General features: G+C 69.6%; 52 protein-coding genes (2 of these 52 running past the window's edge). 10 read left to right on the forward strand and 42 right to left on the reverse strand.

What is annotated here, in order from left to right:
* The 28 genes from fliG to PQS31_RS10960 form a co-directional block, all read right to left on the reverse strand.
* Positions 1–294 carry the beginning of a flagellar motor switch protein FliG gene (gene fliG, locus PQS31_RS10825; protein WP_272762783.1) on the reverse strand. Its footprint begins 696 nt before the window's first position, so 294 of the gene's 990 nt are visible here — the first part of the coding sequence; it begins with the start codon at positions 292–294; the stop codon falls past the left edge of the window.
* A 10-nt stretch (positions 295–304) separates the two neighbouring features.
* Complete coding sequence (fliF, locus tag PQS31_RS10830) at positions 305–2,002, reverse strand: flagellar basal-body MS-ring/collar protein FliF (protein WP_272762732.1); 1,698 nt, start codon at positions 2,000–2,002, stop codon at positions 305–307.
* Positions 2,003–2,031: 29 nt separating this feature from the next.
* Positions 2,032–2,430 carry a flagellar hook-basal body complex protein FliE gene (fliE, locus tag PQS31_RS10835; protein WP_272762733.1) on the reverse strand — a complete coding sequence of 133 codons (399 nt, stop codon included), beginning with the start codon at positions 2,428–2,430 and terminating at the stop codon, positions 2,032–2,034.
* A gap of 231 nt (positions 2,431–2,661) precedes the next feature.
* The gene (locus PQS31_RS10840) at positions 2,662–4,107 is read right to left on the reverse strand and encodes a sigma-54 dependent transcriptional regulator (RefSeq protein ID WP_272762734.1); all 1,446 of its coding nucleotides are present in this window, start codon (positions 4,105–4,107) and stop codon (positions 2,662–2,664) included.
* Entirely contained in the window at positions 4,104–4,499 is a 396-nt protein-coding gene (locus PQS31_RS10845) for a response regulator transcription factor (RefSeq protein WP_272762735.1), read from the reverse strand. The genes PQS31_RS10840 and PQS31_RS10845 overlap by 4 nt, the downstream gene beginning before the upstream one ends.
* Positions 4,500–4,509: 10 nt before the next feature.
* Complete coding sequence (gene rpoN / locus PQS31_RS10850; protein WP_272762736.1) at positions 4,510–5,916, reverse strand: RNA polymerase factor sigma-54; 1,407 nt, start codon at positions 5,914–5,916, stop codon at positions 4,510–4,512.
* A 203-nt stretch (positions 5,917–6,119) separates the two neighbouring features.
* Positions 6,120–6,752 (reverse strand): response regulator transcription factor, encoded by a 633-nt coding sequence (locus PQS31_RS10855; RefSeq protein ID WP_272762737.1) that lies wholly within the window; start codon positions 6,750–6,752, stop codon positions 6,120–6,122.
* A 64-nt stretch (positions 6,753–6,816) separates the two neighbouring features.
* Complete coding sequence (locus tag PQS31_RS10860; RefSeq protein ID WP_272762738.1) at positions 6,817–7,386, reverse strand: PilZ domain-containing protein; 570 nt, start codon at positions 7,384–7,386, stop codon at positions 6,817–6,819.
* Entirely contained in the window at positions 7,383–7,676 is a 294-nt protein-coding gene (locus PQS31_RS10865; protein WP_272762739.1) for a hypothetical protein, read from the reverse strand. The genes PQS31_RS10860 and PQS31_RS10865 overlap by 4 nt, the downstream gene beginning before the upstream one ends.
* Positions 7,673–8,092, reverse strand: coding sequence for a flagellar export chaperone FliS (gene fliS / locus PQS31_RS10870; RefSeq protein WP_272762740.1), 420 nt, complete (start codon positions 8,090–8,092; stop codon positions 7,673–7,675). The genes PQS31_RS10865 and fliS overlap by 4 nt, the downstream gene beginning before the upstream one ends.
* A 73-nt stretch (positions 8,093–8,165) precedes the next feature.
* Positions 8,166–9,503, reverse strand: coding sequence for a flagellar filament capping protein FliD (fliD, locus tag PQS31_RS10875; protein ID WP_272762741.1), 1,338 nt, complete (start codon positions 9,501–9,503; stop codon positions 8,166–8,168).
* A 152-nt stretch (positions 9,504–9,655) separates the two neighbouring features.
* Positions 9,656–13,258, reverse strand: coding sequence for a glycosyltransferase (locus PQS31_RS10880; RefSeq protein ID WP_272762742.1), 3,603 nt, complete (start codon positions 13,256–13,258; stop codon positions 9,656–9,658).
* A gap of 38 nt (positions 13,259–13,296) precedes the next feature.
* Positions 13,297–14,061: a hypothetical protein gene (locus PQS31_RS10885; protein ID WP_272762743.1), complete on the reverse strand. Its 765-nt coding sequence runs from the start codon at positions 14,059–14,061 to the stop codon at positions 13,297–13,299.
* Positions 14,046–15,227 (reverse strand): hypothetical protein, encoded by a 1,182-nt coding sequence (locus PQS31_RS10890; protein ID WP_272762745.1) that lies wholly within the window; start codon positions 15,225–15,227, stop codon positions 14,046–14,048. The genes PQS31_RS10885 and PQS31_RS10890 overlap by 16 nt, the downstream gene beginning before the upstream one ends.
* A gap of 16 nt (positions 15,228–15,243) precedes the next feature.
* Positions 15,244–16,395: a DegT/DnrJ/EryC1/StrS family aminotransferase gene (locus PQS31_RS10895; RefSeq protein WP_272762784.1), complete on the reverse strand. Its 1,152-nt coding sequence runs from the start codon at positions 16,393–16,395 to the stop codon at positions 15,244–15,246.
* A gap of 325 nt (positions 16,396–16,720) precedes the next feature.
* The gene (locus PQS31_RS10900; protein ID WP_272762785.1) at positions 16,721–17,554 is read right to left on the reverse strand and encodes a flagellin; all 834 of its coding nucleotides are present in this window, start codon (positions 17,552–17,554) and stop codon (positions 16,721–16,723) included.
* A gap of 493 nt (positions 17,555–18,047) precedes the next feature.
* Positions 18,048–19,247 carry a flagellar hook-associated protein FlgL gene (flgL, locus tag PQS31_RS10905; RefSeq protein WP_272762747.1) on the reverse strand — a complete coding sequence of 400 codons (1,200 nt, stop codon included), beginning with the start codon at positions 19,245–19,247 and terminating at the stop codon, positions 18,048–18,050.
* Positions 19,244–21,121 (reverse strand): flagellar hook-associated protein FlgK, encoded by a 1,878-nt coding sequence (gene flgK / locus PQS31_RS10910; protein ID WP_272762748.1) that lies wholly within the window; start codon positions 21,119–21,121, stop codon positions 19,244–19,246. The genes flgL and flgK overlap by 4 nt, the downstream gene beginning before the upstream one ends.
* Positions 21,122–21,129: 8 nt before the next feature.
* Positions 21,130–22,320 carry a flagellar assembly peptidoglycan hydrolase FlgJ gene (flgJ, locus tag PQS31_RS10915; RefSeq protein WP_272762749.1) on the reverse strand — a complete coding sequence of 397 codons (1,191 nt, stop codon included), beginning with the start codon at positions 22,318–22,320 and terminating at the stop codon, positions 21,130–21,132.
* 1 nt (position 22,321) lies between these two features.
* Positions 22,322–23,443 (reverse strand): flagellar basal body P-ring protein FlgI, encoded by a 1,122-nt coding sequence (locus PQS31_RS10920; protein ID WP_272762751.1) that lies wholly within the window; start codon positions 23,441–23,443, stop codon positions 22,322–22,324.
* A gap of 20 nt (positions 23,444–23,463) precedes the next feature.
* Complete coding sequence (gene flgH, locus PQS31_RS10925; protein ID WP_272762752.1) at positions 23,464–24,162, reverse strand: flagellar basal body L-ring protein FlgH; 699 nt, start codon at positions 24,160–24,162, stop codon at positions 23,464–23,466.
* Between the two features lie 8 nt (positions 24,163–24,170).
* Positions 24,171–24,956 (reverse strand): flagellar basal-body rod protein FlgG, encoded by a 786-nt coding sequence (gene flgG, locus PQS31_RS10930; RefSeq protein WP_272762753.1) that lies wholly within the window; start codon positions 24,954–24,956, stop codon positions 24,171–24,173.
* A gap of 311 nt (positions 24,957–25,267) precedes the next feature.
* Entirely contained in the window at positions 25,268–26,017 is a 750-nt protein-coding gene (locus PQS31_RS10935) for a flagellar basal body rod protein FlgF (RefSeq protein WP_272762754.1), read from the reverse strand.
* Between the two features lie 139 nt (positions 26,018–26,156).
* Positions 26,157–27,380, reverse strand: a complete 1,224-nt coding sequence (gene flgE, locus PQS31_RS10940; protein ID WP_272762755.1) for a flagellar hook protein FlgE — start codon at positions 27,378–27,380, stop codon at positions 26,157–26,159.
* Between the two features lie 47 nt (positions 27,381–27,427).
* On the reverse strand, positions 27,428–28,099 hold the full coding sequence (locus tag PQS31_RS10945) for a flagellar hook capping FlgD N-terminal domain-containing protein (protein WP_272762756.1): 672 nt from the start codon (positions 28,097–28,099) through the stop codon (positions 27,428–27,430).
* 43 nt (positions 28,100–28,142) lie between these two features.
* The gene (gene flgC / locus PQS31_RS10950; protein WP_096209306.1) at positions 28,143–28,550 is read right to left on the reverse strand and encodes a flagellar basal body rod protein FlgC; all 408 of its coding nucleotides are present in this window, start codon (positions 28,548–28,550) and stop codon (positions 28,143–28,145) included.
* 4 nt (positions 28,551–28,554) lie between these two features.
* A complete protein-coding gene (gene flgB / locus PQS31_RS10955) occupies positions 28,555–28,962 on the reverse strand; it encodes a flagellar basal body rod protein FlgB (protein ID WP_272762757.1) in 408 nt (135 codons plus the stop codon).
* A 393-nt stretch (positions 28,963–29,355) separates the two neighbouring features.
* Entirely contained in the window at positions 29,356–30,312 is a 957-nt protein-coding gene (locus PQS31_RS10960; protein ID WP_096209304.1) for a chemotaxis protein, read from the reverse strand.
* Positions 30,313–30,542: 230 nt separating this feature from the next.
* Between PQS31_RS10960 and flgA the strand changes: the two genes are divergently transcribed.
* The 4 genes from flgA to PQS31_RS10980 all read left to right on the forward strand — a co-directional run bounded on the left by flgA (position 30,543) and on the right by PQS31_RS10980 (position 33,185).
* Positions 30,543–31,148, forward strand: a complete 606-nt coding sequence (flgA, locus tag PQS31_RS10965) for a flagellar basal body P-ring formation chaperone FlgA (protein ID WP_272762786.1) — start codon at positions 30,543–30,545, stop codon at positions 31,146–31,148.
* A gap of 108 nt (positions 31,149–31,256) precedes the next feature.
* Positions 31,257–31,568, forward strand: coding sequence for a flagellar biosynthesis anti-sigma factor FlgM (gene flgM / locus PQS31_RS10970; protein ID WP_272762758.1), 312 nt, complete (start codon positions 31,257–31,259; stop codon positions 31,566–31,568).
* A complete protein-coding gene (locus PQS31_RS10975) occupies positions 31,568–31,903 on the forward strand; it encodes a flagellar protein FlgN (RefSeq protein WP_272762759.1) in 336 nt (111 codons plus the stop codon). The genes flgM and PQS31_RS10975 overlap by 1 nt, the downstream gene beginning before the upstream one ends.
* An 82-nt stretch (positions 31,904–31,985) precedes the next feature.
* Positions 31,986–33,185, forward strand: a complete 1,200-nt coding sequence (locus PQS31_RS10980) for an ATP-binding protein (protein ID WP_272762787.1) — start codon at positions 31,986–31,988, stop codon at positions 33,183–33,185.
* 1 nt (position 33,186) lies between these two features.
* On the opposite strand, the gene PQS31_RS10985 is transcribed toward PQS31_RS10980, so the two are convergent.
* Positions 33,187–34,911: an EAL domain-containing protein gene (locus PQS31_RS10985; protein ID WP_272762788.1), complete on the reverse strand. Its 1,725-nt coding sequence runs from the start codon at positions 34,909–34,911 to the stop codon at positions 33,187–33,189.
* Positions 34,912–34,926: 15 nt separating this feature from the next.
* Positions 34,927–36,243: an ATP-binding protein gene (locus tag PQS31_RS10990; protein WP_272762760.1), complete on the reverse strand. Its 1,317-nt coding sequence runs from the start codon at positions 36,241–36,243 to the stop codon at positions 34,927–34,929.
* Between the two features lie 151 nt (positions 36,244–36,394).
* Here PQS31_RS10990 and PQS31_RS10995 point away from each other — a divergent pair, with 151 nt between their 5' ends.
* On the forward strand, positions 36,395–39,151 hold the full coding sequence (locus PQS31_RS10995; RefSeq protein ID WP_272762761.1) for a GGDEF domain-containing phosphodiesterase: 2,757 nt from the start codon (positions 36,395–36,397) through the stop codon (positions 39,149–39,151).
* 641 nt (positions 39,152–39,792) lie between these two features.
* On the opposite strand, the gene PQS31_RS11000 is transcribed toward PQS31_RS10995, so the two are convergent.
* The 6 genes from PQS31_RS11000 to PQS31_RS11025 form a co-directional block, all read right to left on the reverse strand.
* Entirely contained in the window at positions 39,793–39,966 is a 174-nt protein-coding gene (locus PQS31_RS11000; RefSeq protein WP_272762762.1) for a hypothetical protein, read from the reverse strand.
* A 74-nt stretch (positions 39,967–40,040) separates the two neighbouring features.
* Entirely contained in the window at positions 40,041–41,234 is a 1,194-nt protein-coding gene (locus tag PQS31_RS11005) for a methyl-accepting chemotaxis protein (protein ID WP_272762763.1), read from the reverse strand.
* Between the two features lie 99 nt (positions 41,235–41,333).
* Positions 41,334–41,945 carry a high frequency lysogenization protein HflD gene (gene hflD / locus PQS31_RS11010; protein WP_272762764.1) on the reverse strand — a complete coding sequence of 204 codons (612 nt, stop codon included), beginning with the start codon at positions 41,943–41,945 and terminating at the stop codon, positions 41,334–41,336.
* 9 nt (positions 41,946–41,954) lie between these two features.
* On the reverse strand, positions 41,955–43,070 hold the full coding sequence (mnmA, locus tag PQS31_RS11015; protein ID WP_272762765.1) for a tRNA 2-thiouridine(34) synthase MnmA: 1,116 nt from the start codon (positions 43,068–43,070) through the stop codon (positions 41,955–41,957).
* Positions 43,067–43,546, reverse strand: a complete 480-nt coding sequence (locus PQS31_RS11020) for an NUDIX hydrolase (protein WP_272762766.1) — start codon at positions 43,544–43,546, stop codon at positions 43,067–43,069. The genes mnmA and PQS31_RS11020 overlap by 4 nt, the downstream gene beginning before the upstream one ends.
* Positions 43,543–43,956, reverse strand: a complete 414-nt coding sequence (locus tag PQS31_RS11025) for a hypothetical protein (RefSeq protein WP_272762767.1) — start codon at positions 43,954–43,956, stop codon at positions 43,543–43,545. The genes PQS31_RS11020 and PQS31_RS11025 overlap by 4 nt, the downstream gene beginning before the upstream one ends.
* A 213-nt stretch (positions 43,957–44,169) precedes the next feature.
* Between PQS31_RS11025 and clpS the strand changes: the two genes are divergently transcribed.
* Together clpS and clpA are read left to right on the forward strand one after the other, a co-directional pair.
* The gene (clpS, locus tag PQS31_RS11030) at positions 44,170–44,490 is read left to right on the forward strand and encodes an ATP-dependent Clp protease adapter ClpS (RefSeq protein WP_096209292.1); all 321 of its coding nucleotides are present in this window, start codon (positions 44,170–44,172) and stop codon (positions 44,488–44,490) included.
* A gap of 78 nt (positions 44,491–44,568) precedes the next feature.
* The gene (clpA, locus tag PQS31_RS11035; RefSeq protein ID WP_272762768.1) at positions 44,569–46,851 is read left to right on the forward strand and encodes an ATP-dependent Clp protease ATP-binding subunit ClpA; all 2,283 of its coding nucleotides are present in this window, start codon (positions 44,569–44,571) and stop codon (positions 46,849–46,851) included.
* 458 nt (positions 46,852–47,309) lie between these two features.
* On the opposite strand, the gene infA is transcribed toward clpA, so the two are convergent.
* From infA to trxB, 5 genes are all read right to left on the reverse strand, one after another.
* On the reverse strand, positions 47,310–47,528 hold the full coding sequence (infA, locus tag PQS31_RS11040; protein ID WP_096209290.1) for a translation initiation factor IF-1: 219 nt from the start codon (positions 47,526–47,528) through the stop codon (positions 47,310–47,312).
* 101 nt (positions 47,529–47,629) lie between these two features.
* Positions 47,630–48,391: a leucyl/phenylalanyl-tRNA--protein transferase gene (gene aat / locus PQS31_RS11045; RefSeq protein WP_272762769.1), complete on the reverse strand. Its 762-nt coding sequence runs from the start codon at positions 48,389–48,391 to the stop codon at positions 47,630–47,632.
* Complete coding sequence (locus PQS31_RS11050; RefSeq protein ID WP_272762770.1) at positions 48,388–49,515, reverse strand: GNAT family N-acetyltransferase; 1,128 nt, start codon at positions 49,513–49,515, stop codon at positions 48,388–48,390. The genes aat and PQS31_RS11050 overlap by 4 nt, the downstream gene beginning before the upstream one ends.
* The gene (locus PQS31_RS11055; protein WP_272762771.1) at positions 49,512–50,789 is read right to left on the reverse strand and encodes a DUF2254 domain-containing protein; all 1,278 of its coding nucleotides are present in this window, start codon (positions 50,787–50,789) and stop codon (positions 49,512–49,514) included. The genes PQS31_RS11050 and PQS31_RS11055 overlap by 4 nt, the downstream gene beginning before the upstream one ends.
* 49 nt (positions 50,790–50,838) lie before the next feature.
* Positions 50,839–51,804 carry a thioredoxin-disulfide reductase gene (trxB, locus tag PQS31_RS11060; protein WP_272762772.1) on the reverse strand — a complete coding sequence of 322 codons (966 nt, stop codon included), beginning with the start codon at positions 51,802–51,804 and terminating at the stop codon, positions 50,839–50,841.
* Between the two features lie 153 nt (positions 51,805–51,957).
* Between trxB and PQS31_RS11065 the strand changes: the two genes are divergently transcribed.
* From PQS31_RS11065 to lolA, 3 genes are all read left to right on the forward strand, one after another.
* On the forward strand, positions 51,958–53,025 hold the full coding sequence (locus PQS31_RS11065; protein WP_272762773.1) for an alanine dehydrogenase: 1,068 nt from the start codon (positions 51,958–51,960) through the stop codon (positions 53,023–53,025).
* A gap of 46 nt (positions 53,026–53,071) precedes the next feature.
* Entirely contained in the window at positions 53,072–55,450 is a 2,379-nt protein-coding gene (locus PQS31_RS11070) for a DNA translocase FtsK (RefSeq protein ID WP_272762774.1), read from the forward strand.
* A gap of 136 nt (positions 55,451–55,586) precedes the next feature.
* The gene (lolA, locus tag PQS31_RS11075; protein WP_272762789.1) at positions 55,587–56,216 is read left to right on the forward strand and encodes an outer membrane lipoprotein chaperone LolA; all 630 of its coding nucleotides are present in this window, start codon (positions 55,587–55,589) and stop codon (positions 56,214–56,216) included.
* Between the two features lie 148 nt (positions 56,217–56,364).
* Here the strand turns inward: lolA and PQS31_RS11080 are convergent, their stop codons facing one another.
* Positions 56,365–56,817 carry the 3' portion of a calcium-binding protein gene (locus PQS31_RS11080; protein WP_272762775.1) on the reverse strand. 399 nt of this gene lie beyond the right edge of the window, so 453 of the gene's 852 nt are visible here — the last part of the coding sequence; its start codon lies off the right edge, out of view; the stop codon is at positions 56,365–56,367.

Here is a 56,817-nt window from a genome sequence, read left to right on the forward strand (position 1 = left end):
GCGGCCGAGCAGGATGCGGTCGATCAGACTGCCGGCCTTGTCCTCGCCCAGAGCCTGGACGAGCACGGCGCGGATGTAGTCGTCGGCGCCCACGCCGAGCGAGGTCTGGCGGTCGAGCGCGCCGGAGAAATCCTCCATCACGTGGGCGACCTGTTCGCGGCTGACCGCGCCCATCGTCGCCATGGCCAGGCCCAGCTTCTGCACTTCCTTGGCATCCATGTGCTTGAGCACTTCGGCCGCATCGACCTCGCCGAGCGAGAGCAGCAGCACCGCGGCGCGCTGGACGCCGGTCAGCGAATTGACATCAGGCGGCCGCTTCATCGTCCAACCATCCCTTCACTACTTGCGCAACGCGCTTGGAATCCGACTTCACCGCTTCGCGTGCGACGCGCAGGCGGTCCTCGTAGGCGTCCGACGGCAACGCGATCGGCGCGTGCTCCGCGGCCGACGCGGTGATCCGCGCCGTGTCTTCGGCCAGCATCGGCACGTCGCCCTCGTCGAGCAGCGTGACCTCGGCCGTGGCCGGCGTCTTCGGCGCCGGGGCCTTGGACGGACCGGTGATCTGGCGCACCGCCGGCCGCACGACGCCGAAGAGCAGGGCCAGCACCACCAGCGCGCCGAGGGCGAGCCGGGCGATGTCGCGCAGCATCGGGTTCTGCCACCACGGCGGCCCTTCGAAGCCGTCGCTCTGTTCGCGGACGAACGGTGCGTTCATCACCGACACCGTGTCGCCGCGCGCCTCGTCGAAACCGACGGCCTGGCGCACCAGGGCTTCGACCCGCTGCAGTTCGGCAGCCGTCAGCGGCTGCGTGGTGCTGGCGCCGTCGGCGCCGGCGCGCGGCACGTGATCCACCAGCACGGCGGCGCTGACGCGGCGGATGCGCCCCGGCGGCTGGCGCGTGTGGCTGAGCGTGCGGTCGAGCTCGTAATTGCGGGTGGAGCTGCGCGCGGTGTCGCCCGCGGCGCCCGCACCGGTGGCCGCGGCCACCTGGGCATCCAGCGGCGCGGGATTGATCGCGGTGTCGGGCAGGTTCGGGGTGGCGCCGGGAACGCCCTGGGGACCGGCATCGCGGCTGGTGGACTCGCTCAGCTGTTCGCTGCGCAGCTTGGGCGGCTCGGCGTTGTACAGCTCGCGCGCCTCCTCGCTGACCGAAAAGTCCATGTCCACGGTGACTTCGGCATTCACCCGGCCGGCGCCGGTCATGGGCTCGAGCAGCTCGCGGATGCGCTGGTTGAACGAGGTCTCCTGACGACGCACCTGCTCGAACTGCATCGCGCTCAGTGCCGCCGCCGGGTCCTGGGCATCGTTGCTGAGCAGGCGACCGTTCTGGTCGACCACGGTCACGCGCTCGGGGGCGAGATCCGGAATGCTGGAGGCGACGAGATGGACGATGGCGTCGACCTGGCCGCGTTCGAGCGTCGAGCCGCCGCGCAGTTCGAGCACGACCGAGGCGCTCGCTGCCTCGCGCTGGCGGGTGAAGGCCGACGGCTTGGGAATCGCCAGATGCACGCGTGCGTCGCGCACCGGGCGCAGCGCGGCGATCGTGCGCACCAGTTCGGTTTCCAGCGCGTGCTGGTAGCGCGCGGTTTCGACGAACTGGCTGACGCCGAAGCCCGGATCCCGCTCCATCAGCTCGAAGCCGATGCGGCCCGACTCGCCGAGGCCCGAACCGGCGAGCTTGAGGCGTGCGTCGTGGATGTTGGCTTCCGGCACCGAGATCGCGCCGGAGGCCTGGTCGATCTTGAACGGGATCTGCGCGGCCCGCAGCAGGTCGCTGGCCTCGGCCGTGGCCTTGGCGTCGAGGCCTGCGTACAGCGGCACGTAACCGGGCTTCTGCGCCCAGAAGAAGACCATCAGCCCGGCGGCGATGGCCACCGCGAGCAGCGCCATCTTGGCCAGCCGGCCGACCAGCTGCATCTTCTCCAGACGGTCGAGGACATCCACCGCCTTGCGGCTGGCCGCTTCGGTATTGAGTGCGTCCTTGGACAGCGTGATCGCCATGGTCTTGGGTTAATCCTGTCCGGGCCGCGTCACAGCGGCATGTTCATGACGTCCTGGTACGCCTGTACCAGTCGATTGCGCACTTCCACCGTGGCCCGGAACGCGACCTGCGACTGCTGGGACGCGACCATGACCTTGGCCAGATCCGCACCCGGCTCGCCGAGTTCGAACGCCCGCACCAGCGCGCCGGAGCGCTGCTGGGCGCTGTTGACACCCTCGATCGCGTTGCGCAGGGTCGCGCCGAAACTCGGGGCCGCCACGCCCGGCGTGCCGGCGACGCCCTGCATGCCGCCGATCCCGCCGATCCCGCCCTGGACCGCGATCGCGTCGCTGCGCGGTGCATCGGCCGCCGTCATCTGCCGCGCCTGGCCGACCTGGCCCTGGTAGCTGCGGATCTGCGAGAGGATCGAATTGACCGAGTGCGTCATGCGGGCGATCACGAAGGGACGAACTGCCAGGGGTGATGCAAGTCGCGTGCCGGAACGGTGGAGCGGGGCGACGGAAATCCGGCGGCGGGTCGATCGGACGGGCCATTGCCCCCGGCACGGCGGTCGCGACGCCGTCCGCGCCCAGGGACGCGTCGACCTGCGGGCAGGGCCTTGCCCGCCAGACGCGGCGCCGCGGCCTGTCGTCGCTGGGCCGCGCGCGGCCGCCTCGGATCAGGCGGCCAGGTCGCGCTCGATGCCGTACTTGCGCAGCTTCTCGGCCAGCGTGGTCCGGCGCAGACCCAGCAGCTGGGCCGCATGCGCGACCACGCCTTCGCTGCGCTCCAGCGCTTCACGGATCAGCGCGAGTTCGATCCGCGCCATGTGGTCGCGCAGATCGAGACCGTCTTCCGGCAACTGGCTGGCCTCGTCGTCCTGGACGGCGTCACCGGCGGCGGCCGGCGCTGCGGGCGCCGGCGTGGTCGCGACCGCCACCACGTCCGTGGCCGGCAGCGCGTCGTAGATGTGCGCGCGATAGCGCTGCGGCAGATCCTGCACCCGCACCAGCCCCCCCGGATTGAGGACGGCGAGACGCTCCACCAGGTTGCTCAGTTCGCGCACGTTGCCCGGCCAGGCATAACCGGCCAGCACGTCGAGCGTATCGGCCGCGAAGCGGATCTCGCCGCGGCCGTTGCGCGCGAGCTGCGAGGCGATGGTGCGCACCAGGTCGGGCAGATCCTCGCGACGCTCGCGCAGCGACGGCATGTCGATGGGAAACACGTTGAGACGGTAGAAGAGGTCCTCCCGGAAGTGGCCCTCGCCGATGCGCGTCTCGAGGTCGCGGTGGGTCGCGGCGATCACGCGCACGTTGCACTTGATGCTCTGGTTGCCGCCCACGCGTTCGAAGCAGCGTTCCTGCAGCACGCGCAGCAGCTTGACCTGCATCGGCAGGCTCATGTCGCCGATCTCGTCGAGCAGCAGGGTGCCGCCCTCGGCCATCTCGAAGCGGCCCTTGCGGGCCGACAGCGCACCGGTGAACGCGCCCTTCTCGTGGCCGAACAGTTCGCTCTCCAGCAGCTCGGCCGGGATCGCGCCGCAGTTGATGGCCACGAACGGGCCGTCGCGCCGCTCCGAGCGCTGGTGGATGGCGCGCGCGGCGACTTCCTTGCCCGAGCCGGACTCGCCCAGGATCAGCACCGTGGTATCGAAGGGTGCCACCTGGTCGATCATCCGGCGCAGGGTCTGCACCGCATCGCTGGTCCCGGTGGGGCCGCCGCCGGCGTCGGCCTTGGCCTGCGCCTCGGCATCGAGCCGCTTGAGGCTGGCCTTGCGCAGCAGGTTCTCGAGCTGCGAGTGACGCAGCGGCGACTCGAGCGCCCACACGCCGGCTTCGTGCAGGGCGTGCGCGGCGGCGAAGTCCGCCGGCTCGTCGTCGAGCAGCAGCACCGGCGGCGCCACGCCGGCCTGGCCGAGCCAGGCGAAGAAGCCGCGCGCGGCCTCGGCATCGTCGATCGCGCCGACGAGCACCGCCATCCAGTCGCTCGGACGGTTGCGGGCGGCGGACACCTCGCCCGGCTCCGACACCCAGCGCGGGCGCAGGTCCATGAATTCCAGCAGCGTGCACAACCGCTCGGCGCGCTCGCCGTTGCTGTCGATGACCAGGATGCGGGGTTCGCTCATGACACGGCTCCATCACGCGGCGCGGCCGCATGCAGGGATTCCAGGATCTGCATGACGTCCTGGATGTAGGACAGCTTGCTGACGAAGTTGTCGGCACCGGCGCGCGTGGCGTGCTCGCGGTGCTCGGCGTCGTCGAAATGGCTGGCGATGACCACGTAGGGCGGCGCGTCCTGGGCCTTGATCAGCCGGGTCGCCTGCAGGCCGCCCATCTCGGGCATGGCCAGGTCCATCAGCACCACTTCCGGGCGCAGGGCCTCGGACTGGGCAATGGCCTCGAGCCCGTTGCCGGCGGTGCCGACGACCTTGAGCCAGTCGACCTTGCGGAAGTGGCGCTGGGCGGCGTTGATGAAGCCCTCGTGGTCGTCGACCAGGAGCACGTTGATGGTCTGCATGGCGATGTCCTCAGCCCGCACGGGCGAGCAGGGTGGGGCGGGCACCGCGACGGCGCGCGCGCGCCGGGGCGATGTCGAGTTGTTCGCGGTACTTGGCGACGGTGCGGCGGGCGATGTGCACCCCCTGGCGGGCGAGCAGGGCGGCGATCGCGTCGTCGGCCAGTGGACGCTGCGCCGGCTCGGCTTCGATCAGACGCCGCACCATCGCCTTGACCGCGGCGCCGGAAACGTTGGCCCCATCGAGGCGCACGGCGAAGAAGCGCTTCATCTCGATCGTGCCGCGCGGCGTCTGCAGGAACTTGCCGGTGGTGATGCGCGAGACGGTGGATTCGTGCATGCCGATCGCATCGGCCACGTCCTTGAGCGTCAGCGGCGCGATGGCCTCCTCGCCGCGTTCCAGAAACGCGGCCTGGCGCTCGACGATCACCCGCGCGGTGCGCAGCAGGGTGTCGTAACGCATCGACAGGCCGCGGGTGAACCAGCGGGCCTCCTGCAGCATGTCGCGCATCGGGGCGGCGGCCGGGCCCTCGGCCACCGCCCGCTCGTAGCCGGCGTTGATCGACACGCGCGGCGCGGCGGCCGGGTTCAGGGCCACGCGCCAGCCGGCATCGGCCTGCCAGACGACGACGTCGGGCACGACGGCACCGGTGTCGGCCGGCGCGCCGGCCTGGGCGGGGCGCGGGTCCAGCGCCAGCACGATGCGCACGGCCTCCTGCACGTCGGCCTCGTCGCGCTGCAGATATCGGGCCAGTGCGGTGATGTCGTGGGTGGCGAGCAGTTCCAGCGCCTGCTCGACGATGCGCCGCGCCAGGACACGGCCGGCGACGCAGCCGGGCAGCGCGGCCAGCTGTGCGAGCAGGCATTCACGCAGGTCGCGCGCGGCGATGCCGGCCGGATCGCCGGCCAGCAGCCGCTGGCGCACGGCCTCGAGCGTGGCTGCGTCGCAGTCCAGACGCGCGCACCCCGTTTCGACGAGCTCGGCATGCGGCGCGGCGAGATAGCCGGCGTCGTCGCAGTGTTCGAGCCAGAAGGCGGCGATGGCGAGCGCATCGGCCTCGAGTTCGGTCGACAGGCGCTGCAGGATGCGCAGGTGCGGATCGGTCGACTCGCCCGCCGCGATGCGCGCCAGGCCGTCCTCGTCCTCACCGCTCCAGCTGGCGCCGCGCACGTCCCACATCGACGACTCGGGCAGCTCGTCGAACGCGGCGACGTCGGTCGCGGCGTCGGCGCGTTCCGGCACCGGATTTGCAACAGGCTCCTCGTCGAGTTCGAGCAGCGGGTTCTGCTCGAGAATCCGACGGATCTCGAGATCCAGCTGCATCCCGTCGAGCTGGAGCAGACGGATCGACTGCAGCAACTGCGGCGTCATCTGCAGGGACTGGCCGAGCTGCATCGAGGTGGTGGCACTGGCTTTCATGTCGCCGGATTCCCGTCGCGGCGCTGGTCTGCGCCCGTGAAAGCATCGTGAAGCCGTCGCGACGGTTCCGCTATCAGGGTGTTTCCGACGGTGCGCGGGGTGGTCCCCACAGGTGTCGGGGTTTCCCCGACAGCGCTCCGGTCACGGCGGCGACGGTTTCCCGGCGGACGGGGACGCGGCCCTGCAGCGGGGCGCGCGCCGGCTCAGTCGGCCTTGCGCCCCTGGCGCGCGGCCAGCAGGACCAGTTCGTTGGCGCGCCGGCAGCCGAGCGCTTCCATCATTCGCGCACGATGCGTTTCCACGGTCTTGACGCTGATGCCGAGATCCGACGCGATTTCCTTGCTGCTGAGCCCGCGGCCGATCATGTCCAGAATCTGCCGCTGGCGGTGCGACAGCGATTCCACACCATCGCCCTTGGGCCGCCCGAGCAGCGGCGCCATCATCCGCGACGACAGCCGCGGACTCAGAAACACCTCGCCGGCGAGCGCGGTGCGCAGCGCCAGTTCGAGTTCCAGTGGCGCCGCGTCCTTGACCACGAACCCGGACGCCCCGCGTTCGAGCGCGCTGCGCACGTGCTGGGAGTCGTCGTGCATCGACATGATCAGCACGCGGGTGGCCGGCAGTTCGGCGTGGATCGCGGCCATCGCCTCGATTCCGCTGCGGCCGGGCAGCGAGAGGTCCATCAGCACCACGTCCGGGCGATGGATCAGCGCGAGGTGCAGGGCCTCGTCGGCGCGACTGGCCTCGGCGCAGACGTCGACCGCGTCGAATCCCTGCAGCAGCCGGCTCAGGCCGGCCCGCACCAGGGTGTGGTCGTCGACGATCAGCACTCGCACCAGCCGGTTTCTCCCTACGCCGGGCGCGGCCCGGTCACCGAAGGATACGCGAGCACGCGCTCGCTCACCGGCGACGCTGCTCGGCCACCTGACGCCGGTGCAGGCGGAAGAGGTGACGGTCGAGGGCTTCCACCAGATCCGGGCGCAGGTCGACGAACGCCAGCCACACGCGGCTTCCGTGCGCCGCCGGGTGGCTGGCGAGGACCTCCGCGGGGAGTTCGAGATGATCGGGCAGCCAGTCGGCCGGCTGGAGGCGGGCGATGACCCGTTCGCCGGCCGCGACATCGACGGGCGCGTCCAGACCGACCCGCAACCCGACCCGTGACCAGCGCACCGGCTGTTCGGGCAGTTCGTGCACCCGCGCCAGACGTCCGATCAGGCCGAGGATCAGATCCAGCTTGGCGTCCATGCGCTGCGCCAGCAGCGGCAGGTCGCCGTGTTCCTCCCCGCCGTCGTCCTTGCGCAGATCCTCGATCTGCGCCAGACCCGAGAGCAGGGCCACCGCCTGGGCCTGACGGCCCCGGCCGACGGCCGGCTCGACCGCGACCGGCAGATCGACATCGCAGCTCAACGAGTCGCCGAACAGGCGCGCGTCCAGCGCGTCGACGTCCGGCGGGTCGTCGGCCGATCTCATCTCGCATCCCCGGCGTAGGCACGCGAGGCGTGTTCGGTCCGGCGTGCCGCGCGCAGGGCTTCGCCGATGACGTGCTTGCGCTCGTGCATCTGCAGCAGAAGGCTGTTCTGCAACTGCAGCAGTCCGCGCAGGGCCTCGACCGGTGCCTGCGGACCGACCTCGGCGATGTAGAGGTGCAGCCGCTCGTGATACTCGGTCATCTGCGCGCTCGCGTCGTGGACGTCTCCGGCCAGCGCGGTTTCGAGCGCATCCAGACGCATGTGCAGCTCGGCGAGGTCCGGCGTGGTCACGCCGCGGCTCCGGCGGTGATCGGCGTGGCGGCCGGCTGGATCGCGTGCCACGCGGATTCGATTTCCACCAGCAGGGCCAGCGCTTCCTGCAGTGCGGCGACGTCGTTGTGCAGGTTGGCCTCGGTCAGCCGGCGCACCAGATAGTCGTAGAGCGAGGCGAGATTGCCGGCGATCTCGCCGCCGGCTTCGTGGTCGAGGGAGCCGTTGAGATGGCTCACGATCGCGCAGGCCTCGCCGATCGCCTTGCCCTTGCGCAGCTGGTCGCCGTTCTCCAGGCAGGCTTCGGCCAGCCGGATCCGCTCGCAGGCGCCGGCCAGCAGCAGCGCGATCAGCTTGTGCGGATCGGCCTCGGCGACGCTGGTGGCCACGGCCATGCGTCGGTACTGATCTGCATGCTGGCGGCTGGTTCCGTACATGGAGTGCTCCTGGGAAATCGAGGCCGCGTGGCCGACACTGGGATATCGGCGGCGCAGGCCCCGGACTTGAGCCTCAGTTCCTGTTGGTGTTGGTCGACGACAACAGACTGTTGAGCGAGCTGCTGCTGCTCTGCATCTGGACGACCATCATTTCCATCGCGGTGAACTGCGCGGTGTACAGGCTCGACAGCCGGGTCATGCGGGTGTCGAGCGCGTCGAGCTGCTTCTCGAGGTCGGACACCTGCTTGTTCAGCCCTTCGGTCTTCTTGACCAGGCTGCCCCCGATGGAATCGAGATTGTCCTTGAGCACCGTCGACAGCTTGGTCGTGTATGCGCCCTCGGCGCCGAACAGCGCCGTGGCCGCGTCCGGCCTGGCCGCGATCGCGGCCGAAAAATCGCTCGCGCTGAAACTCAGCTGGCCGTCCTTGCCCGCCGTGATGCCGAGCGCTTTCAGCCCTTCGGAGTGCTCGCCGATCTGGGTGCGGAGCTGCTGCTGCAGCGTGCGCACGAGCGAGTCGCCATTGAGCGCCGCGGCGGCTTTGGTGGTCGGGTTGTAGGCGCTGCTGGATTTGAGGGTGCTGAGGACGCTGTTGTACGCCGTCACGAACGAGGCGACGTTCGCCGACAGGGCCTCGTTGTCCTGGGCGATGCGCAGGGTCTGGGTGCCGTCGGTCACACGTGTGAGCTCCAGCGTCGTGCCGGGAACGAGACCCGACACGCTGTTGCTCGACGAGCGCCGTTCGAGACCGTCGACGAACACCACGGCGTCGCTCGCCGCGACGGTCTGGGTCAAGGCCCCGCCCGCGCCCGTGGTCAGCGCCTGCAGGCCGCCGTCACCGCCGTCGGCCGTGATGGTCAAGGCATTGGCGATGCCGGTGCCGGCCGCGGTGAAGACCAGGTGCTGTCCTTGGCTGGACGTGACCACGGTCGCGCCGACGCCCTTGCCGCCGGCCGCGCGGTTCACCGCGTTGGCGATGTCGGTCAGGGTGGCGCCCTCGTCGATCTCGACGTCCAGACGTCCGTCCTCGCCCCAGGCGAACTGCAGGGTGCCGCTGCCCGGTGTCGCATCCGCGGCATAGCCGGCCGACGCGAGCTTCTGCGCGCCGGCGAGGGCGTCGACGCGCACGCTGTAGGTGCCCGGCACCGCGCCGCTCGCCGCGACCGCGGTGAAGCCCGCATCCGCGGGCACGGTGGCCTTGAACGCGGGTTTGTCGGCGCTGCTGGTCAGGCGATTCAGCGCCGTCTGCAGATTGGCCATCGAACTGCGTACCTGACCGACCGCCGACAGCTTCGCATTGACCGCCGTGCCGGCGGTCGTGATGCGCTTTTCGGTCGGCGCGCGCGACGCCGACACCAGGCTGGCGACGAGGCTGGGAATGTCGATGCCGGAACCGGTTGCGGAAATAGCCATATCGATCGCCTGTTAACTGGAGGGGCCTGACAGCGCCGTCCGCGCACGCGTGACCACATGGGGTATCGGCGATGTCCGGCAGGACTTGAATGGTGCTGCCGGCGTGCAAGAACCATGCCGCGCGCCGCGCCGTGGCCCGCACCCGGGCGTGGTCACTCCGGCAACCATTGCGACAGCCAGTGGGCCGCGGAGGCCTCGTCGAGCATCCAGTCGCGATGCACCGCGTCGCGCAGCGCGTCGCCGGCCCGGGCCGCGGCATCGAGGTCGTGGGTGTGCATGCGGATGGCCTCCACCCAGTCCCGGAAGCGCGGCTTCACCCGGGTCACCGGCAGCGCGCCGCGATAGGGCGCCACGTCGCTGCAGACGACCGGGAATCCGCACGCACCGTATTCGAGCAGCCGCAGGTTGCTCTTGCAGCGGTTGAAGAGATTGTCCTCGAGCGGCGCCAGGGCGAGGTCGAGGTCCAGGCCCGCGAGCCGGGCCGGATAGTCCTCGATCGCGACGCCGGGATGGAACTCGTGCACATAAGGCCGGAGCTTGTCCGGGCACATGCCCAGGAACACCCATTCCACCTCGTCGGCCAGTTCGCGCACGACGTCGGCGATCAGTTCCAGGTCGCCGCGGTGGCCGGCACCGCCGCCCCAGCCGACGCGCGGTCGCTGGCCCCGACGCCGTTGCGCCGTCACCGCCCCCCACCACGGCAGCGGCAAGCGGTTCTCGACGACCCGGATGTCCGGATGCAACCCGGCGAGCGCCTCGGCGAGCGGCGCGGTCGACACCACGAAGCGGTCGACCAGCTTCAGGGCGTCGCGCATCGTCTTGAGCACATCGTTCGGCAACTGGCCGCGGTGCGCGCTCTTCATCGGCATGTTGGGCAGGTAATCGTCGAGCTCGGCCACCTTGAAGGCGCGGCTCCAGCGGAGCATGCGCTTCTGCGGTTCCAACTGGCCCTTGAGCATCTGCCGCTGCAGCACCACCACATCCGGCGACAGACGCTCGATCTCGACCGGGCTGCTGTAGCGGGCGCCGACACGTACGTCGGCGACGCCGAATCCGTTCATCGCGGCCGCCGGCTGGATCACCCGGTAATGGCCGCAGCCGAAGCGGTCCGCGGGCAGTGCCAGCGCCACCGGGAGTGGACGCCAGGACAGCGGGTTCCAGGTGAAGGTGGGATCGGTCTCGACCTGGAAGGCGGGGCCGTTCAGCGTGAGGTTGCGGTTGTAGGCCGGATCGTTCGCCACCGCCGGCAGCCAGCGGTCGTAGAACGCGTCCTGCTCGCCGACGAAGCGTTTCGCCTTGGCTTCGAGGGCGCTGGTGTCCACCCGTGCCTGGCTGACGCTGCCTTCGTGCAGCAAGACCGCGTGCGGCGTCCATAACACCAGATGTCCCGCGGCGCGCGCCTTCAGGCACAGGTCGACGTCGTTGTAGGACACCTTGAAGGCCTCCTCGTCGAGCCCGCCGACCGCCTCGTACAGGGACTTGCGGATCATCAGGCAGGCGCCGGTCACCGCACTGTAGTTCTGGTCCACCCGGAGCCGGTGCATGTACCCGGGGGCGTCGTGCGGATCGCCGATGAAGGGATGCTCGGCAGGCCCGCGCAGGCCGAGCACGACGCCCGCGTGCTGGATGCGACCGTCCGGATACAGCAGCTTGGCGCCCACCACACCGACCTCCGGCCGCTGCGCGTGGTTGAGCATCGCATCGAGCCAGTCCTCGCGCAGGACCGCGGTATCGTTGTTGAGCAGCACCAGATACTCGCCGCGCGCGTGTCGCGCCGCGAGATTGTTCATCGCCGAATAGTTGAACGGCTGCGGATACCGGATCACCTGCAGCTGCTGGCTGCCCATGGCCTCGATGCCGTCGAGCCAGGTGCACGCATCCGCATCGGTACTGCCGTTGTCGACGATCAGCACCTCGTAGTTCTGGTAGGCGGTCTTCTCCAGCAGACTCTCGACGCAACGACGCAGCATGCCCAGCTGGTTCTTCGTCGGAATGATGATCGACACGCCCGGCGTCGCCGCATGGCCATAGCGGATGCGGTAGCAGCCGGGGTGATGCGCATCGACCGCAGCCTGGTCGTAGCCGCGGTTGCGCAGGTGGCGGAGCAGGGCCTCGGTTTCGGACTGGCGGGTGCGGATCTCCTGCTGGGGCAGGATCAGCAGCGGTTCGTGGACATGGCCCAGGCCGTCGATGCCGCCGGCGTCGATCAGACGCAGCAGAAGATCGAATTCCGGGGCATCCGCGAACGCCGGATCGAAGCCGCCGGCCTCGAGAAACACGTCGCGCCGCACCAGCCAGTGGCGTGCCAGTCCCGAAGGCATCGACAGCAGCAGGTCGAGGTTGAAGTCCGGGCGCAGCAGGGCCGACAGTTCCCCGTCGGCGCCGCGCATCATCTCGTCGGCATACACCGCGCGCAGGCCGTCGGTCCCGAGCAGCGCATGGGCGAGTACGAGCAGGCCGGCGGGCGTGAAGGTCTCGCCGGCATCGACCATCAGCATCCAGTCGAACGGGTAGGTCGCGCAGGTGCGGTTGATGGCCGACAGGACATCCTCGTCCGGTGCGAGGGGCACATGCTGCATCTGCGGCAGGGCCGCATCGGGCGGCGGGACCGGCCCGCCGATGACGAAGAGGTCGGCCGGGGCATGCCCGGGCTGCGCCTTGAGACTGTCCAGCGTCGCACCGAGGGCGGCGGTGTCGTGCCCGGCACGGATCAGCACCGCGATGCGCGGGGCCTCGCCCATTCCGGGACGTGCCGCCATCAGGCTCGCCTGCACGGGGGTCGGCGTGCGGGGCGCCAACCAGTGCCGCAGCGGATCGATCGGTTCCAGGCCGCGCGCCATCCGCTTGATGCGACGGCCGAGATCGAGGGTCTCGACCGCGTCGGGCGTCTCCAGCGGTGCAACCCGCACCAGATGGTTGTCGACATCACGATGCCAACCGGACTCGCGGATGGTGCGCTTGAAGTACGCGTACCACTCGTTGCCGATGTTGGGATCGAGCAGGCTGGCGTGGCTGGTCTGCTCGCGCGAGACCCGGAAACTCGACAGCGGTTCGACCAGATACACCAGGTCGCCGAGGCGCATCAGGTTGACGTGCATCGTCAGGTCGCCCAGCCAGCTGACCTTGCGGCCGCCGAGCGAAAACTGCTTGCCGGCCAGCGGAAGCACCTGTTCACGGCGGACCATCACCGAGCTCGGCTCGCCGATGAAATTGAGGGTCCAGTCGGCGAGCAGCGACACCAGCTGCGTCCCGTCGACCCGGACATCGGTGGCGAACGGCGAGCGTGTCGCGCCGATATCCGGCAGGCGATTGCCCTGCTCGTCGATCCTGTGGCGACGCGAGGTCACGAGTGCGACGTCGGGGTGCCGGTCGAGCACATCCGCCAGCCTGCGCAGACAGCCGGGCAGCAGGAGGTCGTCGTCGTACAGGAACTTGATGTAGCGCCCGCGCGCGCGCCGGATGCATTCGCCGACGTTGCCTTCCTCGCCGAGCGGCACGAGGTTGCGGAAGTAGCGCACGCGCGGCCCCTCTTGGCGTGCCGCATAGCGCGCGACGATGTCGGCGATCGCATTGCCCGCACTGTCGTCGCAGACCACGACCTCGAAGTCCTCGAAGTCCTGTTCCACCGCACTGCGAAGCGCCGCCTCGAGATAGTGGGGCTTGTAGGCGGGGATCGCGATGGTGACGCCGACGACGTCGGCCGGCGCGAGCGGGTGGGTGTCGTTCGCGTCGGGGGTGTCCAGGTGCAGAGTCACGGTGGCTCCAGAAACTCGATCGGATGAAAGGATGGGCATCACGCGAGCACGAAGATCGGTCGGTTGAGGAACTCGCCGAGTTCATCCTTGCGGTGGCCGTTTGCCTCGTCGAGGTCGCGGTAGACGATCGCGCCGTCGGAATCGCGCTCGGCCACGCCGATGTGGCGGACCTGCCACGTACCGCGCACGCCCGAGGTCACGAAATCGACCAGCTCGGCGATGCTGCCGTGCGCGAAGAGGCCTGCATGCCGGTCGCCCTTCCAGTTGAATCCCAGCTGGAACACCAGCGTGTCGCAGTGATCGCGCATCCGTTCCAGGCTGCGGACAATGTCGCGGCGCGCACCGTCGACCGACAGCGTACGGTCCCCGTAGTCGTCGCCCACGTGGTGCAGCACGTTCAGAAGCAGGGCCATGTCGTAATGCCCGGACTCGCGTTCGAAGTCGAAGTAGCGCCCACGGACCTCCATGCGCGCCTCGAGCGCGAGCGCGGCGCGTGCGGCCTGTAGAAACGCGGCGTGGTCCGCGCTGCCTTCGTAGGCCGTCGCGTGACGCGCGCCCAGACGCAGTAGCTCCAGCAGGAAGAACCCGCCATTGCTGCCGATATCCAGCAGGCTTTTCTCCTGCACTTCGACGCGGTCCACGATGTAGCGCAGGCGGGCCGACTCGTACCGGCGCAGGGCCGGCAGCGCGGCATCGGTCAGGTGCGGCGCGAGCAACGCCGGGATCTCCTGGTAGCAGGCGTGTTTGCTGCCCAGGCGGGTGCGCTCGAAGGTCGCGTGCAGCGTGGTCAGGAGATTGGACATGGTGGAACCCGTTGTCGTGTGGGGGCGCAGCCGCGGCTTCGCATGCGGCGCGACGTCAATGCATTGAAAATCTCGCCCAGGAACAGCAGCAGGCTGTCGCGCCTGAGATACACATCGCGAGCGAGCAGCCCCATGCGCTCGCGCACCGGCATCTGGCGCGCGGCCGGATAGACCCGTGGCCGGCGTCCGCATGCGTGGTCTGCCAGCCAGCCGCCGAGCCAGGCATAGCGTCCGCACGACGGGTCGCGCAGCGGCGGGTGCCGCATGCCCGCGAACGCTTCGGGCAGGAAACCGGCGCGGTCGGCGAGGCTCCACGGCCCCCAGAAGCGCGGATTGACTTCGATGAGGTGATGCACCCCGTCCAGCGCCATGGTTTCGATCATGGCGTAGCCGTGAAAGCCCAGGCTGAGAAACAGCGCGGTCAGCTGCTCGCGCGTGCGCACGTCCGGGCAGGCGCACAGCTCGGCGGCGATGATCGACTTGCCGTTCGCCTGCTGCAGCAGATTGCGCTGATAGGCGAACGTGGCGACGCCGTCGCGGCTGAAGTGCGCGAGGTAGTAGTAGCTCGCGCCGTCGAGATAGCGCTGGAAGAAGTAGTCGGCCGTGTGCGCCTGCGCCAGAAACCGGTCCAGCGCCGCCACGTCGTGGATCAGCTCCGGATAGAGCTTGCGCCCATCCGCGGCGAACTCGCATCGTGGTTTCGCCACCAGGGGCAGCGACGCGGGCAGCGGCGCGTCCAGCGCCGGCGGCAGCTGCAGCCCGAACCGCGCCGCATGGTCGAGCAGGCTGGCCTTGTCGGACACCGCCGTGTACATGGCCTCGGACACCAGCGCCACCGTCAGGCCCGCCTGTTCGAACGCGGTCCTGTGGCGGAGGATCAGACGGTTGATCGACTCCGCCGTCGGCACGAACGTGAGCACGTCGCCGGCGTGGCGCGCAGCCAGCTGACGTACGCACTCGAGCATGTCCTCGAGGTCCAGCGTGTCGACCCGGCGGGTGGCGCCGATCCATCGGCGATACGCGGTGCGACGCAGCGGATCCGCGCCTGGGCGGGCGACCAGGGAGCAGGGCACCGCGCGCCTTGCGAAGGACCGGCATATCGCGAGCACGGCGCGCTCGTTCGCACCGGTGAAGATCACATGGCGGGTGGCGGGAGGTGCAACCAAGGCCGGCGTCCTTCGGTCACGCCGCGCCGGCGGCGCGCGAGAGGATGGCGATGACCCGGTCCTGGGCCTCGTGCGAGAGCCCCGGATACAGCGGCAGGCAGATCACCTGGTCGGCGGTGGCGTGCGCGTGCGGCAGGCGTGCGGGATCGGATGACGGCAGGCCCCGGTACATCGGAAAGCTGCTGATCAGCGGATAGAAATAGCGCCGCGCATGGATGTCCGCCTCCTTGAGGGCCCCGTAGAGGGCGTCACGCGACAGCGGGTACTCGGGGCGCACCAGCACCGGGTAATAGGCGTAATTGCGCCGGGCCGCGTCGCTGCGGACGACGGTGATGCCGGGCATGCGGTCGAAAGCAGCGTCGTAGCGTTCCGAAATCATGCGGCGCTCGGCGAGGACGCCGTCGATGTGCTCGAGCTGCAGCAGGCCGATGGCCGCGTTGATCTCGCTCATCTTGCCGTTGATGCCGGGTGCGACGACGGTCGTCTCGTCGACGAAACCGAAGTTCTTCAAATGATCGATCCGGCGCTTGGTGCGCGCATCGGGACTGATGATGGCCCCGCCTTCGAAGGTGTTGAACACCTTCGTGGCGTGCAGGCTCAACACCGACAGGTCGCCGTGGCGGAGAATGCTGCCGCCGGCGTCCTGCACGCCGAAGGCGTGGGCGGCGTCGTAGACGACCTTCAGGCCGTAGTTGTCGGCAATCGTCTGGATCGCGTCCGTGTCGCAGGGGCGGCCGTAGCAGTGCACTGGCAGGATCGCGGTCGTCTGGGGCGTGATCGCGGCCTCGATCGCGGCGGGGTCGAGGTTGAGCGTGACCGGGTCGATGTCCACGAACACCGGCTTCATCCCGTTCCAGAGCAGCGCGTGCGACGTGGCCACGAAGCTGTAGGGCGTGGTGATGACCTCGCCGGTGATACGCAGCGCCTGCAGCGCGGTCAACAGGGCCAGGGTGCCGTTGGCGAACAGCGAGATGTGGTCGACGCCGAGGTACTCGGCCAGTCGCCGTTCGAGGTCCCGGTGGCAGGGCCCGTTGTTGGTCAGTACCTGCCGGTCCCAGATGCCCTGCAGGTACGGGATGAACGCCTCCAGCGGTGGAAGATAGGGGCGGGTGACGTACAGCCGCTCCTGGGCGCAGTCCGCGCTGCGGACCGCGGCCGCAGGCGGCATCGGCTCGAGCGGTCCGCCGAGGAAGGCGGCGTCCGCGACGGCCCCATCGTGGAGCGCGGCCGCGCCGTGCGACAGCAGTGAGGCAGGTTCGACAGACATCACGGTTCCTGGCAGGGCGAGCGGTCGTCGCCTCCGATGTCTCCCTCCTGCAAGGGATGTGCCGTCGGCGCGACGGAACGCCGTCGCCCGTCCCGCGACGGTTCACCGGCGCGGCGCCACGCGGCACTCCGGCCACCGTCGGCCGTGCGCCACCACACCGCAGGCACGAAAAAGCCCGCCTCCGTCACCGGAGGCGGGCGTTCGATCACCGCATTTCGAGAATGGCTTACTGCAGCAGGCTGAGCACGCTCTGCGGGGCCGACTTGGCCTGCGCCAGCATCGCGGTACCGGCCTGCTGGAGGATCTGCGTGCGGGTCAGTTCCACCGTCTCCTTGGCATAGTCGGTGTCCTGGATGCGGCTGCGCGAGGCCGAGAGGTTCTCGGAGCTGGTCTGCAGGTTCGAGACGGCCGAGCTGAAGCGGTTCTGGATCGCACCGAGGTCCGCGCGGGACTCGTTGACCGACTTCAGGGCCGCATCGAGCGTATCGAGCTGGGTGGCGCCCGAACCGGCGCTCATGCTCGCGATCGAGAAGCCGCTGGACGTCACGCCGCTGAGCGCGGTCTTGATGTCGGTCAGGGTGATGTCGATCTTGTCGTTGTCGGTGGCGTTCGCGCCGACCTGGATCGAGATCGTGGTGCCGCTGCTGAGCAGCTCGGTGCCGTTGAACTTGGTGTTGTCGACGACGCGCAGGATTTCCGACTGCAGCTGGCTGACTTCCTTCTGCAGCGCGGCCTTGTCGTCGCTGCTGTTGGTGCCGTTGGCGGCCTGGACGGCCAGCTCGCGGATGCGCTGCAGGTTGTTGCCGATTTCGCCGAGGGCGCCTTCAGCGGTCTGTGCCAGCGAGATGCCGTCGTTGGCGTTGCGCGCGGCCTGGTCCATACCACGGACCTGCGCGGTCATGCGCTGCGAGATGGCGAGGCCGGCGGCGTCGTCCTTGGCGCTGTTGATGCGCAGGCCCGAGGACAGGCGCTGGATCGTCGTCGACAGCGAGGCGCTGTTGGTCGACAGGTTGCGCTGGGCGTTCAGAGCGATGGTGTTGGTGTTGATGACGGACATGATGCTGGTCTCCTGGGTTGGGAATCCGGCGCGGGAACAGGGCCTGGCCGGTGGTCTCCGCAGGGGTTGGCGCTGTGGGCCCTGTCCTCTGCTGTAACCAATAACGGCGTCTCGTCGTCAAGCTTTAATGCTGTTTTTGCCGGCGATTCGCAGCCCGTTGCCGGACCGCTTGCATTAACGGCAGTCGCGGCCGCGGGTTTAGCGCGGCGTGGAATCGGCACCGCAGGTGGCCTCACGCCGACGAGGACGCGCGCTGCGCACGCGCGCGCATCGCCACCGCGACGCATCGTGCGCGTCGATATGCAACGGATCGCATGCCGATGGCGGCAGGCGTGCAGTCTGGTCCGGTCATTCGCCGCCGCCGTGTGCGCCGCCCGGCGCCGACCGGCGTTTCAGCCGGGTCCGGACATCGTCGATTAACGGCGCCTTCGAAAGAACTGCGATGTTCGAGTCGACCGGCGGCACGCGGAGGCCGCCGTCGAATGGTCCAGCGTGATCAGCGCATGAGGTCGAACAGCGACAGCCGCTGCATCTGCGAGAAGCTCAGCTGCGCAGCTTCCAGCGCGATCTTCTCGAGATTGAAGCGCCCGATCGCATCGACATAGTCGAGATCGCGCAGTCCGGACAACGTGCTCTTGAGCGTCACATCGAGCGCACCGCGCAGCTCCGCCGCCTGATCCAGCGCCGCGAGCTGCGCGCCGCCGCTGGCGCGGGCGTCGATGAAATGGTTCTCCGCCGTCGTGATGTCGCGCATCGCGCTGCGCATGGCGTTCTGCTGCGCGGCACGCTCGGCGTCGGTGGTGGGCGAGGTCGTGAGCGCCTGCAGCAGGCCGTCCAGGGTCGCGAACACGTCGCGGGTATCGGACGGCCCGATCTGGAACGTGTCCCCGTTCGCGGGCGCGCCGCTGATCGTCAGCTGCAGACCTCCGAACGCGATGGCTTCGCCGGACGCGTACGTCCCGGTGGCCACGGCGGCGCCGCCGGCATCACGAATGGTGTAGGCGTTGCCGGTGCCGAACTCCACCTGGTAGCGCGCGCCGTTCCATGCCGACGCGTCGGTCAGCGCGAAGCCACCGATCTGACCGGTGCCGGTGTTGGCGTTCGACGCCACCGCATCGATGCGTCCGTTCCCGGTGCGCACCCGTAGGAAGACCTCGCTGCCCGGCAGCGCGTCGGACGCGAACATCTCGGGCGCGATCTCCACCTGGCGTTGTGTCTGGTCACCGCCGTAGACCACGCTGCTGCCGCTGCGCGAGAACGGGGGATCGCCGTCCTGGGCGCCGCCGAACAGGAACCGGCCCATGCCGTCGGCGGCATTGGCGAGATCGAGCAACCCGTCGCGCAGCGTGCGCACTTCGGCCGCGATGGTCTTGCGGTCGCTGTCGGACATCGTGCCGCTGCTGGCCTGGATGGTCAGCACCTTGACCCGGCTCATGATGTCGCCCGCCTGGGTCAGCACGTTCTCCTGCATGCCGAGGCGATGGCCGACCGTGTCGCCGTTCTTGCCGAAGCGCTCGAGTTCGGCCACGGCGCGGTCCAGGCCCACCGCCGCGCCGGCCCCGACCGGGTCGTCCTTGCCGGTGTTGAGTTTCAGGGCGGTGGCGAGCTGCTGCTGCAGCTTCGCGAGCGACGCCTGGCGGGTCTGCATGCTGCTCAGCGACTGCTGGTAGCGCATGCCTGTCGAGATGCGGGTCATCGGCGAACGGCTCCGAGCAGGGACTGGAACAGGTTGTCGGCAGTCGAGATGAGCTGGGCGGCCGCCTGGTAGGCCTGCTGCAGGCGGAGCATGTTGGCGGCTTCCTCGTCGAGGTTGACGCCGGAAATGCTCTCGCGTGCGGCGTAGGCCTGCTCGTGCAGCGATGCCTGTGCCTCGGCGGCGTAGCTGGCGTGGCGCGCGGCCGAGCCCACCGCGGTGGTCAGACCGGAGATCGCACCGTTGAGGGTCAGCGAGCCACCGTTGAGCGCCGCCTGCGTCTCGACGCCGGCGAGCAGGGCGGCGTTGCTGTTGTTGCTCGACCCCGGCGCGGTCGGCGCCATGATGAAGCTGTCGCCGGCGCTGGGAATGCCGTCGAGGGTGAACGACCAGCCGTTGGCGCTGATCGTGTCGCCCGGTGCGTAGGCGAAGGGGCCGTTGCCGTCGAGCATGTACTGGTCGGCGTCGAGGAATTCGATGGTCGACGGGGTGCGCAGCGCCGGATCCGCGGCGTCGACGACGCGCACCGCTCGCGGCAGGCCGCTGCCGAGATTGCCCAGCGCCGCCTGGACCTGCACCGGTGCAGCCGCGGCGATCCGGGAGGGATCGGTGATCGCGACCGTCAGTCCACGTGCGGCCTGCGCCGTCGGCTCGAGCAGAAAGCGGTCACCGTCCTGCGCAGCACCGTCGAGCGCCAGCGCGACGCCGGCCACGCGCAGTGGATCGCCCGAGGCCCCGGTACCGGTGACCGGGACCGCGACGCCGGTGGCGGCGTCGGTCGCGGTCCACGCGCCCGCCTGGAACTGCACGACCAGGTTGCGCCCGGTGATCGCGCCCAGATCGTCCACGCTGGTCGAGAACCGGGCCGTCCCGGTGTTCGCGGCGTGCCCGCTGATGACCGGAGCGGGTACGTTGAAGAACGGTCCGCCCATGGCACCGTACTGGTCGACGCCGGCGGCGTGGCCGGCGTTGAAGCTCGTGCCCAGCGCGAGCGCGATCCGGCCCAGTTCGGACTGGGTCTGGTCGAGGACCTGGCTGCGGAACTCCAGCAGCCCGCCGATGCCGCCCCCCATGATGCGTTCGTCGAGGCGGATCGTCTGGCCCTGGGTCTGCAGCGCGAGCTGCTGGCGCTCGGGCCGGTACGGGTCGGTGACCATCGTCAGCTGCGAGGCCTGCACCCCGACCACCAGGGCCTGGCCACCCGCGGAAAACACGTTCATCGCGCCGCCGTCCTGCTGCACGGCGGTGCCACCGGTCAGCGCCACGAGATCCCGGATGAGCTGGTCGCGGCGGTCCAGCAGGTCCGGCGCGGCGGTCTGCGCGGTGCCGATGCTGCCATTGAGACGTGCGATCTCCCCGGCGAGGCGGTTGACCTCGCCGGCACTCGCGGCGAGTCCGCTGTTCACCTCGGTCGAGAGCCGGTCGAACTGCCCCTGCAATTGCTGGAACCGGGTGGTCAGGGCGTTCGCCTGGCCCAGCATGTTCTGCCGCTCGGCCGGCGCCGAGGCGTTCGACGACAACGCGCTGACGGAATCGAAGAAGTTCGACCAGATGCCGGAGATGCCCGTCGCCTTGTCCGACATCAACGTGTCCACACGCGTGGACAGCGCCGCCAGGCGTTCGAGCCGCGCCAGCTCCCCCGTGCTGTCGATCAGCCGCGCATTGGCCAGGTCGTCCGCCACCCGGCGCACGTCGGTGATCTGGGTGCCGCGGCCCACGTAGCCCGCGCCGATGAACTGCGGCGAGCGCGCCTCGAAGTCCACCGTCTGCCGGCTGTAGCCGGGCGTGTTGATGTTGGCGACGTTGTGGCTGACCGTCGACAGCGCCCGCTGGAAGGCGATCAGGGCGCTGGTGCCGGTGGAGAGGATGTTGGCCATGAACGGACTCAGCGACGCAGGAGCGCCTGGACCGCGCGTTCGGCGGCCTCGGCGACGGTGTTTACGGCGGCGGGCGCCGCGGCGTGTGAAGCGGGCGCGGCGCCGCTACCGGCGCGTGCGAACTGGGAAATGGTCGACAGCGCACGGTCGATGGTCGGGCCGTTGGCGATCGCGCTGAGCTTGTCGGCATAGCGTGGATCGGTGGCGTAGCCGGCCTGCTGCAGCGCGGTGGCGAAGCGGCGCACGTCGCCGCCGGATTCCAGGGCCTGGCGGTAGCGTGGATTCTGTTTGAGCAGGCGCACGTAGTCGGCGAAACTCTCGGCCGGCGAGCCGTAGGCGCGGAAATCCGCACGCTCGGTGTGGCGCACGCCGTTGGTGTATTCGTGGGTGTTCACCGTCGCGCGCTCGCCGGTCCAGCCGGTGGCCTTGATGCCGAACAGGTTGTTGGCGGTGCTGCCGTCGCCGCGACGGATGGTGCGCCGGCCCCAGCCGGTTTCGAGCGCGGCCTGGGCCACCAGGGCCTTGGCGTCGACGCCGAGTTCGCGCGCCGCGGCCTGCGCGTGCGACCAGATTGACGCGACGAAGCGCTCGGGTGACTGCGGTGCGAAGGAGTCTGCCGCCGCGCGCGAGGCGCGCTCCAGCGCGGCGGGCGCCTGCGCCATCACCGCGCCCGCACCGCGTGCGATGCCGGTCGCGGCGTCGGCCACCGGCCGGGCGCGCTGCATCAGGGCGTCGATGAAGCCGTCCATCGGCGAGCGCGTCGACGCGTCCGAGACATGCGAGCTGTTCGACGGGCGACCGGCGATGAGATCGAGCGTCTGCGCGCCCAGCGCCTCGGGCAGGGCGCTCATGCCGGCGCCGCCGGTCAGCGGCAGACCGCCGGCCGCATCGGCCGGCGGCGCGAGGCGCGGGTCGAGTGCGGCGCCGCCGGCATCGCCGCCGCCGAGCTGGCGCGCGATCACCTTGGCGAGGCCCAGACCGTTGCCCTCGGTCATCGACTTGGCCAGCCGCTGGTCGTAGAGGTCGCGGTAGAGCTGGTTCTCGCCCGGGAACAAGGCGTCGCCGAAGCTGGCGTCGCGCATGCTCTTGATCAGCATCTGCGCGAATACACCTTCGAACTCGCGCGCGGCCTGGTCGATGCGCGCGGCATCGGGGCGCTGGGCGGGATTGAGTTCGAGCGGGGCGGACGCGATGCGCATGTCAGATGACCTCGAGCTCCGCGCGCAGCGCACCGGCCTGCTTGAGCGCTTCGAGAATGGCGATCAGATCACCCGGCGCGGCGCCGACGGCGTTCACCGCGCGCACGATCTCGTCCAGCGACGTGCCGCCGGCGAACTTGAACATGCGGCTGCCGTCCTGGTTCACGGCGATGTCCGTCTGCGGCGTGACCACGGTGCTGCCGCCGCTGAAGCCGCCGGGCTGGCTCACGCCCAGGCTCTCGGTGATGGTCACGCTGAGCGAACCGTGCGCGATCGCCGCCGGCATCACCTTCACCAGTGCCCCCATGACCACGGTACCGGTGCGCGAATTGACGATGACCTTGGCCGGCGCGGCGCCGGCCGAGAGCTGCACGTTCTCCACCTCGGCCAGGAAGCCGATGCGCGCGCCCGGATCGAACGGCGCGCGCACCGCGACGGTCACGCCGTCGACCGCGCGCGCGGTGCCGGGGCCGAAGCGCGCATCGAGCGCGGCCACCATGTTGCGGATCGTGCTGAAATCGCCGCGGTTGAGATTGAGCGTGAGTTCACCACTGTCGCCGAAACCGCCGTCGACCGCGCGCTCGACCATCGCACCATTGGGAATGCGGCCCACGCTCGGCACGTTCACCGACACGCGCGAGCCGTCGCGGCCCTGCGCGCCGAAGCCGCCGACCACCAGGCTGCCCTGGGCGATGGCGTAGACCTGGCCGTCGGCGCCCTTGAGGGGCGCCATCAGCAGCGTGCCGCCGCGCAGCGACACCGCATTGGCGATCGAGGAGACGGTGATGTCGATCGTCTGCCCGGGCTTGGCGAACGCCGGCAGCTCGGCGTGGATCGCCACCGCGGCCACGTTCTTGAGCTGCGGGTTGACGTTCGCCGGCACCGTGACGCCCAGCTCGTTGAGCATGTTGCGCAGGCTCTGCACGGTGAAGGGCGACTGGCTGGTGCGGTCGCCGCTGCCGTCGAGACCGACGACGAGCCCGTAGCCGACGAGCGCGTTGCCGCGCACGCCGCCGACGGTGGCGAGATCCTTGATGCGCTCCTGGGCGTGCAGCGGTGCCGCGAACGCGGCGACGGCGAGCAGAGCGAGGGGCATCAGACGGAGCAGGGAAGAGCGCGACATGGCGGTGACCCGGTGGAGACTCAGTAGGGATAGAGACGCGAATGGAAGAAACGGCCGAGCCAGCCCATCGCATTGGACTGCGCGATCGCGCCCCGGCCGCCGTAGACGATGCGGGCATCGCCCACGCGGCTGGACATCACGGTGTTGTCGGGGCCGATGTCGGCCGGGCGCACGATGCCCTGCACCTGCACCAGCTCGTTGCCCTGGTTGAGACGGATCTGCTTGCTGCCTTCGACCACCAGGTTGCCGTTGGGCAGGCGCTGGACGACGGTCACCGTCACGCTGCCCTGCAGGCGGTTGCTCTGGGCGCTGCGGCCGCTGGCGTCAAAATCCCGACTGCCGCTGGCCGAGGCGCTCAGCACATCGCGGCCGCCGATCGTGACCGGTGCGCCGAACACCTGCGGCACGCCGATGTCGATGCTGCTCTCCTTGGCCACCTGGGTGCTGGCATTGGTCTGCGCGGTGGTGTTTTCCACCAGCTGGATGGTCAGCAGGTCGCCGACGTCACGCGCGCGGCGGTCGGCGAACAGCGACATGCCGCCGTGGCCGCCGGCCTGGTAGATGGCGCCGGGCGTGGCCTGCGCGGGCAGGGCGACGACCGGCTGGATCGGCGCCATCGCCGGATACGGCCGCACGTCGCCGGCGGCGACGCAGCCCGCCAGCAGGGCGGGCAGGGCCAGTGCGCAGGTGGGGCCGAAAAACTGGAGGCGAGAGTTCATCGCGGTGCTCAGACGTTGTTGTTGAGGTAGCCGAGCATCGAATCGGTGGTCGAGATCGCCTTGGCGTTCATCTCGTACGCACGCTGGGTTTCGATCATGCTCACCAGCTCCTCGACCACGTTGACGTTGCTGCCCTCCAGCGCGCCCTGTTCGAGCATGCCGAGGCCGTTGAGACCGGGCGTGCCGTTCTGCGCGGGGCCGGAGGCGGTGGTTTCGAGGTAGAGGTTTTCGCCGCGCGCCTGCAGGCCCGCGGGGTTGATGAAGTCGGTCACGGTGAGCGAACCGATCTCCAGGCCCTGGGCCTCTCCGGCGATCTGCACGCTGACCGTGCCGTCCTTGCCGATGGTGATCGCCTGCGCGCCCTCGGGCACCTGGATGCCGGGCTGCACCGGGAAACCGCTGCTGGTGACCAGTTCGCCCTGGGCATTGATCTGGAAGCTGCCGTCGCGGGTGTAGGCCGGCGTTCCGTCGGGCATCAGCACCTCGAAGAAGCCGCGGCCGTTGACCATCACGTCGAGCGCGCGACCGGTCTGCTGCGGGTTGCCCTGCTGGAAATCCTTGGACGTGGACACCACACGCACGCCGGTGCCGAGTTGCAGGCCGGTCGGCAGCTGGGTCTGCGCGGAGCTGGCGCCGCCGGGCTGGCGCACCTGCTGGTACAGCAGATCCTCGAAATTCGCCCGGTCGCGCTTGAAACCGGTGGTGTTGGTGTTGGCGAGGTTGTTGGACACGACCGACATCCGCGTCTGCTGCGCGTCCAGTCCGGTCTTGGCCACCCACAGTGCCTGGTTCATCGATCGATCCTCGGTGCGGGCGCGCGTCGCGCCGTCGGGATGGCAGATGCAATCGGTGTGCCAGTGGAGCCGGGATTCGTGGTTCGTGGTTCGTGATTGGTGATTTGTGATTCGAAGAAGCGGGTCGGCCGCGAGCGTCAGGCGGCGCGCCGCGCTTACCCGTCTCGCATCAGGAATCACGGGCTGCGTGCCTGTGCAGCGCGGCGGCGGTGGCCATCCGGGCGACGGGTCTCGGACGAGCAACGGCGGCGGCGCCAGCAGCGCGCCGCTCTTACGAATCACCAATTACACGCGCGCGCGAAGCGCGCGCGTCAGCCCCCCAGCCGCAGCAGGCTGTTGGCCGCCTGGGCGTTGTCGTCGCCGCGCTGGATCAGCTTGACCTGCATTTCGAACTGGCGCTGCAGCTGGATCATCTGCACCAGGGCGCCGGCCGCGTTGACGTTGCTGGTCTCCAGCGTGCCGGTCGCCATCACTTCACCCGGGGCCTGGGCGAGCGGGGTCTGCGGATCGGTATTGCGCATCAGGCCGTCCAGGCCGCGCGTCAGCCGGTCGGGCGTGGCCTCGACCACGCGCAGCCGGCCGACCACGGCCATCGTCTGCGGCCCTTCGCCCAGGGGCACGATCGACACCGTGCCGTCGTGACCGATGTCGAGCGCCTGGTGCGGCGGCAGCGCGAACGGCATGCCGTTGTCGTCGACCAGCGGATGCCCCCCGGCGGTAACCAGTTGCCCGTTCGGCGTGAGCGACAGATTTCCGGCGCGGGTGTAGGCCTCGGTTCCGTCGGTCGCCTGCACGGCGAGCCAGCGGTCCTTGCGCAGGGAGACGTCGAGCGGGTTGCCGGTGACGCGCTGGGCGCCCATCCGGTTGTCGAAGCCCTGGTCGATGTGCACCGCATCGATGCGCGACGCATGCGTGCCGCCCTGGATGCGATAGGCCTCGGTATTGGCCAGCGCCGCCTTGAACCCGGCGGTGTCGGCATTGGCGAGGTTGTGCGACACCGTGCCCTGCGCCTGCAGCGTGGCGCGGGCGCCGGTCATCGCGACGTAGAGGGCTTTGTCCATGGGGGCCGTGATTCGTGATTGGGGATTGGTGATTCGAAGGAGCGGGGGCGACGGCGATCGGATGGATGGAGGAAAGCGGCTACCTCGCGGGCAGCCGCTGTTTCCAATCACCAATCACGAATCACCAATTACCCGGTCATCAACGAATGTTGATGACCGTCTGCGTCACCTGGTCCTGGGTCGAGATCATCTGCGCATTGGCCTGGAAGTTGCGCTGCGCGACGATCATGTTGACCAGCTGCTCGGTCAGATCCACGGTCGACGATTCCAGCGCGCCGGCCTGGATCTGGCCGAAGTCCGAGCTGTCCGGCGCACCGGTGCGCCCGGCGCCCGAGGTGTAGGTCTCGGCCCACATGTTGTTGCCCTGCGGCTGCAGGCCCTGCGGATTGACGAACGTGGTCAAGGCGATCTGGCCCAGCGGCTGGTCGGCGCCGTTGGAGTAGCGCGCGAACACCACGCCTTCGGCCGAGATGCTGATCTCGTTGAGCTTGCCGGCGGCGTAGCCGTCCTGCCGGGTGTCGCGCAGCTGGAAGCGCTCGCCGTACTGGGTGGAGCCGGTGAGGTCCAGGCCCAGGTTGAGCACGCCGGCTCCGTTGGCGGGCGTGAACGGATCCAGCGCGATGCGGCCGTCGGCGGGCGAGAGCAGGGCGCCGCTGTTGGAGAACTGCAGCGTGGTCGGGGCGCCGACGCTGACGCCGTCGACGTAGTTGTGCACCTGCCACTCGTTGGGATTGGCGGTCTTCACCAGGTACGAGGTCTGCACGTGGCCCACGCCCAGCGAGTCGAACACCGTGATGCCGCCGGTGGACGCGTTGTAGCTGTTGGGCTCGGCGGGGTCGAAGGTCGGCATCGTCGGCGGCGTGGCGTTGCCCGGCAGGGTGAACATCAGGTTCACCCGGCTGCTCGGGCGCGGCGGACTGTCGGTGGTCAGCAGCTGCAGGTCGGTCACCCGGCCGACGTCGAAGCCGTCGGCATTGGTGCGCGGCGGATACACCTGCAGGCGCGCGCCGTCCGGCGTCCCCACGAAGCCCTGGGCGTCGGTCTGGAAGTTGCCGGCGCGGCTGTACATCCGCGCGCCGTTCTTGTTCAGGGTGAAGAAGCCCTCACCGTCGATCGCCATGTCCAGGCTGCGCCCGGTCGGATCGATGTTGCCCTGGGAGAACTGCTGGGCGACGTTGCTGAGCTTCACGCCCGAGCCGATCGCATTGCGCGCCAGGCCGTAGGAGCTGTTGGAGAACAGGTCGGCGAACTCCGCACGCGACTCCTTGAAGCCCGTGGTGTTGACGTTGGCGATGTTGTTCGCGGTGACGTTGAGATTGGCGTTGGCCGCGTTGATACCGGACAGCGAGGTGTTGAAGCTCATGGCGGACTCCGTGAAGTCGTGCGCGGGAAAGAAGGAGGACGAGCGCGTCAGCCGACGCGCAGCACATAGCCCAGCGGCGCGGTGCCGAGGCCTTCGAGATCGAGATACAGCCCGTCGGAGCCGACCGAGACGCTTTCGACCTTGCCGCGCACGTAGGTGCTCAGGCTCGTCGTCGCACCGCTGTCGGTGACGTGTTTGGCGGTGATGCCGTAGGGACCCGCCGGCAGGCGCTGGCCGAAGGCGTCGGTGCCGTCCCAGGCGAACGCCACTTCGCCGGCAGCGCTGGCGGGCACGGTGAACTGGCGTACCGCCTGGCCGTTGGCGTCGGTCACCTCGAAGGTCACCAGGCCCGGGCCCGGCGCAGCGACGATGCCGCTGGTGGTGCCGTCGGCCGGCAGCGCGACCTTCGTCGAGGGCAGCAGCACCTCGCGCCCGACCATCGTGGCGCCGCGCAGCAGCTGGTCGCTCGCCATCGCCCCGGCGAAGCCGTCGACCGAGGCGTTGAGGCTCTGGATGCCCTGCACGGTGGAGAACTGCGCCAGCTGGCCGAGGAACGCGCTGTTCTCCATCGGGTTCAGCGGGTCCTGGTGCTTGAGCTGCTCCGTCATCAGGCGCAGGAAGTCGGCCTGCCCGAGGGATTCGGCTTTCTTGCCGCCCGCGGCCGGCGGCGTGCCGCCGAGGCCGAGGCTGCTGTAGACATCGTTGGCGATGGTGCTCATCGGAGGCTGCTCATCGGATCGGGCTCATGTCGGACGCATCGGCCTAGCGGCCCATGCTGAGGGTGGCCACCGCCAGTTCCTTGGCGGTGTTGAGCATCTCCACACCGGCCTGGTAGCTGCGCGAGGCGGAAATCATGTTGACCATCTGCGAAACGGGATCGACATCGGGCGCGTACACGTAGCCCTGTTCATCGGCCAGCGGATGGCCGGGTTCGTAACGCTGGATCGGCGGGGTGTCGCGCTCCACGATGCCGGCCACCTGGACGTTGGTCAGCGCGGGATCGCTGCCGTGCGCGGTGGCGCGGAACACGGGCTCGAGCGGCCGGTAGACCTGGTCGGGCGAGCCGGCGACGGAATCGGCATTGGCGAGGTTGCTCGCCAGCGTGCTCAGGCGCACCGACTGGGCCTGCAGCGCGGAACCGGCGACATCGAAGATCGGCAGGTTGCTCATGGCTTTACTGTCCCGTGATGGCGGTCAGGAGGTTGCGCACCCGCGACTCGAGAAAGCTCAGCGAGGCGCGGTATTCGAGCGCGGCCCGGCCGTAGGCCGCGCGCTCGGCATCGGGGTCGACGGTGTTGCCGTCGAGGCTGGCCTGGCTGGCGACGCGCGCGACCGTGAACGGCGTCAGGGCGTCGTCGCCGGGCAAGGGAATGTGGTTGGAGCGCGCCTCGCGCGCGGGCGCCGGCCCGGCCTCACGCACCCGCGCGGCGTTCGCCAGCGCGGCGTTGAAGTCGAGGTCGCGCGCCTGGTAGCCGGGCGTGTCCGCATTGGCCAGATTGCTGGCGATCAGCTTCATGCGCTGCTCGCGCAGCGGCAGGGCATCGGCCTGCAGCCCGAGATAGGACGAAATCGGATTGGACATCGGCGCCTCCGGCAAACCTGTGCCGGAAGCGGTGCAAGCGGCGTGCCAGAAGGGCGGGGATGGGGGAGTCGGGATCGGGGATTCGGACAGCGCAGCCCGGGCGTCGACCGACCATGCGTGCGTAGAGCGCGCCCGCGCGCGAACGGGATCGCCGCAACGCCCCGGTCGCGTGCGTGCTCACAGGATCAGGACGCGGGAGACCCCGCGCGCCACGCCGGGCGGGGATTCGCGGGAGTGCCGACGGCCCGCCTGGTTCGAGGCAGGCAGGTGAGCCGGGGGTAACGGAGCAACGCAACTGCCCGTTTCAGGAGCGCGCCTGCGCGCGCGGGCTCGGGTCGCCCTCATCCATCGCGCGCGCTCCTGCCGGGCGCGGGCGCGGGGGGCGCGCCGGTCTCAGGCGACCAGACGCCCGCCGGCGGCCTCGGCCACCTCGCTCAGCCGCCGGAGGACCTCGTCGGCCAGGTCGTGCGGGCTGTACTTGGCCACGAACGCGTCGGCGCCGACGCTCTGCACCATCGAGGTATTGAACACACCCGACAGCGAGGTGTGCAGCAGCACGAACAGGTCGGCCAGGCCGGGATGACGACGGATTTCCGTCGTCAACGTGTATCCGTCCATCGCCGGCATTTCGATATCCGACACCACCATCGCGTAGCGCTGCGACGGGGGTTCGCCGGAGGCGTGCAGTTGCAGCAGATGATCCAGCGCTTGGCGGCCGTCCGAGAGCAGCGTCACGCCGACGCCCAGCTGGTCGAGCACGCTGCGGATCTGCTGGCGGGCCACACGGGAGTCGTCGACCACCAGCACCTGCATCGGCGGCGCGCCCTCGGGCAGGGCGTACTCGGGCGACAGGTCGGCGTCCATGCGCGCCTGCGAGATGTCCGCCAGCACGCTTTCCACGTCGATGACCTGGATCAGCTCGCCCTGGAAGCGCGTGACCGCGGTCAGATACCCGCCGTCGGCGCCGAGGTCGGGCGGCGGCTGGATGTCGGCGACCGCGATATTGACGATCCGCTCGACCTCGCTGACCAGGAAGCCCTGCACGGAGCGGTTGAATTCGGTGACCACCAGGTAGCCGGGCAGGTCGTTCTGGGCCCGCTCGGGATGACCGATCGCCAGGCCCAGGTCGAGAACCGGCACGCTGCGGCCGCGCACGTCGGCCACGCCGGCGAACTGGGCCGGAAGGCCGGGCACCTGGAACAGGCTCGGCCGGCGCAGGACTTCCTGCACCTTGAACACGTTCACGCCAAAAATCTGGCGGCCACCAAGCCGGAACAGCAGCAGCGCCAGCCGATTGTGGCCGGCGAGGCGGGTGCGCTGGTCGATACGGTCGAGCAGATCATCGGACATGTCGCCGGTATCGGCCCTGCCGGCGTCGACTTGAGGGGGCGGGCGTGACGAAGGCGGCGCCGCGGGTCTGCCCGCACGCTCCGGCCGGGCGGCGACTGCGGCACGGGATTTGCATGAACCCGCGCGTCCCGCCTGCCGTCCTGCGAATGCCCGTCATGTCCTACATCCGTTTCTGTCATCCGCGCGTGCGTGCCTGCCTGGCCACGGGCCTGCTGGCGGCCGGCCTCGCGATGACCGCCGTGCACGCGGCCGCCTTCCAGCCGGTGGAGTCCATCCGCACGGCGGCCCTGTCCGCCGCCGGCGCGGGCATGGAGGCCGAGGCCAATCTCGACCCGGCGCTGCGCATGCCGATGTGCGCCCAGCCGCTGGAGGCCCGGCGTACCGCGGCCACGACGGTCGAAGTGGCGTGCCCGTCGGGCTGGCGCCTGTTCGTCCCGGTGCGCGTGCGGCGCAGCCAGACCGTACTGGTGCTGGCGCGCAGCGTGGCTTCAGGGGAGACGATCACGGCCGATGTCTTCACCACCGAGGCGCGTGATACCGCGCGCATCGCAGGTGCCGCCATCGCCGACCCGGCCGAGGCGGTCGGTCGCAGCGCCCGGCGCACCCTGGTGGCCGGCAGCGTGCTGACCGCGGGCGACCTCGTCGCGCCGCGGCTGGTGCGGCGCGGCGATACGATCGCGCTGGTCTCGCGCCAGGGCGGCATCGAAGTGCGCATGGCGGGCAGGGCGCTGGCCGATGCCGGCGCCCGCGAGCGTGTCAGCGTCGAGAACCTGTCATCGCGCCGGGTGGTGCAGGGCACGGTGGACGAGGCGGGGGACGTCATCGTCAGCCGCTGACCCGGCCACCCGCCCCGCAGCCAGTGAAACAATTGCCCTCAAGCTTTCCCGAGGCCCGCCGATACCGGCCATGATCCCACTCAAGACACGCGTGTCAGGACCCCCGACATGACCCAGAAGATCGAAGGACCCTCCGTTCCGGTGACCCGTGCGATCGGCTCCGTCAGCGGCGCCCAGGTGGCGCGCGCCGGCGACCCGCGCGACAAGGCCATCGAGGCCGCCAACGGCGGCGACAGCCTCCGTCTGACCGGCGAAGCCGCCGGCATGCAGGCGCTGCAGCGCGATCTGGCGACCCGCCCGGCCTTCGACGAGGCCAAGGTGCAGGCCGTGCGCGAATCGCTCGCCGCCGGTACGTACAAGGTCGACGCCGAAGCCATCGCGTCGCGCATGCTCGATCTGGACGCCCGGCTGGCCGGCTGATGTCCGACCCCCAGGCCAGCCTCGAGCGCCTGGCGTCCGCGCTCTCCGACGAGCGCGACGCCCTGATCGCGCACGACGTCGAGGCGCTGATGCGCTCCACGCGCGACAAGATCGTCGCGCTGCGCGAGCTCGAGGCCTTTCCGGACGGCGAACTCTCCGGCCCGCTGGCCGAGCTGGCCGAATTCAACCGCGCGAACGGGGCCCTGCTCGCGCGCCGGCGCCGCGAGGTGAACTGGGCCCTGCGCCATCTGGGCCGGACGGAAAGCGCGCCGGCCTACGACGCGAGCGGCCGCGCCGACCATCTGTCCCGTCCGCGCGAACTGGCGGTCGCCTGAGTCCACGGCGCCCTCCACGACGCCGTTGCACACGGCTTAGACTGCAGGCTTCCCGCTGCCGGATCCTGCTGCCGTGACCCTGCTGTCCCCGCTGTCCGCCCCTCCTGCCCCGCTGGCCGCGATCGCCCTTGCGCGCATCGACGAAGGCGTCTGCCTGCACGAGGCGGACGGCCGCCTGATCTACGCCAATCCGGCCGCCGAAGCCCTGCTGCGTCTGCATCCGGCCTGGGTCGAGATCGCCGGCCGCCTGGATCGCGTATTGACCGCCGATGCCATGCGGCATGCACGCGACAACGCGCACTGGGACGGCGCGATCACGCTGGCGCCCGGCCGGGCCCTGGATGCCCGGCTGTACTGGCTGGGCGCGGACAGCGGCCGGTTCCTGCTGCTGCTCAAGGACGGCGCCCGCAGTGACGACGAGCAGGCCCTGCAGCTGCGGCACGAGGAACTGAACGTGCGGTTCAACGCCGCACAGGAGCAGCTGCTGCAATCGGAGAAGCTCGCGTCGATCGGCCAGCTCGCCGCCGGCGTGGCGCACGAGATCAACAACCCGATCGGCTACGTCCACTCCAATCTCGGCAGCCTGCAGGAATACGTCGGCAACCTGTTCGCGCTGATCGACGTCTACGAACGCGCCCTGCGTTCGGCCGATCCGCATGCGATGCGATCGGAGATCGACGCCACCCGCGAACGTCTGGACGTGGATTTCATCAGCCGGGATCTTCCGCAACTCCTCACCGAGTCGCGCCAGGGCATCGAGCGGGTGACCGGCATCGTGCGCGACCTGCGCGATTTCTCGCGCTCCGACCGTGAACATGCCTGGCGTCTGGCCGACCTGCATGCGGGCCTCGATTCGACCATCAACATCGTCTGGAACGAGCTGCGCTACAAGGCCAAGCTGGAGAAGCACTACGGCACGCTGCCGATGATCGAGTGCCTGCAGTCGGAGTTGAACCAGGTCTTCATGAACCTGCTGCTCAACGCCGGCCAGGCGATCGACGGCGAAGGCGTGATCACCGTGCGCACCGGGCACGAGCCCGGCCAGGTCTGGGTGGAGATCGGCGATACCGGCAGCGGCATCGCGCCCGAGATGCTGCAGCGCATCTTCGATCCGTTCTTCACCACCAAGGCAGTGGGCAAGGGCACCGGACTCGGCCTGTCGATCTCCTACGGCATCGTCGCCAAGCATCACGGGCGGATCGAGGTCGACAGCGCGCCCCAGGCCGGCAGCCGGTTCCGCGTGATCCTGCCGGTGCGCCAGCCGCAGACCGATCCGGCCTGATTCAGTCGATCGGCACGTCGCGTCCGCGCTGGCTGTCGTAGGTGCGGAACGCTTGGCGGATGTGCTCGCGCAGCTTGTTGTCGTCCCAGGGCTTGGTCAGGAACCGGTAGATCGCGCCCCGGTTGATCGCATCGGTGACGGTGGCCAGATCGGTGTAGCCCGAGAGCACCAGGCGGATGGTGTCGGGATAGAGCATCTTCACCCGGCCGAGGAACTCGGTGCCGTCCATTTCCGACATGCGCTGATCCGACAGGATCACCTGCACGTCGTTGGTCGCGAGCAGCCCGAACGCGTCGCGCACGTTGCCCGCGGCGAGGATGCGGTAGCCGTCACGGCGGAACAGTCGCACCAGCGAGCGCAGCACGTTCTGTTCGTCGTCGACCAGCAGCAGGGTGCGGTCGGACTGGGTGGCGGTGAACAGTTCAGGCCGTAGATACCGCTGACGCAGGGCCTGGCTCGCGGCTTCGGCGGTCATCGGTTCGCCGAAGAGATACCCCTGGAAGTAGTCGCAGTCGGCGCGGCGCAGGAAGCCCAGCTGGGCCTCGGTCTCGACGCCGTTGGCGATGACCTTCATGCCGAGCTGGTGGCCCATCGCGATGAGCGCACGGACGATCGCCGTTTCGCGGTTGCCGGCCGGTGCGGCGCTGATGAAGCTGCGGTCGATCTTGAGGATGTCCGCCGGGTAGCGCACCAGTGCGCTGAGGCTCGCATCCCCGGTGCCGAAATTGTCCAGCGTCACCGCGATGCCTTCGTGGCGCAGCGCCGAGACGGTGCGGTAGACGATGTCGGTGCTGTTATGGGTGAGCACGCGCTCGTTGAGTTCGAGGACGATCGCGGTCATCGGCAGGCCGGCCTGCTGCATGCGCCCGAGCAGCCGGTCGACGAAATCGGTCTGCAGCAGTTGCTGCGTGGTCACGTTGATGCCGACGAAGAAGTCGTCGAAACCCTGTTCCCGCCAGGCCCGGACCTGCGCGATCACGCGTTCGAGCATCCAGTCGCCGATCTGCAGGATCACGCCGATGCGCTCGGCCGTGGGCAGGAAGCGTTCCGGCAGCAGCAGGCCGAGGACCGGCGACTGCCAGCGCACCAGGGCTTCCATGCCGATCACGCGGCCGTCGCGCGCGCTGATCTTGGGCTGGTAGCGCAGGCGGAACTCGCCGTTGGGCAGCGCATCGACGATCTGCCGGGCGATGGCGCTCTCGCTGTGGGCGCGGTCCTGCACGTCGAAGGTGTGCAGCTGCACCGGGTCGTCCACCGCGTGCGACGCTCGGCGCACGGCGGTTTCCGCCAGATGCAGCAGACGGCTCGCGTCGTCGCCGTGCTGCGGGCACAGGCTGATGCCGATCTTGGCTTCGAGAAAGAGCGTGTACGGCAACACCTCGAGCGGCCGCTCGATCTCGGCGATCAGGGTTTCGGCGATCGCCTGGGCATCGGCCGCGTCGCCGCCGGCCGGCAGCGGCACCGCGGCGATGAACTCGTCGCTGCCGTGGCGCCAGACCTGTCCGCGTCCCTGCAGGCGATCCTGCAGCCGCGCACCGACCGCCTCCAGGGCCGCATCGCCGACGTCCATGCCCATGTTCTGGTTGACCGAGGCGAAATGGTCGATGTCGACATGCAGCAGCACCAGCGGTACGTCACCCCGCGCCGCGGTCGCGATCATCGCCAGCAGGTCGGGATGGGCCGCGCCGAGGCGCGGCACGGCGGCGGGCGGATCGGGAACGGGCATGTGCATCGAGGAATTCTAGCCGCGGCCGGCCGCTGCGGCGGCCTCGACGGTGGCCGGCGCATAGGGCAGCCAGGCATCGAGCCGCGTTCCGCTGCCGGGTGTGGCCGAAACCTCGAGCCGGCCGCCGGCGCCGTGGGCGCGTTCGCGCATGATCACCAGCCCCAGGCCACGCGCGGCTTCCGGCGCGAACCCGCGGCCGTCGTCGTGCACACTCAGGTCGAGCCCGTCACCGGCGTCGCGGAGCGTGAGCTGCACCCGCCCGGCACGCGCGTGGCGCACCACGTTCGTCAGCGCCTCCTGTGCGATCCGGAAGCACGCCTGCTCGACGCCGGGATCCGGGCGCTGCGGCAGCGGATGGATGTCGAGGGCCGCCTCGATACCGGCATTGCGCAGCAGGCGCTCGGCGTGCCAGCGCAGCGCGGCTTCGAGCCCCAATGCGTCGAGTTGCGGGGGCCGCAGCAGGATCGAGATGTCGCGCAGACGTTCCAGCGTCGCGTCGGCCAGCATCAGGATGTCTTCGAGATCGTCGCGGCGGCGCTGGGCATCGTCTTCGTCGAGCGCCGAACCGGCGGCCATCTTCATCGCGGTGACCGACTGTCCGATGTCGTCGTGCAGTTCACGCGAGATCGCCCGCCGCTCGTCCTCCTGCAGGGTGAGCACCCGCACCGCGAGCGCCTGCAGCTCGCGGTTGCCGGCGGCCAGCTCGTCGCGCATGCGCTCGGCGTCGGTGAGGTCGCGGACGACGAGCAGGGTGCAGGGCCGCTGCTCGTGCCGGGTCTGGGCCACGGTGAGGGCCGCGCGGAAGACGCTGCCGTCGCGGCGGCGCATCGGTAGCGTCGGTGGCGGTTCACAGGCATCCGGCGCGCGGCGCCAGCTTTCGACCGCGTCGCGGTCCTGCTCGGGGACGAGATCGGACACGGCCACACCCGTCAGACCCTCCGGCGCGTAACCGAACATCGCTTCGCCGGCGGGGTTGGCGAAGGCCACGCGATCGTCGACGAGCAGCAGCACGCCGTCGGGCAACAGACGCATCAACTCCCGCAGCTCGCGCCCGGCTGCCGGCGCCGAGCCGACCGTCGCCGAGGCGTCGTCGCAGCGGGGGAGACGCCGGTGCAGCCAGACCGCCATCAGGGCACTGCCCGCCAACGCCGTCGCCGTGGCCACCCAGAACGCCGGCATGACGCCGACTGGCCGATTCCACAGCGCGACCAGTCCCCATGCGCCCAGCACCAGACCTGCGTGAAGCGCCGGAAGCTGCCATCGCAGTGCCGTGACGTCGAGGCGCCGATCGGCCTCGGTCCGGGGCTTGGGGCGGGACTGTCCGGTCGGCATCCCGACGGCTCTCCTTCCTTGCGCGTGGGTGCAGTCTACCCGCGGGTCCGGGGGGCGGCTCAACTTCATCCCGGACGGGCCGCTAACTACCGGGACGCCCTGCCGGCCACCGGAGCCCGGGGTGCGCGAACCACGGAGTGCACGCAGCGCAATGGAGTCCGGCCTCATCTCGAGCCTTCTCGACCATCCGGTGTCGGACGGCGTGCTGCTGCTCGACCGGGGTGGGCGCTGCCTGGTGGCCAATCCGGCCGCCCGGCGACGCGGACTCGACCGCCTGGTCGAACATCACGCCCTGTCGCTGGCCGGTCTGTATGCACGCCTGCTGGCCGGCGAGCGCGAGCTGCCCTGCGAACTGCCCGACACCGGCGCGCCGCTGCGCGGCCTGTTGCGCACGATCGAGATCGACCCCGGTGCGCCGGTCGCGTTCTCGCTGAGCATCCGCCTGTCCGAGGACCTCGACGACTGGCTCGAGGCCGCGGAGTCGGGCGGTCATGCGCTCTGGGTCTGGGATCTGCGCCACGACCAGATGCGCGGCTCCGGCGCCTGGCTCGAATGGGTGGGCCGCCCCGGACACGAGGCGCCGTTGCCGTTCGAGGCCGTCGAGGCGCGCATCCACCCCGAGGATCGCGCCGGCATGCGCCGCGCGCTGACCGCCTATCTGGACGGTGAGGCGAGCGACTATCTGTACGAGTACCGCTGCGCGCTGGCGGATGGCGCCTGGCGCTGGGTCCGCGACAGCGGACGCATCACCGCCCGCGATGCCCAGGGCCGCCCGTCCAAGGTCGCCGGCACGCTGACCGGCATCGACAGCCAGAAGCAGCTGGAGCAGACCCTGCGCGAGCAGCGTGGCCTGGTCGAGGCCACCCAGCGTCTGGCCGGCATGGCCAGCTGGCAATGGGACCAGGCCAGCGGCCGGATCGACTGCGCGGCCGTGCTGTGTGAACGCCTCGGCCTGCAGGCCGGGGATGGCGTGCGGGTGTGGCTGCGGCGGGTCCGCCGCGCCGACCGCGCCGCGCTGCGCCGCGCGTGGCGCAGCCTGCGCGACCAGCGCCGTCCGGTGCAGTTCGAGATTCCGGCCGCTGCCGACGACGGCCCGGTCTTCCTGCGCATCTGGGCCTCGCCGCAGCTGGACGAGGCCGGACGCTGCCGACGCGTGCTCGCCCAGATCCAGGATGTCACGCGGCAGCACGAACTCGATGCCGAGGTCGACCGCCGCTCCGCGCTGCTGCGCCGGGTGGCGACGCTCGGCCGTATCGGCGGCTGCGAGATCGATGCCCGGACACGCGTGCTGCACTGGACCGGCGAGTGTGCCGGCCTGCACGGGCGCGAGGAAGACTCGCTGCCGCTGGCCGAGCTGCTGCGCCACTACACGACCGAATCGCGCGAAGCGCTCGAAACCGCGATGGATCGCGTGGCCGGCGGCGCCTGCGCGCAGAGTCTGGAGCTGTGCTTCTACCGGCCCGACGGCGCGCAGGTCTGGACCCAGGCCGTCGTCGATTTCGAACACGACGACGGCCGCCCGCCGCGGTATCTGGTGCTGTTCCGCGACATCTCCGGCGAACGCGCGGCCCGTGAGCGGATCGAGCGGCTGGCGCATTTCGATCCACTGACCGGGCTTCCCAACCGCTCGCGCCTGCATCAGGACGTGGATGCGGCGCTCGCGAACGGCGGCGGCCTCTATCAGGCCCTGCTGCTGCTCGACATCTCGGGCTTCGGCGGCATCAACGAGGCCCACGGCCACGCCACCGGCGACCTGGTGCTGCGCACGGTCGCCGCGCGCCTGCACATGCTGGTCGACGCCGGCGATCTGTTCGGACGCATCGGTGCGGACGAGTTCGTCGTGCTGTTGCAGCAGGGGACGGGGCGTGACGACGTGGCCGCGACCGCCGAGCGCATCATGCGCGGCCTGTCGGACCCGGTGCCCGCGGCCGGCGAGCTGCTGCGTTTCGGCATCAGCGCCGGCATCGCGGTGCGCCCGCCGGGCGTGGGGTTCGACGAGCTGCTGCGCGCGGCCGGCGTGGCCCTGCACGGGGCACGCCAACGCGGCCGCAACCGCCTCGAGTTCTACAGCCCGGATGCCTGGCAACGTGCCCGCCGCCGGCTCGACATCGAACACGCCCTGCGCAGCGCACTGGAAAAGGACGAGTTCTCGCTCGCCTACCAGCCGCAGATGGATCTCGACGCGCAGACCGTCTGCGGCGTCGAGGCCCTGTTGCGTTGGGAACACCCGGCGCTGGGAACCTGCGGACCGGACGAATTCATCGAGATCGCCGAGACCACCGGCGACATCGTGGCGATCGGCGAGTGGGTGCTGCGCGAGGCCTGCCGCCAGGCGGCGGCATGGGACGCGGCAGGCCTCGCGTTCGGCCGCATGTCGGTCAACGTGTCCGCGGTGCAACTGCGCGACCCCGGCTTCGCCCAGCGGGTGCTCGGCGCCTGCAATGCCGCCGGCTGGCCGCCGGCACGGCTCGAGCTGGAACTCACCGAATCGGCCCTGCTGCACGACACCGACGCCCTGTGGGCCTGTTTCGGCGTGCTGCGGGCCGCCGGCGTCGGCTTGGCGGTCGATGACTTCGGCACCGGGTTCTCGAGTCTCAGCTATCTCAGCCGCTTCCCGGTGGGCCGCCTGAAGATCGACCGCAGCTTCATCGCCGAACTGGCCGCCGGCGATGCCGACGGCCGGGCCACGGCGGTCACCCGCGCCATCATCCAGCTCGGCACCGCCCTGCGGATGCGCGTGCTGGCGGAAGGGGTCGAATCACCCGTCGACCAGCAACTGCTGCGCGAGTACGGCTGCAACGAGGTCCAGGGCTATCTGTATGCCCGTCCGTTGCCGCCGCGCGAGATGGCCCGCTGGTTGCAGGGGCAGGCGCCGGTCGCGGCCCAGTCGGACCTGGCGCTGGTCTGACGTCTTTTGCGGGGACGGACGTGCCGGGCAGCCGTGCTGCCGCCGGCATCTCGGACCATCCCGAGCGCGCGGCCCCGGGCTGCGCCGCCGGTCAGAGCCCGCGGCGTCGGATCGACGCGCCAGCATGTGAGCCACCGGTCGTCGAGACCGCTCGACCGCCGCGCGCAGCAGGGCGGGGCGGTCGTATCCGCGCCCATCCGGCGCCGACGCCATCCGCCGGCGCAGCGGCCGGGCCGTGAGCCAGACTCCGGGCCTCGGCCTCACACCCGTGCCGGCCTCCTGGCCATACGTCCCGCCAGACCGTGCGCGACCGGAAGCGCGGCACGTGAGCGCGCGCGTCGGACGCGGGCGCCGCCGGAGGCTCCGGGCATCGTGGCGCGATGCGCCCGGGGAGGAGGTGAGGTCGTATCGCACGGCTGTTCCGCAGGGGCGCGGCACGCGTCCGACCGCGGACACGGAGCCTGCCGAGGCGAACGCAATCGCGGACTGCACGCTCGCCAGGTCGGGTGCCTACGCGCTGCGGCGAATGCCCGGCGCCTGCCGACCGTCCGGCGCGGCTCTGCGGCGTCCCATGGTCGGCAGCGAGGGGCAGCTCACCTCGGATGGCCGGGCGCCGTGTGCCTGACCGGCGGCGCGCCGCTTCAGAACCCGGCCGCGAGATCCCAGGCGATGACCGATTCCACCGCATCCATCGACGTCGCGGCGCCTGGCGCGGCCCCGGCGAGGAGACTCTCGAGCTCGCGCCTGCCCGCCAGTTCCAGGCGGTCCAGCAGATCGCCGCCGATCCGGCGCACATCGGCCGGTGCCGACGGCACACACGCGCATGCCCCGGCGGTTGCCGGGGCATGCGGGGTATCGCGTGTCGAGCCGTCTTCCAAGGCGCGGGCCGTCAGAACAGCTCGACGGTGCCGGCACCCATCGAATCCTGGGTCACCGGCTTGTGCGGCGGCCGCTCCCAGGTGCTGCGCAGATCGCGCAGGCGCTGACCGATACGCTGCAGGGCACGCATCAGATCCTCGTCGTAGACACCACCATTGCGACGCAGCAGGTCCTGCAGGTCGATCGCTTCCCGGTTGATCGCGTTCAGGCGCTCGAGATGCGAATGCACGCCGCCGAGTGCCTGGGTGGCGATGTCCTCGAACTGCAGCGCACGTACCGCCTCGCTCACGCTGGCGTCGATCGCGCGGCCGCACTCGGAAATCTCGCGCATGCCATCGCCGAGCGTGCGGTTGATCGTGGCCACCTGCTCCAGCATGCCGGCCGCTTCGGCGCGGGCTTCGCGGGACCGGTCGAGGTCGCGCGACGCCATGCCCGACACGGTGTCGCGCACCTTGGCGATCGATTCCTTCGACGAATGCGCCAGCTTGCGGATCTGCTCGTTGAATGCGGTCGAGCGCTCCGACAGGTTGCGCACCTCGTCGGCGACGACGGCGAAGCCACGTCCCGCCTCGCCGGCGCGGGCCGCTTCGATGGCGGCGTTGAGCGCCAGCAGGTTGGTCTGGTCGGCAATCGACTTCACGTCCTCGAGCAGGGCGAAGATGCCGTCCAGATGTCCCGCCATCTCGTCGATGTGGGTGACGGTCACGCCGCTCTGGCCGCTGACCTGCTCGAGCGCCTCGACCAGCTGTTCCATCCGCTGACTGGCGTGCTGGGCGAAGCGCGCGACATCCGCGCCGCCCATGCCGTCCTGGTCGCCGGTGCGGTCGAGCAGGCGGCTCATCGCCTGCGACTGCTGGCGGGACTTGCGGTTCATCGCGTCGAAGCTGCTGCCCAGACCGCTGACCGCCTGGCGGATCAGTTCCCGGGCGCGCTCCACCTCGTTCCGCGATCCTTCGATCTCGGTGCCGACGAACTGGCGCAGCTCGGTCAGAAGTTCGTCCTGCTCCTTCAGCGCCCGCGCATGCTCGGGCGAAGAGCGGCCTTCACGCCGCACCAGCAGGTAGATGCCCGCCAACCAGCTGGCGGTCAGGGTGAGCAGGATCGCCCAGCGCACCGGCGCAGCCCAATCAAGGACGAACGCGAGTGACAGCAGCAGGGTCAGCGCCAGCGGCGCGGCAAGGTGGATCAGGATGCGTGCGTACATGGGCGCTCTCAGGGGATTTCTCACGTCCCCGGTATCGGCACCCACCCGCGCGGCTTTAGCGCGGAGAAGCGCATCCGGCGTTCCCGCCGGCGCCGCCGATCACGGCACCATGCGCGCGATCGACTCGAGCATCCGCCCACGGCCGATCAGCAGTTCCCATTGGCTGCCACCGAGCTGGCGCCAGAGCACGGCCGCACGCACCGCCGCAAGCAGCAGGGCGCGGATCTCGGCCACCACCTGGGCCTGACCGAGGTAGTGCGGCGCGCCCTGGACCATCACCCGCGGCCGCAACTGGCTGATCGTCTCGGCGTACAGCTCACCGAGCGCGCGGAGCACGTCGGGATGGGTGGCGCCGTCGTCACGGGCCCGCGGTGCGATCCGCTGCAGGCCGTCGCTGACCGCATCGATCACGTCGGGCTCGGCCGAGAACCGGCGCTCCAGCCGCAGCACCGACATCGCCAGCTTGGCCACGCCGTCGTCGGGCTGCTGTCGGGTGAAGATGTCGCGCAGCAGGCGCAGGCCGGGCTGCAGGCGGGGCACGCCGCCATAGACATCGGCCACGGAATCGGCATCGATCCGGAACACGCTGGCGATCACCGCCTCGGCGGGGTCGTGACGGGACTGTCCCGATTCGGCGGTCGTGCGCACCTGCTGCAGGGCCTGGGCCAGGGCCGCAAGCGCGAGGACGCGGTCGTCGAAGGAATTGCTCATTACGCCAGTTTACCCGCTGCCCGCGGATGCCGCGGCGCGCGGCGCATCGGTGGAGGCGATGACGGCGCCGCCCAGGCATTCGTCACCGTCGTAGAGCACCAGGGATTGCCCCGGTGTGACGGCGCGCTGCGGACGTGCGAAACGCACGGTCAGCGTGCCGTCGTCGTGCGCGGTCACGGTGCAGGCTTCGTCCGGCTGCCGGTAGCGGGTCTGGGCCCGGGCCTCGAACGTCGAGGCGGGCGGGGCACCGGCCACCCAGTGGGCCGCGGCGGTGCGGGTGACGTTCGACATCAGCCACGGGCTGTCGCGCACCTGGTCCACGACCAGCACGTTGTCCTCGACCCGCTTGTCGACCACGTACCACGGCGCCGCCGCGAACCCGCGCACGCCACCGAGCTGCAGCCCCTCGCGCTGGCCCAGGGTGAAATAGAAGACCCCCGGATGCGTACCGACGACCTGACCGTCCGGCGTGCGGATCTCGCCCTCGCGTGCAGGCACATACCGGGCGAGGAAACTGCGGAAATCGCGCTCGCCGATGAAACAGATGCCGGTGGAATCCTTCTTCGCCGCCGTCGGCAGGCCGGCGTCCCGCGCCATGGCCCGCACGTCGGACTTCGGCAGCTCGCCCAGTGGAAACAGGGTGGCCGCCAGCTGCGGCTGGCCGAGCTGATGCAGGAAGTAGCTCTGGTCCTTGCCGCCGTCGCGCGCGCGCAGCAGGCGCCAGCGGCCACGGGCATGATCGACTCGGGCGTAGTGGCCAGTCGCGATGCGCCCGGCGCCCAGCGCCTGGGCCGCGTCGAGAAAATGCTTGAACTTGATCTCGCGGTTGCACAGCACGTCCGGGTTCGGCGTGCGGCCGGCGGCGTATTCCTCGATGAAATGGGCGAAAACGCCGTCCCAGTACTCGCGGGAAAAATCCCGGAACTGGATCGGAATGCCGAGGCGCCCGGCCACCGCGACCGCATCGCGGCGATCGTCCTCGGCCCGGCAGTCGCCGCTGCCGTCGTCGGCCCAGTTCTGCATGAACACACCCGCGAGCGGTACGCCGGCATCACGGAGCAGCAGGGCCGCGACCGACGAGTCCACGCCGCCCGACAGGCCGACCACGACCTCGGGCGCGCTCATGCCACCTGCTGGAGCAGCGACAGCGGGAACCGCTGACCGGCCAGACAGTCGGCCACCGCGGTCCACACCAGTGGACTGCGATGCCGTTCGGAGGCGTCGCGCAGCTCGGCGGGCGTCAGCCACATGGCGCGCTCGATGCCGTCGTCGAGGACGCGGGACGGATCGTGCGCCACCGGCCGGGCGACGAATGCGAAGCGGAGGAACTGCCGTCCGGCCTGGCCATCCGGCCGCGTCGGCGCCGTCCACTGGTACGCACCGACGAAGCCGGTGAGTTCGACGGTCCAGCCCGTTTCCTCCAGCGTTTCACGCACGGCCGCCGCGACCAGCGATTCGTCCGGCTCGAGATGTCCCGCCGGCTGGTTCAGCACCAGGCGGCCCTCCGCGTGTTCTTCGACGCACAGCACGCGGCCCTCGTCGATCACCACCGTCGCCACCGTGACATCCGGTTGCCAGAACCGGCCTTCGCGCACGCTCACAGCGCATCCTCGCCGGTGAGCCGCTGTTCCATGTCGTCGGCCAGCTGGGCAGCGGCCTCGAGTGCCTGCTCGATGCGCGCCCCGTCGGCGTCGTCGTGCAGCTTGATGACGTAGAACAGCACGTCGCCGGCGATCTCCCACGCGCCGAGGATGTTGGACTGGCTGTCGCGCAGCAGCATGTCGCTGCGCGCGGCATCGAACCCGCCCGCCGGCACCCGCGCCGCAGGCGAGAACACCTCGCGCACCGCGCTGTCGCCGAAAACGTGCGCCCGGCCGGCGACGAACGCCACCTGCGAACGCTGCTCCTGCTGCCAGGCGAAGACCACCCGGTAGTCACCGTCGGCGTCGCGCTCGTAGCGCACGCCGCGGGCATCAAGACGCGCGGCCAGCGTGGCGTCCGACGCCGCCATATCCGGCGCGTCCGCTTGCGGTTCCGACCTGAATGACGGCGCGGGAGAGGCCGCGACCGCGGCGGTTGACGACACCAGCAGCATGCCGACGGAGACGATGCGGCGGAGAGCGGAGGGCATGCGAGCGACCTGGACGGGGGATGCGATCATTCTGAGGCCGGTCATCCGGAGCGTCCATCCGCGCCCGATGGGACGCCGTTCTATAATTGCCGCATGAGCCGCAAGCACGACCACGACCACGACCACGGCACCGCCGTGGCGACCAGCCGCCCCGAAGTGGCGCCCCCGCCGCTGTACTCGGTGCTGCTGCTCAACGACGACTACACCCCGATGGATTTCGTCGTCGAGATTCTGATCCGCTTTTTCGCCCTCGACATCGAGCGCGCCACCCAGGTGATGCTGCACGTCCATACCCGTGGACGGGGGGTCTGCGGGGTCTACAGCCGGGAAGTCGCGGAGTCGAAAGTGGCACAGGTGAACGAATACGCACGACTCAACCTTCACCCCTTGCTCTGCACGATGGAAAAGGCCTAAACAGGTCCCGGGGCAGGGATGGAAAAACCGGGTCCGGGCCCCCATCCAGGGTTGCAGTATTCCGGAGGCCTCCGCCCCATGTTCAGCAAAGATCTCGAGTTCACCATCGGCCAGTGCTACAAGCGCGCCCGTGAGGCCCGCGACGAGTACATGACCGTCGAACACCTGCTGCTCGCCCTGCTCGAAAATCCGTCCGCCGAATCGGTGCTCAAGGCCACCGGTGCGGATTTCCCGCGACTGCGCGCGGATCTGGAACAGGCCATCCTGACATCGGTGACCAAGCTCGCCGACGACGACACCCGCGACACCCAGCCGACGCTGGGGTTCCAGCGCGTGCTGCAGCGTGCGGTCTACCACGTGCAGTCCTCGGGCAAGAAGGAAGTCAGCGGCGCGAACGTGCTGGTGGCGATCTTCGGCGAGAAGGACTCGCACGCGGTCTATTACCTCAACCAGCAGGACGTCACCCGACTGGACGTCGTCAACTATCTCTCGCACGGCATCGCCAAGACCGGCGGCGAAGAAGGTGACGCCGGCGCCGAGGACGCCGGCCAGGTGCGCGACGGCGAGAGCGACGCGAAGGCGGACGCGCTGGCCGAGTACGCCAGCGATCTCAACGCCGCCGCCCGCGAAGGCCGCATCGACCCGCTGGTCGGGCGCGCCGAGGAGGTCGAGCGCACCATCCAGGTGCTGTGCCGCCGTCGCAAGAACAACCCGCTCTACGTCGGCGAGGCCGGCGTGGGCAAGACCGCGATCGCCGAGGGCCTGGCCAAGCGCATCGTTGACGGCGAGGTGCCGGAGGTGCTGAGCGAGGCGACGATCTACTCGCTCGATCTCGGCGCGCTGGTCGCCGGTACCAAGTACCGCGGTGACTTTGAGAAGCGGCTCAAGGCCGTGCTGGCCGCGATCAAGAAGCACCCGGGCGCGATCCTGTTCATCGACGAGATCCACACCATCATCGGCGCCGGCTCGGCATCGGGTGGCACGATGGACGCGTCCAACCTGATCAAGCCCGCGCTGTCGTCGGGCGAGCTGCGCTGCATCGGCTCGACGACCTTCCAGGAGTATCGCGGCATCTTCGAAAAGGATCGCGCGCTGGCGCGTCGATTCCAGAAGATCGACATCGTCGAGCCCACGGTCAGCGAGACGTTCCAGATCCTGCTCGGGCTCAAGCCGCGCTACGAGGCACACCACGACGTCACCTATGCCGACGAGGCGCTGCAGGCCGCGGTGGACCTGTCGGTCAAGCACATCGCCGACCGTCTGCTGCCCGACAAGGCGATCGACGTGATCGACGAGGCGGGCGCGCGGCAGCGTCTGCTGCCGGTAGGCGTGCGCAAGGCGCTGATCGACGTCGAAGAAGTCGAAACCATCGTCGCGAAGATGGCGCGCATTCCCGCGAAGCAGGTCAGCGCGACCGACAAGGACGTGCTGGAGCACCTCGAGCGCAACCTCAAGATGGTGATCTTCGGCCAGGATCCGGCGATCGAGACACTGACCTCGGCCATCAAGCTGGCGCGCTCGGGACTCGGCAACCCGGACAAGCCGATCGGCAACTTCCTCTTCGCCGGCCCCACCGGTGTCGGCAAGACCGAGGTCACGCGGCAGCTCGCGCTGCAGCTGGGGATCGAGCTGGTGCGTTTCGACATGTCCGAGTACATGGAGTCGCATTCGATCAGTCGCCTGATCGGTGCGCCCCCGGGCTACGTCGGATTCGACCAGGGCGGCCTGCTGACCGAGAAGATCGTCAAGACGCCGCATTGCGTACTGCTGCTCGACGAGGTCGAAAAGGCGCACCCGGACATCTTCAACATCCTGCTGCAGGTCATGGACCGCGGCGTGCTGACCGACACCAATGGCCGCGAAGCGAACTTCCGCAATGTGATCCTGGTGATGACGACGAATGCCGGTGCCACCCAGGCCTCGCGTCGTTCGATCGGTTTCATGCGCCAGGACCACAGCAGCGATGCGATGGAGGTCATCCGCAAGTCGTTCTCGCCCGAGTTCCGCAACCGCATCGACGCCATCGTGCAGTTCCAGTCGCTGGGCTTCGACCACATCCTGCGCGTGGTCGACAAGTTCATGATCGAGCTCGAAAGCCAGCTGCACGACAAGAACGTGGCCGTCACCGCGTCGCCGCTGGCGCGCGACTGGCTGGCCCAGCACGGCTTCGACCCGCAGATGGGGGCACGTCCGATGGCGCGCGTCATCCAGGACCGGATCAAGCGTCGCCTGGCGGATGAGCTGCTGTTCGGAAAGCTGGCCAACGGCGGGCGCGTGGTGATCGACGTCAAGGATGGCGAGCTGACGGTCGAGACGTTCCCGGAGCCCGAGAAACTGCTGCCGGCGACGGTCGAGGAGTAAGGCGCGCATCCGCGCGACAGGAGAAGAGGCGCCTTCGGGCGCCTTTTCCATGTGCGCCGATCGTGTGAGCGCGACCGGTCGCACCGGCGGGTGAACCGAATGGCAGCCCCTGGTGATGCCCCGGCATTTCGGTGCAGGCACGCGGTCGTGCTCGATGGGCAACCGATGACGGCAGGGGCCGGCGCCTCCGGCAGCGCACGCAGGGGACGCCCGCCTGCCGTGCGCAGTCTCGGACGTTGCGCTGCAGGCGCCCGACGAGCCGGGCCGCGGTGCCCGGACGCACCGTGACGGATGGGCGTGCGGGCGCAAGCGCCGCATGGACCCGCCGGCGAACCGCGGAAGCGTGGGCTTGCACAGTCGAACGCGGGGCGCGAAATGGCGCAGGCCCGTGCGTCCCCAACGCAAGAAGGCAGCCCGGAGGCTGCCTTCTCTCGCTGTCGCTCCGTTGGAGGCGACAGTTACTTCATACGGTAGGTGATCCGGCCCTTGCTCAGATCGTAGGGCGTCATCTCGACCTTGACCCGGTCGCCGGTCAGGATACGGATGTAGTTCTTGCGCATCCGTCCCGAGATGTGCGCAATGATTTCGTGGCCGTTCTCGAGCTTCACCCGGAACATGGTGTTCGGAAGCGTCTCGGAAACCGTGCCTTCGAACTCGATGACGTCGTCTTTCGCCATTCGTCTGGAATATCCGTGTCTGTGGGAGCGGCGCGGTGCGCGCCAGCAAAGCGGAGCATTCTCGCACGGGCAGGCTGCCGATGCAAAAGCGCGGCTGGCGGTCAAGTGGGGAGCGCGGCCATCGGACGTTCGGCCAGTCCCGCCGCTGCCTGCACGCCGAACGCATCCGTCCACGCACCGCTGACGGGCGGCGGCGCGTCGACCAGACGGGTCACACACTCGATGAATCGCGCCCGCGGCCAGGGCACGCCTCCGAGTCCGAGCAGGTGTGGATTGCCCACCTGCGCGTCGAGCAGGGGCATGCTCCAGTCACGGAGCTGGGCGATCAGTGCGCCAAGGGCAACCTTGGATCCGCCGGGCTCGGCACTGAACATGCTCTCGCCGAAGAACATCCGGCCGATCGATACCCCGTAGATGCCACCGACCAACCGCGCGCCGTCGAACACCTCGACACTGTGGGCATCGCCTGCGGCGTGAAGCGCCGAGTACGCGCTCTGCATCCCCGGGGTGATCCACGTGCCGTCCTGCCCCGGCCGGGGCGCGGACGCACACGCGGCGACCACCGCGTCGAATGCGGTATCGGCGCGGATCACCCAGTCGCTGCGCTTCAGGCTGCGACGGGCACGCCGGGGCAGGGCGAAGTGGGCCGTCTCGAATACCAGGCGCGGATCCGGTGACCACCAGAGGATCGGCTGCCCCTGCGAGAACCAGGGAAAGATGCCGCTGCGGTAGGCGGTGCGCAGGCGCGGCGGAGACAGATCGCCGCCGAAGGCGAGGAGACCGTCGGGGCGCCGCAATGCGGTCTCGATCGGCGGAAATGCCGCCAGCGGATCCGCTCCGAGTTTGGGCACATGCAGGCTCACGATGCCGCGGACTTGAACGGACTGCTGGCCGCGAGTGTCGCCGCGTAGCTGCGGATCGAGGCCGCCTCCCGTGCGCGCCAGTCGCGCAGCGCACCCCGGAACGCGGGATCGGCAATCCAGTGGCGGCTGTGCACGAACGTCGGCAGGAAGCCGCGCGCCAGCTTGTGCTCGCCCTGGGCGCCGGGCTCGAAATGGCGCACGCCCTCGCGCAGGCAGTACGCGATGCCCTGGTAATAGCAGGTCTCGAAATGCAGGCCGGGCAGGGCGGCCACCGCCCCCCAGTACCGGCCGTACAGGGTGTCGCCGCCGCGAAGACACAGCGCCCCGGCCACCGGCACGTCACCGAGGTCGGCCAGCACCAGAACCAGCTGGCGCGGCATGGTCCCGGCAAGGTGACGCAGGAAATCCAGGGTCAATGCCGGCGAATTGCCGTACTCGGCGAAGGTCTGCAGATAGAAGCGGAACATCGTCGCGAGGTCGTCGTCGCTGGCCTCGTCGCCGTGCAGCACGCGGAAGGTCACGCCGGATCGCGCGATCTTGGCGCGTTCCTGCCGGATGTTCTTGCGGTGCTTGTGATCCATCGCGCCGAGATAGTCGTCGAACGTCGACCAGTCGCCCGGGTTGCGCCAGTGGTACTGCACGTCGATGCGCGGCAGCCAGTCGCCGTCGAACGCCTCGGCTTCGGCGCCGGTATGGAAATTGACGTGTGCCGACGACCAGCCGGCGTCAGCCGTCACGCGCTCGAGCGCGATGCGCAGGGCCACGCGCGCGCCGGCATCGCGCGCCAGCAGGCGCGGACCCGTCACCGGCGAATACGGCGATGCCACCAGCAGCTTCGGGAAATAGTCCTGACCGTAGCGGGCATAGGCATGTGCCCAGGCGTGGTCGAACACGAACTCGCCATGCGAATTGGTCTTGCGGTACGCCGGTGCCGCCGCCACCAGCGCATCGCCCTCCCACAGCGTCAGATGATGGGGCGTCCAGCCCCACTCGGCGCGCAGGCAGCCGTGCTGCTCCAGGCCGGACAGAAAGGCATGGCTGACGAAGGGGTTACCGTCGTGCAGGACATCCCACTGCAGTGCCGGCACTGCGTCCACCCGTGCCAACACACGCAGCGTCGTCATCCGCGGTGTCCGTCCACGAGACCACCGGCCTCGGCCACAGTCCGTCGCAACACTTCGCGATCGGGCTCGAAAGCCAGTGCCGCCATGGCCCGTGCCATGGCCAGGCCCGCGTGGTGACGCGCGGCAGCGGCGAAGTCGGGACTGCCGCACGCCGCGATCGCAGCGAGCCCCTTCTGCAGCCGGATCGCGATCTCGACCACCGCCGCGCCGTCGCGTGCGATCGGCAGGACGATATCGCCGAACACGTCGTCGACCGTCACGGCCGGGACGAAGACCCGGACATGCCGGATCTCCAGGCGCGCCTCGGTCGACGTTTCGCGCGCCCACTCGCACAGCAGACGCGTTGCGGTGCCGATGATGTCGATCGCGGTCCCGGCATCGTTGATGCCGGGCGACAGGGCGCGGCTGCCGATTTCTGCGAGGACCACGAACCCGAACCGCGGGTCCTGTTCGAAGCTGCGCTCTTCGCTGATGGTGAACGCACTGCGCACGCGCCGCGTCACCGCGTCGGTGGCCGGCAACCCGCGCGTCGCCGCCAGCGCACGTCCGGGCGTCGCGAACACGCCGGGCAGCGCCGCGACGTGGATCTCGCCGTCGTGCTCGGCTGCGAGCTCGGCGAGCACGGCGATGTCGACATGTTCGATGTAGCCGATCTCGCGCGTGTCGATCCGCACTGCGTCATCGGGCACGCCCGGCGACGGCGCCGCGCCGAGATGTGGATCGTCGAGATAGCGCCGGACCGCGCGCCGCGTGACGTCCTCGACCAGGTTGATCGTCGCGCCGACCCGGCCGAAGCTCGACAGTTGTTCGATCCAGCGCAGGAGCGTCAACGTGATCAGCACGATGACCAGCACCGTCGCTGCGAACAGCACCACCCGTCCGCTGTCGCCGTAGATACCGGTGCTCAGCGCAATCAGGCCCACGACCGAAAACAGGAACGCGCCGATGAACGTCGCCAGCGCCCCCTGCGCGGAACTGTCGGCGATCAACAACCGGGCGGCACGCGGCGTGGCGTTGGTTGACGCCGATCCGTACGCCGACACCATCGTCGACAGCGAGAACGTGCTGACCGCGAGCATCGAGGCGGCCAGGATACCCAGCAGATTGCCCACCGAATCTGCACCGATGCGGCCGACCAGCGATTCGGGAATCCAGGTCTTGACCAGGGCACCGACCAGCGCCGTGACGATCGCCAGCGCGCAGTAGATCGTTGCGCGCACCCACATGCGCCGCAGTTCGCGGCGCAGGATCAACTTCAACTGCACCAGCGTCACGCGCGGCGCCCCGCGTGCGGTGCGGCGACGCCTGCGCCGGGCATCGGGATCAGCCCTGCTGGTCGAGGAAACGTTCGGCGTCGAGCGCAGCCATGCAGCCGAAGCCGGCCGAGGTGATCGCCTGCCGGTAGTGCTGATCGGTCACGTCGCCGGCGGCGAACACGCCCGGCACGTTGGTGGAGGTGGCATTGCCGTCGATACCCGAGCGGATCTCGAGGTAGCCGTTGTTCATCGCCAGCTGGCCTTCGAACAACGTGGTATTGGGCGTGTGGCCGATCGCGACGAAGAGTCCGTGCACGGCGATCTCGCGCGTGCTCTCGTCCTGGACGGACTTCAGGCGCAGGCCGGTCACGCCGGCCTCGTCACCGAGCACTTCGTCGACGGTGTGATGCCACACCGGCACGATCTTGCCGGCCTGGATCTTCGCGTTGAGCTTGTCCTGCATGATCTTCTCGGCGCGCAGCGTGTCGCGGCGATGCACCAGATAGACGGTCCTGGCGATGTTCGACAGGTACAACGCTTCCTCGACCGCGGTGTTGCCACCGCCCACCACGGCCACGTCCTGGTCCTTGTAGAAGAAGCCGTCGCAGGTGGCGCACGCGGAGACGCCGCGGCCCTTGTAGGCCTCTTCCGAGGGCAGGCCGAGATACTTCGCGGTCGCGCCGGTGGAGATGATCAGCGCATCGCAGGTGTATTCGCCGCTGTCGCCCTTGAGGCGGAACGGGCGCTGTGACAGATCGGCGGTATGGATGTGGTCGAACACCACTTCGGTATCGAACCGCTCGGCATGCGCCTGCATGCGCGCCATCAGGTCCGGGCCCATCAGCCCGTGCGCATCGCCCGGCCAGTTGTCGACCTCGGTGGTGGTCATCAGCTGGCCGCCCATCTGCATGCCGGTGATGACGACCGGCTTAAGGTTGGCGCGGGCCGCGTAGACGGCCGCGGTCCAGCCGGCGGGGCCGGAACCGAGGATCAAAAGACGGATATGACGGGGGCTGGCGGAAGAAGCGCTCATGTATACTCGCGGGCTAAGGCACTGCGGCCTGACGTGATCCATAGCTTGGCGGTGCGCCCCCCGCAAAACAAGGTTCGGCCACGTCAGCCGACCGCAACAATCCATCGCGACACGCCGCCCAAAGCGGCGTTTTTTTGTGCAGGAGTCGGCGTTATGCGTATCGGTGTTCCGAGTGAGACCAAGACCCTCGAAGGGCGTGTGGCCCTGGTGCCCGCCGCCGCGGGCGATCTGGTCAACCGTGGTCATGAAGTGTGGGTGCAGCAGGGCGCCGGCCTGAAGTCGGGCTTCAGCGACGAGGCCTACACCCGCCTGGGCGTGAAGATCGCGCCGGATGCCGCCGCGCTGTATGAGAAGGGCGAACTGATCGTCAAGGTCAAGGAGCCGATCGAGGGCGACCTGGCGCTGCTGCGCAAGGATCACCTGCTGTTCTGCTACCTGCATCTGGCACCGCTGCCCGAGCTGACCAGGCGTCTGCTCGACATCGGCCTGACCGGTGTCGCCTTCGAAACCGTCGAACTCGACAACGGCGAGCTGCCGTTGCTGGCGCCGATGTCGGTGATCGCCGGCAAGATCGGTGTCCAGGTGGGCACGCATTACCTGCACCAGCCGCTGGGCGGCAAGGGCAAGCTGCTCGGTGGCCTGCCCTCGACCGAGCGCGGCAAGGTCGTGGTGTTCGGCGCCGGTGTGGCCGGCGGCGCGTCGGCGGCACTCGCTGCGGCCGGCGGTTCGAACGTGGTGGTGTTCGAAAAGCGCGCCGATCGCATGGACCAGATGATGCGCCTGGGCAACAACGTCACGGCGCTGTATCCCTACGATGAAGTCGTCGCACGCGAGGTCGCGTCGGCCGATCTGGTGATCGGCGCGGTGCTGGTCACCGGCGCTGTCGCGCCGCACGTGGTCACCCGCGAGATGATCAAGTCGATGGAGGATGGCAGCGTGCTCGTCGACATCTCCATCGACCAGGGCGGCTGCTTCGAAACCTCGCGTGGCACCACGTGGAAGGAGCCGACGTATGTGGAGGAGGGGGTCACCCACTTCTGCGTGACCAACATGCCGGGCGCCGTGCCGCAGACTTCGTCGCAGGCGATCTGCGCCGCGATCCTGCCGTGGGTCAACAAGCTTGCCTCGGGCGACTGGCGTGACAATGCCGCCCTGGTGCGCGGCATCAACGTCGAAGCCGGCAAGCTCGTGCATCCCGCGCTGCAGGGCATGAAACTTTGAAGTAAGATCAAACACCTGGGTCCAATTCTTCAGGTAAATACGCACGGTGGCACCCCCCCTCGCATACCGCGCGAAGCGCACGCGCAGCCCCTCCAAGGACGCCGGGTCTCCGGCGTCCACGGCGGAGCCGAATCCGCGCCGCCAGCGTCTGGTGCGGGACATCGCGCTGATCGCGATCGCCCCGTTCCTGCTGTATCTGCTGGCGTGTCTATTCACGTACTCGCACACCGATCCGGGCTGGACCAACGCCGGCAGCGTGACCGCGCCGCTGAACAACGTCGGTGGACCGGTGGGGGCGTGGATCGCCGACGTGCTGCTGCATCTGTGCGGCTATGTGGCCTATCTGCTTCCGCTGATCCTCGGCGCGATCGCCTGGATCGCGCTGTTCGGCCTCGAGCGCGAACCGGGCCGTCAGGCCGATTTCGGTCCGGCGCTCCGACTGGTCGGCATCGTGGGATTCCTCGTGTCCGCATGCGGGCTGCTGTATCTGCGTCTTCCGGCCGTCGAGTACCTCTCGGCGGGCGGCGGCGGCATCCTCGGGCGTCTGGTCGGCAACTCGCTCTATGGCGGCATCGGGCCGGTCGGCGGCAACCTGTTTCTGTTGGCGCTGTTTCTGGTGTCGGTGACCCTGGCCACCGGCCTGTCGTGGTTCGCGCTGATGGACCGGATCGGCGGCTGGGTGATGACGCTCCCCGTCCTGCTGCGGCGAAGCAGCAAGCAGGCCACGGACTGGAAGGAAGCCCGTGTGCACCGCGAGGAGCGCACCGAGGCCCGCAAGGTCGACAGCGAACTGCGCGCCAAGCGTGCGCCGGTCAAGATCGAGGTGCCGCCGACGCCGCCGGTCGTGGAAAAGAGCGAGCGCGCGAAGCGCGAGCAGCAGATCCCGATGTTCCACGGCGTCAACGCCAACGGCTCGGATCTGCCGCCGTTGTCGCTGCTCGACGATCCCAAGCCGCAGCCCAAGGGCTACGACGAAGAAACGCTGGAGACCCTGTCGCGGCAGATCGAGTTCAAGCTCAAGGACTTCCGCATCGACGTGGAAGTGAAAGAGGCCCAGCCCGGCCCGGTGATCACCCGCTTCGAAATGGAGCCCGCGCCGGGCGTCAAGGTCAGCCAGATCAGTTCGCTGGACAAGGACATCGCCCGCGGCCTGTCGGTGAAGGCGGTGCGCGTGGTCGACGTGATTCCGGGCAAATCGGTGATCGGCCTGGAAATTCCGAACGTGCGCCGGGAGATGATCTATCTCTCCGAGCTGCTGCGCTCCAAGGAATACGACAAGTCGGCCAGCCCGCTGACGCTGGCGCTCGGCAAGGGCATCAGTGGCCAGTCGGTGGTCGCCGATCTGGCACGCATGCCGCATCTGCTGGTGGCCGGCACCACCGGCTCGGGCAAGTCGGTGGCGGTGAACGCGATGGTCTTGAGCCTGCTGTTCAAGGCCAGCCCGAAAGACCTGCGCATGCTGATGATCGACCCGAAGATGCTGGAACTCAGCGTCTACGAGGGCATTCCGCACCTGCTGGCGCCGGTGGTCACCGACATGAAGGAGGCCGCGAACGGCCTGCGCTGGTGCGTGGCGGAAATGGAGCGCCGCTACAAGCTGATGAGCGCCGTGGGTGTGCGCAACCTCGGCGGCTTCAACAAGAAGGTAAAAGACGCGCAGGACGCCGGGCAGCCACTGTCGGACCCGCTGTTCCGGCCGAATCCCGAATCGAGCGACGTCGCCGACCTGCTCGAGCCGCTGCCCTATATCGTCATCTTCATCGACGAATTCGCCGACATGATGATGATCGTCGGCAAGAAGGTCGAGGAGCTGATCGCGCGTCTGGCACAGAAGGCACGTGCGGCCGGCATCCATCTGATCCTGGCCACGCAGCGGCCGTCGGTCGACGTCATCACCGGCCTGATCAAGGCCAATATCCCGACCCGCATCGCCTTCCAGGTCAGCTCCAAGATCGACTCGCGCACCATTCTCGACCAGTCCGGCGCCGAAACCCTGCTCGGGCACGGCGACATGCTCTATCTGCCGCCGGGCACCGCGATGCCCGAGCGCGTGCACGGCGCCTTCGTGTCGGATGAAGAGGTGCACCGCGTCGTCGAGCATCTCAAGCAGAGCGGCAAGGCCGACTACATCGAGGGCGTGCTCGACGAGATGCAGACCATGGGCGACGGCACCGTCATCGGCGCCACCGGCCTGCCCGAGGCGAGCAGCAGCGGCGGGGACGAGAGCGATCCGCTGTACGACGAGGCGGTCAAGATCGTCACCGAGACGCGGCGTGCATCGATCTCCGGGGTGCAGCGGCGGCTCAAGATCGGCTACAACCGCGCCGCGCGTCTGGTCGAGGCGATGGAAGCGGCGGGCGTCGTCAGCCCGCCCGAGCACAACGGCGACCGCAGCGTCCTCGCGCCGCCCCCACCGCCGCGCTGATCGCGCCCTCGCCGCGCGCTGAATCCGCGATGCACGATGCCGCGGGCCCGCGCCGTTGTCGTCGACGCATTCAGCATCCGCTTCGCACACTCCGACTCCACGACCGATCGCCCACGAGGTTCTTCCGATGCGCACGATGCTCCGCAGCTCCCGTTGGATCGCCGCCGCCGTGCTGCTGGTGGCAGGCGTCGCGCAGGCGTCCGGCGCGCGCGCGCAGCTCGACACCTTCACGCGGGGCCTCACCGGTCTGGAAGGGCAGTTCACCCAGCAGGTGACGGACGGCAACGGCCGCACGCGCGAGAGTTCGAGCGGCACGCTGGCGCTGTCGGCGCCGCGTCTGTTCCGCTGGGAGTATGTGAAGCCGTATCCGCAGCTGATCGTCGCCGACGGTCGCACGGTGTGGGTGTACGACCCCGATCTGCAGCAGGTGACCCGTCGCTCGCAGGGCCCGCAGGAGCAGGACAGTCCGCTGGCCGCGCTGATCGACCCGTCCAAGCTCGACCGCGACTTCACCGTGACCGAGGCCGGCACTGCCGGTGGTCTGGCCTGGCTGGAACTGCGCCCCAAGCGTAGCGACAACGCCGCGTTCGAGCGGGCCCGACTGGGCTTCGACCGGAACGGCAACCCGGCACGCATGGAGATCCACGACACGCTGGGCCAGCGCACGTCGATCGGCTTCAGTGGGTGGAGGCGCAATCCGACCTTCGCGCGCGACACCTTCCGGTACACGCCGCCGGCGGGTGTGGATGTGGTGGGCGAGGAGTGAGGCCCTGCCCGTAAGGGCGTCTTTCGACGCACTGATCCGCGGCGATCGTGGCGCCAGCCGCGTCTCACAGACGCCGTGCTGCCGCGCCGGGCAGATCCCGGCGTCGCGGCAGACATGGATTCCAGCGCCCGCGACAAGGAGCGCGGCGTCAGCGCTCCGTCTGTCCGACGTGCCGGATCGGCGTGAACACCGGCAACACGAGCCGGTAATCGAACGGGGAGTGCCGCCCCTCACGTCCGCCACCGCCTGATGGCGTGACGTCGACCGTTCCGCAGGATTCCCCGCAGGCCCAGTACGCACCACGTGCCGCGGTGACATTCACCGAGTGTGGCTCCAGATCCTGCAGCAGCGCAGTCATCGGCTGCTTGGGAAACCCTTCCGGCGCATCCGCCGGACGCGCGCGCATCGCATGCACGTTGCCGGTGACGACCACGATCCGGCCGTGCGGAAACGCGTCATGCGCGCGCCGCAGCACATGCGCCATCGCCGCCTCGCAGGTGCCGCGCTGGTAGCAGCGGAGATCTCTCGGATCGAACGGCAGGATCGCGACATCGCGTCCGGACGCCTTCAGTCGACCGATGCGCCGGACCAGCGCCAGCAC

Origin of the sequence: Luteimonas sp. BLCC-B24 (assembly GCF_028550595.1) — a bacterium.
In the GTDB taxonomy this organism is placed as follows: Bacteria; Pseudomonadota; Gammaproteobacteria; order Xanthomonadales; family Xanthomonadaceae; genus Luteimonas.

Excerpts from the sequence above, each read along its gene's own strand:
- flgM (WP_272762758.1), top strand. The coding sequence starts at position 31,257 with ATGACCCAGAAGATCGAAGGACCCTCCGTTCCGGTGACCCGTGCGATC.
- PQS31_RS10860 (WP_272762738.1), bottom strand. The coding sequence starts at position 7,386 with ATGAGATCGGCCGACGACCCGCCGGACGTCGACGCGCTGGACGCGCGC.
- PQS31_RS10840 (WP_272762734.1), bottom strand. The coding sequence starts at position 4,107 with ATGAGCGAACCCCGCATCCTGGTCATCGACAGCAACGGCGAGCGCGCC.
- flgL (WP_272762747.1), bottom strand. The coding sequence starts at position 19,247 with ATGACCCGCATCTCGACAGGCATGCGCTACCAGCAGTCGCTGAGCAGC.
- PQS31_RS10895 (WP_272762784.1), bottom strand. The coding sequence starts at position 16,395 with ATGCCGCCTGCGGCCGCGGTCCGCAGCGCGGACTGCGCCCAGGAGCGG.
- PQS31_RS10920 (WP_272762751.1), bottom strand. The coding sequence starts at position 23,443 with ATGTCGCGCTCTTCCCTGCTCCGTCTGATGCCCCTCGCTCTGCTCGCC.
- PQS31_RS10935 (WP_272762754.1), bottom strand. The coding sequence starts at position 26,017 with ATGGACAAAGCCCTCTACGTCGCGATGACCGGCGCCCGCGCCACGCTG.
- PQS31_RS10885 (WP_272762743.1), bottom strand. The coding sequence starts at position 14,061 with ATGTCCAATCTCCTGACCACGCTGCACGCGACCTTCGAGCGCACCCGC.
- flgB (WP_272762757.1), bottom strand. The coding sequence starts at position 28,962 with ATGTCCAATCCGATTTCGTCCTATCTCGGGCTGCAGGCCGATGCCCTG.
- PQS31_RS10975 (WP_272762759.1), top strand. The coding sequence starts at position 31,568 with ATGTCCGACCCCCAGGCCAGCCTCGAGCGCCTGGCGTCCGCGCTCTCC.
- flgK (WP_272762748.1), bottom strand. The coding sequence starts at position 21,121 with ATGGCCAACATCCTCTCCACCGGCACCAGCGCCCTGATCGCCTTCCAG.
- rpoN (WP_272762736.1), bottom strand. The coding sequence starts at position 5,916 with ATGAAAGCCAGTGCCACCACCTCGATGCAGCTCGGCCAGTCCCTGCAG.
- fliE (WP_272762733.1), bottom strand. The coding sequence starts at position 2,430 with ATGACGCACTCGGTCAATTCGATCCTCTCGCAGATCCGCAGCTACCAG.
- PQS31_RS10945 (WP_272762756.1), bottom strand. The coding sequence starts at position 28,099 with ATGAGCACCATCGCCAACGATGTCTACAGCAGCCTCGGCCTCGGCGGC.
- PQS31_RS11065 (WP_272762773.1), top strand. The coding sequence starts at position 51,958 with ATGCGTATCGGTGTTCCGAGTGAGACCAAGACCCTCGAAGGGCGTGTG.
- PQS31_RS11025 (WP_272762767.1), bottom strand. The coding sequence starts at position 43,956 with ATGGCGGCGTCGGACGCCACGCTGGCCGCGCGTCTTGATGCCCGCGGC.
- flgE (WP_272762755.1), bottom strand. The coding sequence starts at position 27,380 with ATGAGCTTCAACACCTCGCTGTCCGGTATCAACGCGGCCAACGCCAAT.
- lolA (WP_272762789.1), top strand. The coding sequence starts at position 55,587 with ATGCTCCGCAGCTCCCGTTGGATCGCCGCCGCCGTGCTGCTGGTGGCA.
- fliS (WP_272762740.1), bottom strand. The coding sequence starts at position 8,092 with ATGTACGGAACCAGCCGCCAGCATGCAGATCAGTACCGACGCATGGCC.
- infA (WP_096209290.1), bottom strand. The coding sequence starts at position 47,528 with ATGGCGAAAGACGACGTCATCGAGTTCGAAGGCACGGTTTCCGAGACG.
- PQS31_RS10985 (WP_272762788.1), bottom strand. The coding sequence starts at position 34,911 with ATGCCCGTTCCCGATCCGCCCGCCGCCGTGCCGCGCCTCGGCGCGGCC.
- flgA (WP_272762786.1), top strand. The coding sequence starts at position 30,543 with ATGACCGCCGTGCACGCGGCCGCCTTCCAGCCGGTGGAGTCCATCCGC.
- hflD (WP_272762764.1), bottom strand. The coding sequence starts at position 41,945 with ATGAGCAATTCCTTCGACGACCGCGTCCTCGCGCTTGCGGCCCTGGCC.
- flgG (WP_272762753.1), bottom strand. The coding sequence starts at position 24,956 with ATGAACCAGGCACTGTGGGTGGCCAAGACCGGACTGGACGCGCAGCAG.
- fliF (WP_272762732.1), bottom strand. The coding sequence starts at position 2,002 with ATGGCGATCACGCTGTCCAAGGACGCACTCAATACCGAAGCGGCCAGC.
- PQS31_RS11005 (WP_272762763.1), bottom strand. The coding sequence starts at position 41,234 with ATGTACGCACGCATCCTGATCCACCTTGCCGCGCCGCTGGCGCTGACC.
- trxB (WP_272762772.1), bottom strand. The coding sequence starts at position 51,804 with ATGAGCGCTTCTTCCGCCAGCCCCCGTCATATCCGTCTTTTGATCCTC.
- PQS31_RS10845 (WP_272762735.1), bottom strand. The coding sequence starts at position 4,499 with ATGCAGACCATCAACGTGCTCCTGGTCGACGACCACGAGGGCTTCATC.
- fliD (WP_272762741.1), bottom strand. The coding sequence starts at position 9,503 with ATGGCTATTTCCGCAACCGGTTCCGGCATCGACATTCCCAGCCTCGTC.
- clpS (WP_096209292.1), top strand. The coding sequence starts at position 44,170 with ATGAGCCGCAAGCACGACCACGACCACGACCACGGCACCGCCGTGGCG.
- clpA (WP_272762768.1), top strand. The coding sequence starts at position 44,569 with ATGTTCAGCAAAGATCTCGAGTTCACCATCGGCCAGTGCTACAAGCGC.
- PQS31_RS10990 (WP_272762760.1), bottom strand. The coding sequence starts at position 36,243 with ATGCCGACCGGACAGTCCCGCCCCAAGCCCCGGACCGAGGCCGATCGG.
- flgC (WP_096209306.1), bottom strand. The coding sequence starts at position 28,550 with ATGAGCAACCTGCCGATCTTCGATGTCGCCGGTTCCGCGCTGCAGGCC.
- PQS31_RS11050 (WP_272762770.1), bottom strand. The coding sequence starts at position 49,515 with ATGACGACGCTGCGTGTGTTGGCACGGGTGGACGCAGTGCCGGCACTG.
- PQS31_RS10995 (WP_272762761.1), top strand. The coding sequence starts at position 36,395 with ATGGAGTCCGGCCTCATCTCGAGCCTTCTCGACCATCCGGTGTCGGAC.
- mnmA (WP_272762765.1), bottom strand. The coding sequence starts at position 43,070 with ATGAGCGCGCCCGAGGTCGTGGTCGGCCTGTCGGGCGGCGTGGACTCG.
- flgH (WP_272762752.1), bottom strand. The coding sequence starts at position 24,162 with ATGAACTCTCGCCTCCAGTTTTTCGGCCCCACCTGCGCACTGGCCCTG.
- flgJ (WP_272762749.1), bottom strand. The coding sequence starts at position 22,320 with ATGCGCATCGCGTCCGCCCCGCTCGAACTCAATCCCGCCCAGCGCCCC.
- PQS31_RS10960 (WP_096209304.1), bottom strand. The coding sequence starts at position 30,312 with ATGTCCGATGATCTGCTCGACCGTATCGACCAGCGCACCCGCCTCGCC.